Here is a 57252-nt window from a genome sequence, read left to right on the forward strand (position 1 = left end):
GGGAGGCGTGTCCTTCGCGCAGGACGACTACGTGAACCAGGACAAGACCGGGGAAGTGGCCCAGGAGATCGACGCGTTCCAGGGCACCACGGCGAAGACGGTGATGAAGGACCTGCAGTCCGTTGCCAGCAGGTGCGCCACGTTCACGGACACGGACACCCATGCCAAGGTGAAGGTCACGGGCCGGTCCACGGCCGGGCTCGGCGACGAGGCCTACACGATGACGCTGACGAGCGGCGCCTGGGAGACCGGCACCACGCTCATCGCGGCCCGTTCCAACAGCACCGTGGTCACCGTGCTGTCCACGGCGGGCAGCGGCAACGGGGCCGCGACCGCGAAGAAGCTGACGACGCAGATCCTGGGTTCCCTCAAGGGCAAGTCGGCCGCGTGACCGCAACGGGGGCCGGTCCGCCTGATGCACGGTCATGGAGGCCGGAGCGATCGAGTCGGCGCTGACGGAGATGGCGCTCACCGTGTCCGGACGGGTGCCGCGACGCATATCGGCGAAGGCCCGGAGCAGGCTCTGGTCCCCGCCGCGCGCGGCGGCTGGCGGGGTCCGGTTCAGAGGTTACGAACTGGCGGGGCCGACGCTGGCCGCGAGTCGGTCGCCGAGGGAGCTACGGCGGTACAGGACCTGTCGTCCGTCGCGCGCCCGGGCGACCAGGCCCGTGGCGTACAGCACGCGTAAGTGCTGGGAGACAGCGCTGGGGGTGACCCTGAGGCGGCGGGCGAGTTCCACCGTGGGCAGCGGCTCTTCGAGGAGGCTGAGCAGTCTCGCTCGGGGTGCGCCGAGCAGAGACGCCAGAGCGGTTGTGTCTGCGGGTGGAGCCGTGTCCCACAGCGTGGCTACTCCCCGGCAGGGATAGACGAGACTTGGCGGCTCGTCCGGGCTGACGGGGGGCGCAGGCTTGTGTGCGAACACCGACGGCAGAAGCAGCAGCCCTCGGCCGGATGCCATGACGCGGTGCCTACTGATCATCTTGTCGATGTGCAGTTCACCGCCCTGCCAGCGCAGGTTCGGGTGCATGTCGGCGAACAGCAGCCGGGCGCCTCCCAGGGTGAGCTGACGGGCGCGGTAGGTCATGTCGGCTTCCAGCACCAGTCGCATCTGCGGCCACATCGGCTCGATGGCCACCTCCCAGTACTGCCGCAGGACCTCACAGATGGCGTCGCGAAGTCCGGCGACGCACGGGTCGTCGGCCACGGCATCGTGCAAGGCCGCGGGGAGCGGGTCCGGTGCGTGTGCGAGCAGCAGGTCATGGCGGACCTGAGCGGGGCGGGCCTGGCGGACCACGGCGAGTTCTTCCTCGAAGGCCGGTGCGAAGCCCGTGGGATTCGGGGTCAGAAAATCGGGGATGGTGCGCCGCTGGGCAACCAGAGACATCAGCAGTTCGGTGTCGAGCGTGCCGAGTCTGCCGAGCACGGACCTGCGCCAGGGCATGTGCAGTGCAGAAAGGCCCGGATCCCGCAGCACTCGTAGGCTGAGCATGGTTTCGTGCAGGGGCGAGAGCGCGAAGCGCGTGTCGGCGAGGTCCTCGACGCCTAGCCCAAAGATGATCATTAAGCCGTACGCTACATCGATTGGCGGCGGAACGTCGATGCCGTGGACTTCCGCCCATGACACCAACAACTCATGAGCACCGCACCGCGATCGTCACCGGTGCGGCACGTGGCGTCGGCGCCGCGGTGGCGGTCAACATGTCGGGCATCTCCACGGTCGGCGATGCCGCTCGCGTCGACTACGGCAGCGCGAAGGCCGGTCTGATCGGTTTCACCAGGTCTCTCGCCCTCCAGCTCGGACGGCACGGGATCACCGCCAACGCCCTCGCACCGGGCTGCGTCGTGAGCGACATGACGAGGGCGTCCGCCCGACGCCGCGGCCGCGGCTCCGAGGAGTACCGGCGAAGCGGGGCGCAGTCCATTCCGGTCGGGCGGGTGGGCGAGCCGGAGGGCATCGCACGCACCGCGCCCTTCCTGGCGAGGCCCGAGGCAGGGCTCCTCTCCGGCCAGGTCGTTCACGTCGCCGGCGGACCGGTGGGCTGAGAATGAGCCGTCGCATGACCGTGCTACTGGCCGTGACCTGCGCGGTGGCCGTGGGCAACATCTACTTCCCGCAGGCGATCATCCCCTTGATCGCCGCAGGACTGCACACGTCTCCCGATTCGGCCTCCGTGGCCGTGACCGCCACCCAGCTCGGTTACACGGCCGGGATGTTCCTGCTGGTGCCGCTCGGCGACCGGCTCCCCCACCGCTCGCTTCTCGTCGCCCTGCTCTCCCTGACCGGTTTGGCCCTGCTCGCCGCCGGCTGCGCTCCCACACTGCCGCTCCTCGTCGCCGCCAGTGCCCTCATCGGACTCGCCACAGTGGCCGCGCAGGTGGTGGGCCCGCTGGCGGCCGGACTGGTGGCCCCCGAGCGGCGCGGAGCGGTGATCGGCACCTTGCTGAGCGGGTCGATCGGCGGCATGCTGCTGTCCCGTGCCTTCAGCGGGGTACTGAGCGAATGGCTGGGGTGGCGGGCTCCCTACCTGGTGGCCGCGGCCCTGGTCCTCTTTCTCGCAAGCATCCTGGCCCGCACGGTGCCGGTCACCACCCCATCCTCGTGTCAGCCGTACCCGGCGCTCCTGGCCGAGGCGCTCCGCCTGCTGCGCGCCGAGCCGGACCTGCGACGCTCCTGCTTCTATCAGGCAACGGTCTTCGCCGGGTTCTCAGCCGTGTGGACGTCCCTGACGCTCCTCCTCACCGGTCCGGTCTACGGTTTGGGCGCCCAGGCCGTAGGCCTGCTCGCCCTGGTCGGCGGCGGGACCATGCTCTGCACACCGCTCGCCGGACGGGTGGTGGACCGCCGTGGGCCGGATTCGGTGAACCTCGTCTGCATGCTGGGGGTCCTCTTCTCGGCCGCGCTCCTGACCGCGGGGGCCCTGGGCGGGGCGCCGGGACTGGCCGCTCTTGTCGCCGGCACGCTGCTGCTCGACATCGCCATGCAGTCCGGAACGGTCGCCAACCAGGCACGGATCTACGCCCTGCGACCCGACGCCCGCAGCAGGCTCAACACCACCTACATGACCTGCGCCTACCTGGGCGGCAGTGCGGGATCCTGGCTCGGGGTATGGACGTACGGCGATGCCGGGTGGTGGGGCGTGTGTGCGCTCGTGGCACTGCTCACGATGCTCGCCCTCGCCCGCCACGTGGTGGCGCTGTGCGGCGGGAAGCCCGGAGCAACGGGAAGCCGGCCACGGGCCACTGCCGTGGACCGGCCGATCGCCCCTCGTTGAGACCACCCGTACTGCTCGTCATCAGTCGCACTGGCGCAACATCATCTGCTTGTCCGGTCCGGTGACCGGCATCTCGTACTTGATGGCGACCTGGGCGAATCGGACCGCGTAGGCGCACCTGATCTGTTTGCTGGGCGGCAGCCAGGACGCGGGTCCGGAATCGCCCTTGGCCGAGTTGGCCCGCCCCTCAACCGGAATCAGATTGAGCACGTCGTTGGCAAGTCGCTTCCGCTTGCTCTCCGGCCAGTGGGACGAACCCATCTGCCAGCTGTAGGACAGCGGCACCACATGATCTATCTGCACCTCGGAGGCCCGCTGTTTGCGCCACGCGATGGTCGTTCCCGTATACGGGTCGTGCAGCGTCATGGCGACGACCACGCAGTCGGAGCCGGCTCGGAAACGAAGGCCCTGGCCATCACGACGAATGAGATCGTTCCGAGTGTCACACCCGTTCCTCGCCAGCGGCACCCCGTCGGCCGTGTCCATCCACGCGTACCCGAACTCGTCCCGGTCGTAGCCTGTCTTCGGCCCTCGCCCCTTCGTGGACAGCTTCTCGATGATCTCGCGGGCCGCAGACTTGTCGGCGTCCGTCGTCACGGGCGCGAGCCCTGGCTTCGTACCGTCCGGGTTCTCCAGCGGACTGACCGCCCGTCCGTCCGTCGCGGTCGGCCCGGCTCCCGCCGGGGAGTCGTCCTCGCCGAGACCCTCGCATCCCGAGACGAGGAGCACGGCAGCCGCCAACCCCGTCATCGCTCGGAGGAAGCGTGTATTCCCAGCGCCCCCGCCCCTCACGTCCCTCTCAGTAAGCACAGCTCACCACTTCCCGCGTGAGCTGCGTAAACGCCTCGATCGCCTGGCGGAGTACAGAGACGGTCGGTGAGTCGGCGGCGGTCAGGGCCGCGCCACCGTTCCCGGTCCCCTCAGGTCCGGCGCCTGTCTCGGTCGGCTGGGCCTCGCAGCCGGCCACGGCGACCAGCGCGGCCACAGCGGTGACCGCCCCGCCCCTCAGACGCGTCACGATGCGTACCCCCTTGCTCGCCCTGGTCCGCCCTCAGGTGCGGGCGGATCGTTCCGTCCCCACGGTAACCGCCCGACCGTTCCCGCCCGATGGTGCCCAAAGGGCTGACACAGGGGCAAGAGGGACCCGACGTGCATCACTTGACGCCGTGCCGGGGGAGCACACTCGGCGGTGCATGCGCCCGCTCACACCCTTCCCATGCCGAGGGCGGAATGCGAGGGCAGCCGACCGGTGGACAGGACGCGCCCCCGGAGTCGCCGAGGAGGCCGGCGGGACGGTGGGGGCGCACGCCGGACCTGACCCGGTCTCCGGGGACTTGACCTTGTCACTGGCGTCAGGGTCCGACGATCCCGGTATGAGCGAGACCAACCGCACCCAGAACCCCCGTACCGTCCTCGTCACCGGCGCCGGCACCGGCATCGGCCGCGCCACCGCACGCGCGTTCGCCGCCGAAGGCGCACAGGTCGTCGCCGTCGGCCGCCGGACGGCACCGCTGGCCGAGACCGCCGACGGACATCCCGGGATCACACCCCTGCCCGCCGACATCACCGCCGAGGACGGCCCCGAGACCGTCGTACGCGCAACGATGGAGCGGTACGGCCGGATCGACGTGCTCGTCCACAACGCGGCGGTGGTCAGCACCGAGTCCCTGCGCACGTACACCCGCGCCTCCGTGCGGCCACTGCTGGAGACCAACCTCCTCGCGCCCGTCCTGCTCACCCGGGCCGCGCTCCCGGCACTGGAGGAGAGCGGCGGTGTCGTGGTGAACGTGACGACGTCCGTCGGCCAGCGGGGCTGGCCGGGCAACTCCCTGTACGCGGCGGGCAAGGCGGCCCTGGAGGTGCTGACCCGCAGCTGGGCGGTGGAGCTGGCGCCGCACGGCATCCGGGTGGTCGCCGTGGCCCCGGGCGCGATCGACACACCGATCGCCGACCACTCCGGCCATACCCCCGAGCAGCGCGCCGCCCTCCGCAAGTGGCAGCTCGAGCACACCCCGCTCGGCCGCATCGGCCGCCCCGAGGAGGTCGCCTGGGCCATCACCCGGCTCGCCTCCCCGCAGGCGTCGTTCGTGACGGGGGTGGTGCTGCCGGTGGACGGCGGGGCGGTCGTCGCCTGAGCCGGCTCCCCTCAGGGAGCCTCGTCCCCCGCTTCCCGCAGCGCCGCCGCCAGCCGGTCCCGTACCGCCGTCTGCGCCGCGATCCGCGCCTCCAGCACCGCGAGCCGGTCCCGGGCGACCCGGAGGCCCCTGGCGGAGACGGGGCCGGCGGTGACGTCGCCGTCCAGGCAGGGCAGGAACACCCGTACGTCGTCCAGGGTGAGGCCCGCCTCCAGCAGCCGGCGGATGTTGCGGACACGCACGGCCGTATGGGCGTCGTACTCGCGATAGCCGTTGGCGGCGCGACCGGAGGTGATCAGGCCCGCCTGCTCGTAGTGGCGCAGGGCGCGCGGTGTCGCCCCGGTCGCCGCTGCCAGTTCACCGATCCGCACGCGCGCCCCCGCCCCCGCCCCGGCCTTTCTACGATCCCAGGACCGAGGCCAGGAACTCCCCCACCCAGCCCAGCAGTTCGCGGCCGACCAGCGGCTTGCCGCCGACCTTCGCGGTCTTCGGGCGCGGGACCAGCACCTGGTGCGCGGCCGGCTTGATGACCGTGCCCGGGTAGAGCCGCTTGACCCGCAGCTCCTGCGACTCGCGCAACTCCACCGGTGCGAAGCGGATGCTGGTGCCCTGCAGCACGATCTCGCCGACGCCGCACGCGCGCGCGAGCATCCGGAGCCCCGCCACCAGCAGCAGATTCTCCACCGGTTCGGGCAGCTTGCCGTAGCGGTCGGTGAGTTCCTCGCGGACGGCCTTGATGTCCTTCTCGGAGTTGGCGGAGGCGATGGCCCGGTAGGCCTGCAGGCGCAGCCGCTCGCCGGGCGCGTAGTCGTGCGGGACGTGCGCGTCGACGGGCAGTTCGATCTTGACTTCGAGCGGCGGCTCCTCCTCGGTCCCGCCGGTCTCCAGCTGCCGCCGGTAGTCGGCGACGGCCTCGCCGACCATGCGGACGTACAGGTCGAAGCCGACGCCCGCGATGTGGCCGGACTGCTCGCCGCCGAGGAGGTTGCCGGCGCCGCGGATCTCCAGGTCCTTCATCGCCACGTACATACCCGCGCCCATCTCCGTGTGCTGGGCGATGGTCGCCAGGCGCTCGTGCGCGGTCTCGGTGAGCGGCTTCTCCGGGGGGTAGAGGAAGTAGGCGTAGCCCCGCTCCCTGCTTCGTCCGACGCGGCCGCGCAGCTGGTGCAGCTGGGACAGGCCGAAGGTGTCACCGCGCTCCACGATCAGCGTGTTGGCGTTGGAGATGTCGATGCCGGACTCGACGATCGTGGTCGACACCAGCACGTCGAACTTCTTCTCCCAGAAGTCGACGACGACCTGCTCCAGGGCCGACTCCGACATCTGGCCGTGCGCGGTGGCGATGCGCGCCTCGGGGACGATCTCCCGGAGTCTGGCCGCCGCGCGGTCGATGGACTCGACCCGGTTGTGGATGTAGAAGACCTGGCCCTCGCGCAGCAGCTCACGGCGGATGGCCGCGCCGATCTGCTTCTCCTCGTACGGTCCGACGAAGGTCAGCACCGGGTGCCGCTCCTCCGGAGGCGTGGTGATCGTCGACATCTCGCGGATGCCGGTGACCGCCATCTCCAGGGTGCGCGGGATCGGGGTCGCGGACATCGTCAGCACGTCGACGTTGGCGCGGAGCTTCTTCAGCTGCTCCTTGTGCTCGACGCCGAACCGCTGCTCCTCGTCGACGATGACCAGGCCGAGGTCCTTGAACTTGGTCTCCGAGGAGAACAGGCGGTGGGTGCCGATGACGACGTCCACCGCGCCGTCCTTCAGGCCCTCCAGGACGGTCTTGGCCTCGGTGTCGGTCTGGAAGCGGGAGAGCGCCTTCACGTTCACGGGGAACTGCGCGTACCGCTCGGAGAACGTGCCGAAGTGCTGCTGCACCAGCAGGGTCGTCGGGACGAGGACGGCGACCTGCTTGCCGTCCTGTACCGCCTTGAAGGCGGCCCGTACGGCGATCTCCGTCTTGCCGTAGCCGACGTCGCCGCAGACCAGGCGGTCCATGGGGACCGATTTCTCCATGTCCTCCTTGACCTCGGCGATGGTGGTGAGCTGGTCGGGGGTCTCCGCGTACGGGAAGGCGTCCTCCAGCTCGCGCTGCCAGGGCGTGTCGCCGCCGAAGGCGTGGCCGGGGGCGGCCATGCGCGCGCTGTAGAGCTTGATCAGGTCGGCGGCGATCTCCTTGACGGCCTTCTTCGCGCGCGCCTTGGTCTTCGTCCAGTCGGCGCCGCCGAGCCGGTGCAGCGTGGGTGCCTCGCCGCCGACGTACTTGGTGATCTGCTCCAGCTGGTCGGTCGGGATGTACAGCCGGTCGCCGGGCTGGCCGCGCTTGGCGGGCGCGTACTCGACGACCAGGTACTCGCGCGTGGCACCCTGCACGGTGCGCTGCACCATCTCGATGTAGCGGCCGACGCCGTGCTGCTCGTGGACGATGTAGTCGCCCGCCTCCAGGGTGAGCGGGTCGATCGTCTTGCGGCGGCGGGCCGGCATGCGGGCGCCCTCGCGGCTCGCGGTGCGCTGGCCGGACAGGTCGGTCTCGGTGAGCACGGCGAGCCTGAGCGCCGGGTCCACGAAGCCGTACTCGATCGAGCCGCAGGAGACGTGCACCACGGACGGGCTCAGCTCGCCGAGGTCGGCGTCCATGCGGGCCGCGATGCCCTCGCCGCCGAGCACCTCCACCGTGCGGGCGGCCGGGCCGTGGCCCTCGGTGACGAACACCGCGCGCCAGCCGTCGGCCAGCCAGCCCTTGGTGTCGGCGAGGGCCCGCGCGGTGTCGCCGCGGTAGCTCTCGGGCGCGTGCATGCCGAGCTTGAGGGTGTCCGAGTCGAGCTCTTCGTCGGCGGCGAACGGCGAGACCGACCACCACATCATGTCCAGCTCGCGCGCGTGGTCGCGGACGTCGGCGATGGACCACAGGGAGGCCGCGCCGACGTCGATGGGCGCCTCGCCGCCGCCCGCGGTGGCCGCCCAGGAGGCCTGCAGGAACTCCTGAGAGGTGGCCACGAGGTCGGCGGCGCGCGTGCGGACCCGCTCCGGGTCGCAGACCACGGCCATGGCGTCCTTGGGCAGGACGTCGAGGAGCAGCTCCATGTCGTCCACCAGGACCGGCGCCAGGGACTCCATGCCCTCCACGGCGATGCCCTCGGCGATCTTGCCGAGCAGTTCGCCCAGCTGGGGGTGGTCCTCGGCGAGGGCCCGTGCGCGTGCGCGTACGTCATCGGTGAGCAGCAGCTCGCGGCACGGCGGCGCCCACAGACCGTGCGCGGCGACTTCGAGGGAGCGCTGGTCGGCGACCTTGAAGTAGCGGATCTCCTCGACGTCGTCGCCCCAGAACTCGATGCGCAGGGGGTGTTCCTCGGTGGGCGGGAACACGTCCAGGATGCCGCCGCGTACGGCGAACTCGCCGCGCTTCTCGACCAGCTCCACGCGCGCGTAGGCGGCGGCCGCGAGGGCTTCCACGATCTCGTTCAGGTCGGCGGTCTGGCCGGTCCGCAGGGACACCGGCTCCAGGTCGCCGAGGCCCTTGACCTGGGGTTGCAGCACGGAGCGCACGGGTGCGACGACGACGGAGACCGGGCCGGTCTCGGGGTCGTCGGGTCGGGGGTGGGCGAGGCGCCGCAGGACGGCGAGGCGGCGGCCGACGGTGTCACTGCGGGGGCTGAGCCGCTCGTGCGGGAGGGTCTCCCAGGAGGGGTACTCCACGACGCCGTCCGGGGGCAGCAACGAGCGCAGGGCCGCCGCCAGGTCCTCGGCCTCACGGCCCGTCGCCGTCACGGCCAGCACCGGGCGGCCTGACTCCCGGGCCAGGGCGGCGACGGCGAAGGGGCGGGCGGCCGGAGGGCCGACGAGGTCGACGTGCATGCGGTTGCCGTCCGCTGCCGCCGTGATCGCTTCCGCGAGGGCGGGGTCCTTGACGACGGCGTCGAGCAGACCGTGCAGGCTCATGGAGGAGGCTTTCCGTCCGGGGTGTGGGCAACGCGAATAACCCGACTCGTGTGAGGGCCGGGGGTCTCCAGCGTACGACGCCGGGCCCGGCGGTGCGGGGGGGCTGTGGACAACCCCGCTGTGCGGTGGCCGGTGCCGCGGTGGACGCACCGGAGGGCTCCGCCCCCTGGCCCCCGCTTGTGCCCACCCACCCCCGTCCCGGTCGGCTGAGTGGTGAACCTGCAAAGACGGCGAAAGAACCGGTGCCGGGGAGCCCCAGGACTCCCCGGCACCGGGTTTCCCCCGCAACCCCCGTATGCGGTGGTCATCGGCTCAGCCCGCGCGGCCGGGCCGGTCAGTCGGTCGCGATGGCGTTCAGTACGTTCATCCGGCCCGCCCGGAACGCGGGGATCAGCGCGGCGAACAGGCCCACGAAGGCCGAGCCGATGAAGACCGCGCTGATCGTCGGCCAGGGGATGTCCAGGACCTTCAGGCCCTCCAGCGCGAGGAGCTTGTGGGCGGTCGCGCCCCAGCTCATGCCGAGGCCGAGACCGAGCAGGGCGCCGAAGACGGCGATCACCACGGACTCCAGGCGGATCATGCGGCGCAGCTGACGGCGGGAGAGGCCGATGGCCCGCATGAGGCCGATCTCCCGGGTCCGCTCGACCACCGACAGCGCCAGGGTGTTCACCACACCGAGGACCGCCACGATGATCGCGAGGGCCAGCAGGCCGTAGATCATGTTCAGCAGCTGCCCCATCTGGTCCTTCAGCGCCTTCTTGTAGTCGGTCTGGTCGCGCACGGTCAGTTCCGGCCAGCCGTGCAGCGCGGACTTGAGCGCCTTGTAGGCGGCCGTCTGCTGCCCCTCCTCGGCGGAGGCGAAAACCAGCAGGTCCAGCGGCATCCGGTCGGCGGGCACGTACGTGGCCGCGGTCGCGAGGGAGGAGTACATCGAGCCCTTGTCGATGACGACGTCGTCGCTGGTGATCGCGCGGACGGTCAACTTCGCCGTCGTTCCGTCCTTGAAGTCGACCGCGACGGTGGAGCCGAGCTTGATGCCGTGCTTCTCGGCGAAACCCTCGAAGACGGACATCGAGTCCGGCTTGTAGGCGTCGGCGAGGCGGCCGGCGACCGTCTTGGTGCGCAGGTCCTGCGCGTAGGTCGGGTCGGCAGCGTTGATGGTCTCGTCCTTGGAGACCTGGCCGTCCGGGGTGGTCAGCGTCGCGTCCAGGAGCCTGTACTCGGTGACCCGCGCCAGGCCCGGCGTGTCCTTCACGGCCTTCACCGCCTTCGGCGGGATCAGGTCGTGCTCCTTGTCGCCCTGGATGATGAAGTCCGTCCCGACCGTCTTGTCCAGCTGGTCGGTGGCGGAGGCCACCACCGAGGAGCCCACCACCGACAGGCAGGCCACCAGGGCGAGGCCGATCATCAGGGCGGCGCCGGTGGCGCCGGTGCGGCGTGGGTTGCGCAGCGCGTTGCGCTCGGCCATCCGGCCCACGGGCCCGAAGATCCGCAGCATGACGGCGCTGAGGACGCGGACCAGGCCGCCGACGAGCAGCGGGCCGATGACGACGAAGCCGATCAGGGTGAGCACCACGCCCAGGCCCAGCCAGCCCGAACCGGTCTTCGCCTGGTCGGCGGTGGCGGCGGCGTACAGGCTCCAGCCGCCGCCGGCGGTGAGGATCAGACCTATCACGGCTCGGACGAGACCCGACTTGGCGTCGGCCGCGGCACCCGCGTCGCGCAGGGCGGCCAGCGGGGAGACCTTGCCGGCGCGCCGGGCGGGCAGGCAGGCGGCGAGGACGGTGACGATCACGCCGAGGAGCAGGCCGAGGGCCGGGGTGGTCCAGGCGACGGTCAGGTCGTCGGTGGACAGGTGCATGCCCATGGTGCCCATGAGCTTCATCAGGCCGACGGCGATGCCGACGCCGGCGCCGACCCCCAGCGCGGAGCCGATCACGCCGAGCAGCAGCGCCTCGACGAGCACGGACCGGTTGACCTGCTTGCGGGAGGAGCCGATGGCGCGCATCAGGCCGATCTCGCGGGTGCGCTGGGCGACCAGCATGGAGAAGGTGTTGATGATCAGGAAGATGCCGACGAGGAAGGCGATCCCGGCGAAGCCGAGCATCGCGTACTTCATGACGTTCAGCAGGCCCTGGACCTGCTTCTGGTTGGCGTCGGCGACCTCCTTGGCGGTCTGCACCTTGTAGGCGTGGCCGAGGGCGGCGGTGACGTTCTTCTTCAGCTGCGCGTCGGTCACGCCCTCGGCGGCAGTGACGTTGATGTTGGTGTAGACGCCGGTCCGGCCGACCAGGGTCTGCTGGGCGGTCCTGGTGTCCAGGTAGAAGATCGCCGCGCCGGGGTTGGTGACCTTGAAGGCGGCGATGCCGGACACGCGCGCCTGGTGCGTACCCAGAACCGTGATCACACCGATCTCGTCGCCGAGCTTCAGATGGTGCTTGTCGGCCGTGTCGGCGTCGACCATCACCTGGTCCGGGCCCTTGGGCGCCGCACCGGAGGTGATCTCCATGGTGCGGGCGTCGTTGCCGTTCCAGCTGCCGACGATGGTGGGCGCGCCGCTGCTGGGCGACAGCTTGTCCTTGTCGGCGTCGACGACGGTCACCGAGGTGGAGAAGACCGTGCCCTCGGCGGACCGCACGCCCGCCGCCTTGCGGACCTGTCCGGCCACGGAGGCCGGCACGACCGGCGGCTTGCCGGTACGGGAGGTGGTCTCGCCGGTGTCGGAGGAGTCCTTGGCGCTGACCGTCACGTCCGACGCCGTCGCCTGGAACAGCTTGTCGAAGGTGGTGTTCATCGTATCGGTGAACACCAGGGTGCCGCACACGAACGCCACCGACAGCAGCACGGCGACCGCCGACAGCGCCATACGGCCCTTGTGCGCGAGGAAGTTGCGCAGCGAGGTCTTCAGGACGGTCATGACGTACGTCCCCGGGCGTCGAAGTCCTTCATGCGGTCCAGGACCTGCTCGGCCGTCGGCTGGTACATCTCGTCGACGATCCGGCCGTCGGCGAGGTACAGCACGCGGTCCGCGTAGGAGGCGGCCACGGGGTCGTGGGTGACCATCACGATGGTCTGGCCGAGTTCGTCCACCGAGCGGCGCAGGAAGCCCAGAACCTCCGCTCCCGCGCGCGAGTCGAGGTTTCCGGTCGGCTCGTCCCCGAAGATGATCTCCGGGCGGGCGGCGAGCGCGCGGGCCACGGCGACGCGCTGCTGCTGGCCGCCGGAGAGCTGGGTGGGCCGGTGCTTGAGGCGTCCGGCGAGCCCGACGGTCTCCACGACCCGGTCCAGCCAGGCCCGGTCGGGCCTGCGGCCGGCGATGTCCATGGGCAGCGTGATGTTCTCGATCGCGTTCAGCGTCGGCAGCAGATTGAACGCCTGGAAGATGAACCCGATCCGGTCCCGGCGCAACTGGGTGAGCTTCTTGTCCTTCAGACCGGTGATCTCGGTCTCGTCCAGGTGGATCTGACCACTGGTCACGGTGTCGAGACCGGCGAGGCAGTGCATCAGCGTGGACTTGCCGGACCCCGAGGGGCCCATGATCGCGGTGAACTGGCCCCGGGCGATGTCCACGTCGACGTGGTCCAGGGCGACGACGCGGGTCTCGCCGGAGCCGTACGCCTTCACGACCTGCCGCGCCCGTGCGGCAACGGCCGTACGCCCTCCAGTGCCCCCGTGCCTGGGAATGGTCACAGCCGATGTCACGGTATGTCTCCTCTATCGGTTGGCAGGTGTGTGGCCGGTGCTCCGGTGGCCGAAGCGTCGTCCTGGGTACGTCGATGAGTCTCGCGGTCGGCGGGGTGCCGCGCGCTGGTGCGAAGCCCCCTCTTTCCGGGGGGAAAACCCCACCCCCGCCGGTACGGCCGGCCGCCCCCCAGCGGCGCGAAGCCGGGTTGCCGGCACGCCCCCAGCGGCGTAAAGCCAGGTTAAGGACCGCACCCGGCCCGGCTCGTCCTCCGCCGGGACGAACCCTCCCCGAGCCGTTGTACGGAGGTACCCCTAGGGGCACTCCACCGACAGGTGGAGGCGCCCTCGGGGGCGCCTCCACCCCTCGGTGCGGCAAGCCTCCACCCTTCCGTAGCGTCAGGGTCAAGTGCGGGGCCGCGTGGGAAGCTGTCGTACCGGAGTTCGGTGCAAGGGGCACGGGGTAGGTTCCGGCGGCGGGCACGGGAGGGGATTCGGGTGGGGGGCACGACACCTGCGATACACGGCGGCGCCGCCCGGCGGCGGGGCACCCGGCGGCGAGGGGCGGTCGTCGCCGCGCTGATGCTGGCGATGGCACTGGCGGCGCTCGACTCCACCATCGTCTCCACGGCCGTACCGCAGATCGTGGGCGACCTCGGCGGTTTCTCCGTCTTCTCCTGGCTGTTCTCCGGCTATCTGCTCGCCGTCACCGTCACCCTGCCGGTGTACGGCAAGCTGTCCGACACCTTCGGCCGCAAGCCGGTGCTGGTGGCCGGCGCGGCGGTGTTCCTGCTGGGCTCGCTGCTGTGCGCGGTGGCCTGGAACATGCCGGCGCTGATCGCGTTCCGGATCGTGCAGGGGCTGGGCGGCGGGGCGCTGCAGGGCACCGTGCAGACGCTCGCCGCCGATCTGTACCCGCTGGCGGAGCGCCCGAGGATCCAGTCCAAGCTGTCCACGGTGTGGGCGGTGTCGGCGGTCGCCGGACCGGGGCTCGGCGGGGTGCTCGCCGCGTACGCCGACTGGCGCTGGATCTTCCTGGTCAACCTGCCGATAGGCGCCGCCGCGCTGTGGCTGATCATCCGTCATCTGCATGAGCCGGGGCGGGAAACCGCCGCCCACGCGCGCGTGGACTGGCCCGGCGCGCTCGCGGTGTTCGCGTGCGGCGGGGTGCTGCTGACCGCGCTGGTGCAGGGCGGGGTCGCATGGCCGTGGCTGTCCGCGCCGTCACTGGTGCTGTCCGGTACGGGCCTGGCGCTGGCCGCCGCCGTGGTGGTGGTCGAGCGGCGGGCCGCCGAGCCGATCATCCCGGGGTGGGTGTGGCGGCGCCGGACGATCGCGGCCGTCAATCTGGCGCTCGGCGGGCTGGGGCTGCTGATGGTGGCGCCGGCGGTGTTCCTGCCGACGTACGCGCAGTCGGTGCTCGGACTCGCGCCCGTGGCCGCCGGGTTCGTGCTGTCGGTGTGGACGCTCAGCTGGCCGCTGTCGGCGGCGCTCAGCCAGCACGTCTACCGGCGCATCGGCTTCCGGGACACCGCGCTGCTCGGCATCGGCGCGGCGGCGCTGATCCTGTGCGCGTTCCCGTTCCTGCCGTATCCGGGGTCGTGGTGGCAGCCGACGCTGCTGATGCTGCTGCTGGGCGGGGCGCTGGGGCTGTTCCAGCTCCCGCTGATCGTCGGAGTGCAGTCGACGGTGGGCTGGTCCGAGCGGGGCACCACGACCGCTTCGGTCCTGTTCTGCCGGCAGACCGGGCAGACCATGGGCGCGTCCTTGTTCGGCGCCGTGGCCAACGGCGTGCTGGCCGCGCGCCTGGGCGGGGCCGGCGACCTGGACTCCGTCACCCGCGCGCTGGACGCCGGTACGGCCCCGGAGACGACGCGGCGGGCCATCGCCGAGGCGGTGCACGCGGTGTACCTCGGCTCGGCCGCTGCGGCGGCGCTGGCGTTCCTGGTACTGCTGCTCGTGGCGCCGCGCAGGTTCCCGGTGCTCAACGAGTGAGCATTCCTTCGGACGTTCACCGAAGGAGCGTTTCCGCCGCGCCCCGGTCCACACGTCCTTCGCGCAGCAAGCGCATACCGACCGGCCAGTTCGGTGAAAACGCCGCGCGCCCGGAACTCCGCGAGTAGCGTGCGTGGCTCCGCTCCCCCCACCTCCCTGCGGTCCGCCGCCTCGGACCCGAGCCACGCAAGGAGCCCCGGGATGTCCTACGACCCGGCGCAGCCGTCGTACACCTACCCCTGGCGGCCCGCCCCGCCCGAACCGCCCCGCCCGTCCCACCGGCCGCCCCGCGAACCCCTCGGCCACCACAGCGACCTGCGGGTGCTGCGCAGCGCCTACCGCTGGCAGCGGCGTACCGCCACGCTCACCGCGCTCGGCTACTTCACACTGTTCCTGGTCCTGTCCGCGTGCGCGCCCGACGCCATGACGAGCACGGTCGCCGACGGCATCCCCGCCGGCCTGCTGCTCGCTCTCCTCCAACTCCCCGTCACCTGGCTCGCGATCGCCCTGTACGAGCACACCGCGCGCCGGTACGTCGATCCGCTCGCGGACCGCATCCGCAAGCAGGCCGAACTCGACACACGGAGAGGAGCGGTGCGATGACCACCGCCGCGGGCAGCCCCGCCGCCCCGGGCTTCACCGGTTTCAGCGACTCCGCCCAGGCCATGTCCCTGGTCGCCTTCTCCACCGTCGCCACGGTGATCCTGCTGCTGTGCGTCATGACCGGCCCCGACCGCGACGACCTCGACGAGTTCTACACCGGTTACGGCTCCCTGTCCCCGCTGCGCAACGGCCTCGCCATCGCCGGTGACTACATCTCCGCGGCCACCGTCCTCGGGACCGGCGGAGTGATCGCCCTGTGCGGGTACGACGGGGTCGTCCTCGCCCTCAGCACGGCGCTGTCGCTGATGCTGCTGATGTTCCTGCTGGCCGAACCACTGCGCAACGCGGGCCGGTTCACCATGGGCGACGCGCTGGCGCGCCGGCTGCCCGGCCGCTGTGTGCGCATCACGACGTGCGCGGTGACGATCGCCGCGCTGCTGCCGCTGATGCTGGTCCAACTGGCCGGGACCGGACAGCTGATGGCCTTCATCCTCGGCTTCACCAACGAGTCCCTGAAGACCGGATGCGTCGTGGGGCTCGGCGCCCTGATGATCGCCTACGCGGCGATCGGCGGCATGAAGGGCACCGCGCTCATCCAGATGCTGAAGATCGTGCTGCTGGTCGGCTCGGGGGCCATGGTCGCCCTGCTGATCCTGCGCCGCTTCGACTGGGACCCGGGCGCCCTGTTCACCGCGGCGTCACGGCAGAGCGGGGCCGGACCGGCCTACCTGCGCTCCGGGCTGGAGTTCGGCACCGGGGCCGGGTCCCGACTCGACATGATCGCCTCGGAACTGACGGTGGTACTCGGCGGCGCCTGCCTGCCACACATCACCATGCGCATGTACACCGCCTCCAGCGCCCGCCAGGTGCGCCGCTCCATGTCCTGGGCGGTGTCGATCGTCGCCCTGTTCGTGCCGGTCATCACGGTGGTGGGCTTCGGCGCCACGGCACTGGTCGGCCGTACGGTGGTCTCCGCGGCCGATCCGCAGGGCAACACGGCGTATCTGCTGGGCTCGCGGGCGGTGTTCGGCACCGATGTGTCGGCGACGGAGACCTTCCTGTTCACCACGGTCACCACCGCACTCTTCCTGACCCTGCTCGCCTCGGTGGCCGGGATGATCCTCGCCTGCGCCAACTCACTCGCCCATGACGTCTTCGCGGCCCGGGTGCAGGAGATGCCGGCCCCCCGGGAGATGGCCCTGGCCCGCCTCTCGGCGCTCGCCATAGGCGTACCGACCATCCTGCTGGCCATCCTGGTGCAGCACCACAGCCTGCAGCCCCTGGTGACGCTCTCCTTCTGCCTGGGCGCGTCCGCCCTCGCCCCGGCCCTGGTCTACGGCCTGTTCTGGCGCCGCTACACCCGCTGCGGGCTGATGGGCACGCTGATCGGGGGCTCGCTGACCGTGCTGCTGCTCATGCCGGGCACCAATCTCGTCTCCGGCTCGCCGGTCTCGGCCTTCCCGCACGCCGACTTCAACTGGTTCCCGTTCACCACCACGGGCATCGTCTCCATCCCGGCCGGCTTCTTCTTCGGCTGGCTCGGCACGGTGGTGTCGGGCCGCGCGAAGGCGGAAGAGCAGCGGCGCCAGTACGAGGCGGTGGAGGGGAGGATCCTGGCGGGAGCGGTGCGCAAGTGACGCATCCGCCGGGGCCGGCGGGCACGGGGCACGGCCGGGACCGCGCGGCGCGGGCCCCGGCGCCCGCTATTCCAGGGCGGCCCGGCCCGTCAGCGAGATCAGGCTGCTGCGCACGTTGTCCATGTGCGCCCGCACGTCGTCCCAGGTCTCGCCGTGCTCGCGCAGCACCTGTTCCGTCTCCCGGGCGATGCGCTCCTCGCGCACGCGCGCGTCGGCGACGATGTCGGCGGCACGCGCGTGTGCCTCCTCCTGGCAGCGGCGCGCGGACTCCTCGGCCTCACCGAACGCCCGCTTGGCGTCGGACAGCGCGGTCTCGGCCCGGCTGACCCGCTCGGCGAGCCGGGCGTCGAGCGCGGCGACCGCCTCGGCCTCCTCGCGCTCGGCCTCCGCCCAGCGCTCGGCGTGCTCCCGGGACTGCTCGGCGAGCATGCCGGTGGTGCGCTGCCGCACCTCGCGCAACGCCGTGAGTGCCTCTCCGCGTTGTTCCTTCACTTCGCGCCGGGCGCCGACGCGGAGGTCGTCGGCCTCGGCGCGCGCGGCGAGGAGCAGCCGGCGGGCGCGTTCGTCGGCTTCCGCGCGGAGCGCGTCCGCCGCTTCCTGAGCCTCCCGGCGCAGGCCCTCGGCGCACGCCTCGGCCTGCGCGATGTGCTCCTGCGCTTCACGCCGCGTGCGCTCCCGGATGTCCGCCGCCTCGTCCAGCGCGAGCTGGAACAGCCGCCGCGCGCCCTCGCCGAGCGCCTCGTACGTCTGCGGCGCGAGCTGGGAGGCGGTCTCACGCAACCGCGTCGCCTCCGCCTGCATGTCCTTGGCGAGCACGGTCAGGCGCGCGGCGCGCTCCCACGCGGCGTCCCGGTCCTGCGACAGCGCCTCCAGGTACGCGTCGACCTGGTCGGGGCGGTAGCCGCGCCCCCGGACCGTCACGAAGTCGTGCGGCGGCATCGATGCGCTGCTCACCCTGGGAACCCCTCTCCACCGGACACACACGACAGGATGATTTCGCGCACATCTTGATGGATCGGACGTAAGTGTTCATAACGCGACACTCCGCAGTCACGTCGCGGCCGTGACGCGCTTTCCCCGGCTTACGGCAGGAACCCGGCCTCTGCCCCGCCGTCGCAGACGGCGGGGCAGAGGGGAATCACCCACGGGCACGCGGGTGAGGAGGTCACAGCAGCCCGTCCCACATCTGCTCCAGCAGCACCGACCACCAGCTCTCCGGCGAACCGAGCGCCGCCGGATCCAGGGACGCCAGGTGCGCCTGGAAGTCGACGGTCCAGCGGCCCGCCTGCTCCTGGTTCAGCCCATACCTCAGCCGCCACATCCGGCCCAGCAACGCCAGGCAGCGCGCGAACTCCGGCAGCCCGCTGTTCACGAACTGCGGCGCCACCGGAGCCCCGCCCGGCCCCGCCTCCACCGGCACGGCCACGATGTTCCCCGTGCCGTACTGCACGCAGATCGCCTTGCCGAAGTCGGTGCCCATGACGAGGTACGACCCGGCGTCCGCCGCCGGCTGCACCCCACGCTCGGCCGCCAGCTCCGCCAGCGTCGGCACCGGGCGGCCCGGCTGCGCCTGTGCCCAGAAGAACGGGCCCATGTCCAGCGGCAGCCCGGCCACGACCAGCGTGTGCGCCACGATCGGCGGCACACCCTGCCGCGACACCGCCTGCTGTTCGAACCGGAAGACCCCCGGCCCGAACGCCGCCGCCAGCTCCTGCCCGATCCCCTCCGGGGGGATCGCCGGCGCGACCTGCACCGGTGGCAGCGGTGCCCGCACCGGCGCCGGCCGCGCGGGACCGTCCGCCACCTGGTGCAGCTCACCCTGGTGCGCCAGCAACTGCTGCATGCCCTGCTGCCGGCTCGCATGGTCCGTGCCGTACGGCGCGATGCTCGCGATCCGCGCCTGCGGCCACTGCTCCCGGATCATCCGCGCACAGTAGGCGCCCGGCAGCTCGCACGACTCCAGTTCGGTGTGCAGCTCCAGCACCTGGTCGGCTGGCACGTTCATCGCGCGCAGCTCATGGAAGATCTGCCACTCCGGGTGCGGCGTGCCCGGCGCCGAACGCCGTATCAACTGCTGCTCCGAACCATCCTGCGCGCGATAGCGCAACACCGCCTGATAGCCGGGGCCGACCGTCGGCCGCCCCTGCTGCGGATACCCGTACGCCGAAGGCTGTCCCGGCACCGGCGCGCCCGGCGGCGGCACCGCGCCCGGCGGCATCGGCTGCGGAGCGCCCGGCGGCATGCCCGGGGCGCCCGGCATGCCCGGGGCGCCGGGGGCGGGCGGCGGCGGGGCACCCGGACCGGCGACGGGGGGCGCGGACAGCACGGTCTCGGCATGATGCACGGCACCGCGCGCACCACCGGGAGCACCCGGGGCCCCAGGCACACCCGGGACGCCTTGGGGCTGCGGCGCACGGGGCGCCGGAGGCACACCCGGGGACCCGGGAGCGCCGGGCGGGTTCGGCATCCCCGGCGCGCCTGGGCCACCCTGCGCGCCGGGCATACCCGGAACACCCGGGGCACCCGGGGGCTGCGGCGCGCCCCCGCCCAACTGGCTGGGGTCGGCCAGCACCGTGGCCGCCTGGTGCACGTTGCCCGACGGAGCGCCGCCCGCGGCACCAGAAGGCGCGGCCGGGGGGTTGGGGGCGCCCGGCGCATGCGGCACGCCCGGCGCCCGTGCCCCATCCACGCCGGCCGGAGCCGGCGCACCCGCACCGGTCTGCCCCTCGGGCCCCTCGGACCCGAGCGCCGACACGAACTGCGTCGGCACATACCCGCCCGCAGACGCACCCGGCGCGGGCGAGGTCGCCGCGTTCCCCGGGCGCGCGCCCGGCATACCAGGGGCGCCCGGCGGGGGAGGCGGCGCACCCACTCCACCGCGCGCCTTCTTCGGCGGCGGCGCCGCCTTGCTCGTCGCGGCGTCCGCGATGTCACCGGCGTGCGGCGCGAGATGCCGCGCGGACGCACCCGGTCCCACCGGAGGCTGCGGCGCGTTCGGCGCACCGCCCGGTGCCTGCGGATAGCCGTACCCGGGGGCACCCTGCGGAGCGCCGGGCCCCTGCGGGTGGGACGGGGCGCCCGGGGGCGGCGGGGGCGTACTGCCCTGCGGCGCACCCGGCGCAGCGGGGGGCGCGGGCGGGGTGCCGTGCGCCGGCGGATAGACGGGTACGCCCGGCAGGGGCGTATCGGAGGCCGGCGGCCCCTGCGGGTAGCCGTACGGCGGCGTGCCGGGCGGCGGCGCGGGCGTGCTGCCCTGCGGCCCACCCGGCGCACCAGGAGCGGCTGACGCACCCGGCGCACCACCAGGGGCGGACGGGCCGCCTTGCGCGCCGGACGAAAAGCCCCGCTCCCCCGGCGCGTTCGCGTCGAGCGCCGGCGCCACCGCCGTCGGCGGCAGCTGACTCCCCCTCGACATCAACGCCGTCTTCGCATCCGGCGCCGCCACCGGCGGCCGCGGACCCTCGTCGTCCGAGTCGCTCAACGGCGGCGCGAACACCGTCGCCGGCAACGACACGGAACGGTCGTCCTCACCGGCGCCGGCATTCGTGTCCGTACCCGCCCAGGGCGTGGCCCCAGGAGGCGCATCCACCGGAGCAGGCGCGGCCCCGGGCACACCCGAGGCGCCAGGCTCACCAGGAGCACCAGCGCCACCAGCCTGCGTCCCACCGAACGGCCCGGACGCCCCGGAGGTCCCGGACACCGCCGGCGCGTCCACCGGCACCCCGGCCTGGGTCTCCGCCAGCCCGGCACCACCGGAAGAAGCACCCCCACCGACACCGGAAACCACGTCGCCGGCACCGGCGGCGGCACCGGCGCCCCCGCCCGAAGAAGAAGCACCCCCGCCCCCGGCGGAAGCCCCCTCCGAAGCGCCGGCATCACCCTCGCCACCGGGCCGCTGATCCCCGAGACCCAGCTTGTCCGCCGCCTCCTGCAACCACTCCGGAGGAGACAGCAGGAACGACGTCTGATTCAGATCGACACGAGCCGCGGCAGCCGCCGGCACGGCGTCCTGCGGCCCATCGGCGCGGCCGTACTCCTCCTCGTACCGGCGGATCACCTCACCCACCGGCAGCGCCGGCCACAACGTCGCCTCACCACTGTCCCGGGCGATGACCAACCGCTGCCCGCCCGCATCCGAACGCGGGCCCTCCGCACGGTCCTCGCCCCACACCACGAAACCCAGCTCGAACTCCCGCACCCGCACCTCACGATGCTGGTACACGGGGACATCGCCGTTGATCCACTCCTCGGCGCGCTCCTGCGCCTGCGCGTAGGTCACCATCGCCTGCAGCTCACTCCCCCACCGGGCCGGAAGACACCGAGCCGGAAGACACCGGGACGACACGGGCGAAACCGCCGTCCACCATCAGATCGGCCACCGTCTCCAACTCCGGCGGACTACCGGCCAGCCGGGACAAGAAGGCGTCGAAATCGTCACCGCACGGCAGCAGCAGACGCTCCACCCGCTCCGCCGGCGACCACGACGGATCCACGTCCCGCACATCGTCGTACGCGCAGAACCACACCGAACCCGCCCGCTCGCCCCTCACCTTCACCGCGAGCAGACCACCCTGCACGAACACGACACCCAGATAATCCTTCGTCAGATGATCGCGCAGACACTTGTTCACATACACCAGGTCATTGACCGCGGCCTCGTCCCGCACCGTGAAGAACGGCTGGTCCAGCAACAGCCCCAGCCCGGCGTCCAACGCCGTACCGACCGGCGCACAGCCGCCCGCCGCCTTCAGGAACGAACGGTAGGCGCCGGGAAGCCGGTAACCGAGATCCTCCTCGACGCCCTGCACCTGCGCCTCCGTCACCGCCACACCCGACTTCGGCAGCCCGAAATGCGCCGGACGCGTCTCCTGCAACGGCCGCGTCCCCCGCTTGGCGTGATCCACCCGCGCCGTCGCCACCCCGCCGTGATGCCGCAGCAACGCCTTCACCTCGACCGGAACCAGCTCCAGCCGCCGCGTGCCCGCCACGTGATGCCACGTCCAGCCGTGCGGCGTCGCCACATCCGGCACCGTGTCCCACAACTCGTGCCCCGCCGCCGCCAACGCCGCGTTCGCCGACACGAAGTCCGTCAGCCGCAACTCATCGACACCGAAACCCTCCGGCGGCTCGGCGATCTCCACCGCCACGCGCGCGTACGGCGAGAAATCCGGGTAACCACGCTCATCGACCCGTACCCCTCTCGGGTGACGTGCCGCCCGGACCGGATCCGGAAAGTGCACGACCTGCCCGGCGTAGGCCGCGTTCGGCGGCGCGGCTTGCTGCCCGAGCCGACCTGTCGTCATGGCGGTTGCCCCCTGCGGCGTTCTCTCTGGCCTGAACGGCGGTGTCGATCGCGGATGGCGACAGCCTATGCGGTACACGAACCCCGGTCACCGGACCACCACATCCCCGCGGGCAGCACCCTCCGCTTCCGTGACCAGCCGTCACCCCACCGTAAACGGCCTAACCCGTCCCGGGCGTGTCGCACCGCCCCAGCTTCCGCACCAGCCACGGCATTTGGCACCCTGTGTCCTTCGGGGGGATGCCCGGGGAGGGAAAGACGACCATGGACACCTTGGAGACCGGAGGTACGGACGTGCGGGTCGGCGACCCTCGCATCGGCTGGAGCGGCACCGACACACCCCCCGCCCCCACCCTCCGCCACCGCCGCGACGGCATCCTGCCCACCGTCGCCGCGGCCCTCTCCGTCCGCGGGGCCACCCTCACCGGCACCGCCGCCCGCGGCGAGGACCCCCCATCCCTGCACCCCCTCGTCCAGGACTTCCTCGACACCCTCACCAGCGCCCAACGCGACCGCTTCACCGGCCGCTGCGCCGAAACCATCCTCATCTCCCGGCACATCACCGCCGCCGACGCCGCCCGCAGCAAACGCGCCGCCCGCAAACCCATGACCAACGGCGAAGCCCGCAAAGCACTCAAACACGCCAAACTCACCGCCCGCCGCATACGCGAGGACGGCGACCCCCTCCACGGCAGCTTCGCCACCCCCTGCCGCGCCTGCACCGCCCTCAGCGCCCACTTCGGCGTCCGCATCGTCGACCCCACGGCAACCGACGGCTGAAAACCCCCGTCAACCCCGACACCACCCGCACCACCACGCCGGCACGACGAACGAAGGGCAGATGCACCCCGACCGCACCTCCTCCACGCGCTTCCCCGTACCCGTCGACGCCGCCCTGCGCGCCGCCGGCTGGCAACCCGGACGCTGGGACATAAAACAGGCCGAAATCTGGGCGGACACCCTGCGCGCACACACCTCACCCGCCGGACACCGGCACACCGTCACCCCCGCGGCCGTCGAAGCCTGGGCCGAATTCGGCGGCCTGAACATCACCCCCACCGGCCCCGGCCGTCAGATCGCCCCCGCCACGCTCCACCTCGACCCCCTCCACGGCCTCCACCACGCCCGCACCCTCGGCGACCTCGGCCGCGCCCTCGGCACCGAACTCAGCCCCCTCGGCCAGGAGACCGACACCGCGGCCCTCCTCGCCATCGACGCCGAAGGCCGCGTCTACACCCTCGACCACACCGGCGACTGGTACGCCGGCCCCGACATCGACCACGCCCTGTCCACCCTCATCACCGGCATGAAACCCGTACGCCTCACCGCGGGCTGACCACGGGAAAACGACCCCTACGCCGCCGGAATCACCGCCGACACCCGGAAACCCCCCGCATCCGTCGGCCCCGACACGAACACACCACCCAGCGCCACGACCCGCTCCCGCATCCCCACCAGACCGTTCCCACCCGACGGCAACCTCGCCGCCGACGCCGACGCGGGCTCCGGCGGCGGCTCGTTCTCCACCTGCATCGCGATCTCCGACACCCGATGCGCCAACCGCACATGCGTCTTCGCACCCGCCGCATGCTTGTGGACGTTCGTCAACGCCTCCTGCACCACCCGGTACGCCGTCTGCTCGATCTCCGCCGCATACGACCGCACCTCCCCCTCCACCGACAGATCCACGACCATCCCCGCCGCCGCCGACTGCCCGATCAACTCATCCAGCTCCGACAGACACGGCCCCTCCGCCGCCCCGTCCACACCGGCCACCCGCGAAGCCGCCGCCTCGGCCGCCTCCCCCATCGCCACCAGCGACACCGAAGCAGCACGCCGACCCACGTCCTCCCCCGCCCGCAACACCCCGAGCATCTCCCGCAACTCGGTCAGCGCCTGCCGCCCCATGTCCCCCACCAGCGCGGCATTCCGCACCGCCTTCTCGGGATCCTTCCGCGCAACCGCCTGCAGCGCCGCCGCATGCACCACCATCAGACTCACCCGATGCGCGACGACGTCATGCATCTCCCGCGCGATCCGCGTCCGCTCCTCGTTACGCGCCCACTCGGCCCGCTCCTCCGCCCGCTCCGCGAGCAACTGAAGCTCCCGCTCCAGGGAATCCGCCCGCTCCCGCAAGCTCTCCATCAACCGCCGCCGCGCACCCACGTACAGCCCCAGCAGCACCGGCGGAGCCGTCAGCCCCAACGACGTCGTGACCGCCGCGAACGGCACGAACCAGTCACCGAGCGTCAGATCACCCCGCGCCATGTCCTGCCGCACCCGCACGAACGTCACGATCAACGTGCCCAGCAACGACATGGCCGCCAGCGCACCGATGATCCGCCGCGGCAACTCACACGCCGCCAGCGTGTACAGGCCGACGATGCCCATCAGGAACCCCATCTGGGCCGGCGTGATCGCGATGGCGACGAGGACGACGGCGACCGGCCACTTCCTGCGCACCAGCAACACCGAACCGGCGATCAGCCCGAACACGATCCCCACCGGCACCGGGACCCCCGCGTCCCGGGCGAACGGGATCCCCTCCGCGCCGCACTCCACGGCGGACACCAGCGCGAGGCTCCCGTCGAGCACCGCGCTGCGCCACCTCCCCCACCACCAGGGGCCGGTCAGGGCCCTGGCGTGGTCTTCCCCCGTCGTGGTCATATACCCAGCCTACGGGCGAGGGGTAAGGCTTTTCCGGTGACTTTCGCCTACCTCCACACACCACACGCCGTAATCGAATGACCTCGAAACCCACCGGTATCCCTCGAACTGCTGAACCCTTCCCGTTCGACCCCGGAACGACCCGTTCCGGCCGGACGGTATGGGCATGGCACACGCACCTGGCAAGGACGCCGACTTCGAGGGGTTACGAGAGCGGGCGGTCGCGCTGCGGCGGGCGGGCCACAGCCTCCGGCAGATCCGGGACGAGCTGGGAATCTTCAACAACGACATCCTCAACCAACTGGTGAAGGGGGAACCGCCACCGGAGTGGGCGAAGCGCCCACGGGCCAGGGACGACCTCCGGGCCAAGGCTCGCGAGCTGCGGCTTCAGGGCTGGACGTACGACCAGATCGAGGCGGAGCTCGGGTGCTCGCGGAGTTCGGTGTCTCTGTGGGTGCGGGATCTACCGAAACCGGAGCGCCGTGATCCGATCGAGCAGGCGAAGCTCGCGTCCCGGCTGAGATGGGAACACGAACTGGCGATCCGTGAAGAGAAGCGGCGGGAGACCAAGACGGCGGCGAGGGGAGAGATCGGCGCACTGTCCGATCGCGAGCTGTTCATCGCCGGCGTCGCCCTTTACTGGGCCGAGGGCACCAAGGACAAGCCCCACGCCCGCCGCGAGCGAGTCGTCTTCGTCAACAGCGACCCCGACATGATCCGCGTCTTCCTGGCCTGGCTCGACCTGCTCCGAGTGGAGCGCGGTGACGTGAGCCACCGGGTGATGATCCACGAGTCGGCCGACGTGCCGGGCGCCGAGAAGTACTGGGCGGACCTCGTCGGAGCCGACCTCGACACCTTCGGCAAAACGACCCTGAAACGGCACAACCCGAAGACCGTCCGGAAGAACACCGGCGAGGGCTATCGAGGGTGCCTGGTCATCACCGTGCGGCAAAGCGCCGAGTTGTACCGTCGCATCGAGGGCTGGTGGTACGGCATAGTAGGTGCTGCCACCGCACCCGATCTAGGAAATCGGACATAGCGGTAATCCCGGGTCGTCTAAGGGCAAGACGTCAGATTTTGGCTCTGATCATGGGGGTTCGAGTCCTCCCCCGGGAGCACATGCCCAGTTCGGGTCCTGACCGGTACACCCCTGTCAGGGCCCGCACTCATATCCCCCACAACCCGCCCCGGTATCCTGCGGCTGTCACCCCCACCCATCCAGAGCCGAAGGGCAACCCCGTGAGCGCCATCCGCCCGGCAGCCGTCGTCGTTCTCGCAGCGGGTGAGGGCACCCGTATGAAGTCCGCCACACCCAAGGTCCTCCACCAGATCTGCGGCCGCTCCCTGGTCGGCCATGTGCTGGCCGCCGCCCGTGAGTTGGACCCCGCGAACCTGGTCGTCGTCGTGGGCCACGCCCGTGAGCAGGTCACCGCCCACCTGAACGCGATCGACCCGGCCGTGCGCACGGCCGTGCAGGCGGAGCAGAAGGGGACGGGGCACGCCGTCCGTATGGGACTGGAGGAGCTGGGCGGGGCCGTGGACGGGACCGTCGTGGTCGTCTGCGGGGACACGCCCCTCCTGACCGCGGACACGCTCAAGCGGCTTGCCGAGACGCACGGCACCGATGGCAATGCCGTGACCGTGCTCACGGCGGAGGTTCCGGACGCGACCGGTTACGGCCGGATCGTGCGGGACGACGCGACCGGCGCGGTGACCGCGATCGTGGAGCACAAGGACGCGACCGAGGTCCAGCGGGCGATCCGGGAGATCAACAGCGGTGTGTTCGCGTTCGACGGGCAGTTGCTGGCGGACGCGCTGAGGAAGGTGCGGACGGACAACAGCCAGGGCGAGGAGTACCTGACCGATGTGCTCGGGATCCTGCGGGAGGCCGGGCATCGGGTCGGGGCGTCCGTGGCCGGTGATCACCGGGAGATCGCCGGGATCAACAACCGGGTGCAGCTCGCCGAGGCCCGCCGGATCCTCAACGACCGGCTGCTGACCCGGGCGATGCTGGACGGGGTGACGGTCGTCGACCCGGCGACCACCTGGGTCGATGTGACGGTGACGTTCGAGCGGGACGCCGTCGTGCATCCGGGTACGCAGCTGCTCGGGTCGACGCACCTCGGTGAGGGGGCCGAGGTCGGGCCGAACAGCCGGCTGAAGGACACCCGGGTGGGTGCGGGGGCGCGGGTGGACAACACGGTGTCGGACGGTGCGCGGATCGGCGAGCAGGCGTCGGTGGGGCCGTACGCGTATCTGCGGCCCGGCACCCGTCTCGGGCTCAAGTCGAAGATCGGTACGTATGTGGAGACGAAGAACTCCTCGATCGGCGAGGGGACGAAGGTTCCGCATCTGACGTACGTCGGTGACGCGACGATCGGTGATTTCACGAACATCGGGGCCGCGAGTGTGTTCGTGAACTACGACGGGGAGAGCAAGCACCACACGACCGTCGGGTCGCACTGCAAGACGGGTTCGGACAACATGTTTGTGGCTCCTGTCACGGTCGGGGACGGTGCGTACACCGCTGCCGGTTCGGTGATCACGAAGGACGTGCCGCCCGGTTCGCTGGCCGTGGCCCGCGGTCAGCAGCGGAATATCGAGGGCTGGGTGGCGCGGAAGCGTCCGGGGAGCGCGGCGGCGAAGGCTGCTGAGGCGGCGTCGCGGCGGGGCGAGGGCGTGGACTGACGGGAAACGGGTGCGCCGAACACGGCGTACCGTGATAAGTGCATATCCGCACGCGTGCACCCGCACCCTTACCAGCTGATGTGGCCTCTCACGCCCAGCCGAGAGGTCGCCGAGCAGCCGGCTGGCTGGCTGAGACAACCTCTGAGGAGACAGTGCTGTGACCGGGATCAAGACGACCGGCGAGAAGAAGTTGATGTTCTTCTCCGGCCGCGCCCACCCCGAGCTTGCCGAGGAGGTCGCCCAGCCGCTGGGTGTCGGGGTCGTCCCGACCAAGGCCTTCGACTTCGCGAACGGCGAGATCTATGTCCGTTACCAGGAGTCTGCTCGTGGTGCGGACTGCTTCCTGATCCAGAGCCACACGGCTCCGATCAACAAGTGGATCATGGAGCAGCTGATCATGATCGACGCGCTGAAGCGTGCGTCGGCTCGTTCCATCACGGTGATCGTGCCGTTCTACGGTTACGCGCGGCAGGACAAGAAGCACCGGGGTCGTGAACCGATTTCGGCGCGTCTGATCGCGGATCTGATGAAGACGGCGGGTGCGGATCGCATTCTGACCGTGGATCTGCACACCGATCAGATTCAGGGCTTCTTCGACGGGCCGGTCGATCACTTGTTCGCGCTGCCGCTGCTGGCGGACTACGTGGGCAGGAAGGTGGACCGGGACAAGCTGACGGTCGTGTCGCCGGACGCGGGTCGTGTGCGGGTGGCGGACCGGTGGTGCGACCGGCTCGGTGCGCCGCTGGCGATCGTGCACAAGCGGCGGGACAAGGACGTGGCGAACCAGGTGACCGTCCACGAGGTCGTGGGTGAGGTCAAGGGTCGTGTGTGTGTCCTGGTGGACGACATGATCGACACGGGTGGGACCATCTGTGCCGCTGCGGACGCGCTGTTCGCGCATGGTGCGGAGGATGTCATCGTGACGGCTACGCACGGTGTGCTCTCGGGCCCGGCCGCGGACCGGCTGAAGAACTCTCGTGTGAGCGAGTTCGTGTTCACGAACACGCTGCCGACGCCGGCGGAGCTGGGCCGGGATCTGGACAAGATCACGGTGCTGTCGATCGCTCCGACGATCGCGAGTGCGGTGCGTGAGGTGTTCGAGGACGGTTCGGTGACCAGCCTCTTCGACGAGCAGTGAGGTTTCTGCGAGCCCGCCCGGCGAGCTAGCTGAAGATCCTTTTGGTACGGCCTCCCTCTCCGAGTAAACTGCTGAAGTTGCTCGGCGAGGGAGGCCGTACTCCGTTGGAAGACGGGATGCGGTGGTCCGTTATCGACGCGCTCTTCGTAGCAGGCCGTTCGTGGCCGGGTGACCACGTCCGTTCCCAGTTTCTACGAGGAGTGATCAATATGTCCGAGGTGAAGCTCGCCGCCGAGACCCGTACCGAGTTCGGCAAGGGTGCCGCGCGCCGCATCCGCCGCGACAACAAGGTTCCGGGTGTTCTGTACGGCCACGGTTCCGACCCGCTGCACCTGACCCTGCCGGGCCACGACCTGCTGCTGGCGCTGCGTACGCCGAACGTCCTGATCTCCCTGGACATCGACGGCAAGACCAACGAGCTGGCGATCCCGAAGGCCGTGCAGCGCGACCCGCTGAAGGGTTTCCTGGAGCACGTCGACCTGCAGCTGGTCAAGCGTGGCGAGAAGGTCACGGTCGAGATCTTCGTCCACACCGAGGGCGAGCTGGCCCCGGGCGGCAACCTGCTGGAGCACGTGCTGAACGCACTGCCCGTCGAGACCGAGGCCACGCACATCCCCGAGTCGGTCACCGTCTCCGTCGAGGGCCTGGAGGCCGGTGCCTCCATCCTCGCCAAGGACATCCCGCTCCCGTCCGGCACCACGCTGGCCGTCGAGGAGGACACGGTCGTCCTGCAGGTCCTGGCCGCGCAGGCCGAGGAGACCCAGGGTGAAGAGGCCGCCGGAGGCGAAGAGGGCGCCGAGGCCTGATCCTCGCCGTCGCCATCATCTGTTCAGCCGCTGCTTCCCTCGCCGGGAGCAGCGGCTGGCGCGTATCAAGGAGACATGGACGTGACCACGCCCGCCACCGCCCCCTGGCTCATCGTGGGCCTCGGTAATCCGGGGCCGGAGTACTCCATGAACCGGCACAACGTCGGTTTCATGGTGGTCGACCTGCTCGCGGAGCGGATCGGGGGGAAGTTCAAGCGGGCGGGCAAGGCGCAGGCGCAGGTGCTGGAGGGGCGGATCGGTCCGGCCGGGCCGGCGAACCGCCGGGTGATCCTGGCGAAGCCGATGTCGTACATGAACCTGTCCGGCGGTCCGGTGAACGCGCTGAAGGACTTCTACAAGGTGCCGGTGGAGAACATCGTCGCGGTCCATGACGAGTTGGACATCGACTACGGCACGCTGCGGCTGAAGCTGGGCGGTGGCGACAACGGGCACAACGGGCTGAAGTCGATGACGAAGGCCATGGGGGCGGACTATCACCGGGTGCGGTTCGGGATCGGGCGGCCGCCGGGGCGGATGCAGGTGGCCGACTTCGTGCTGAAGGACTTCGCGTCGGCGGAGCGCAAGGAACTGGACTACCTCGTGGACCGTGCGGCGGACGCGGTGGAGTGTCTGGTGACGGAGGGGCTGGAGCGGGCGCAGGGGACGTACAACTCCTGACTTGTCCCTGCATGACCTGCGCCGGAGTTGACCGGTCGTAGGAATATGGCCAATGATCCCGGCCATGTCTGCCACAGCCACCCCTGCTCGCCGGGCCTCCGTGACCGTGTTGCGGTTCGGGCGGGTCGCGGCGATGGGTGCGGTCGCCGCGCTGATCCTGTTCGCCGGGGTGTGGGGTTCCTGGGGGACCGCGCAGCACGTGATGCTGACCAAGGGGCGGGAGCGCGGCACGGTCGAGGTGACCCGGTGCGACGGGGATGCGTGCACAGGTCCGTTCACCCCGGTGTCGACGGGGGCGAGGGCCCGTCCGAGCGTGGTGATCGCGGAGTCGGTCGCGGTGCGCCGGGGGCTGACGTATGACGTGGTGGTGAAGCCGGGGACGGACGAGGTGGTGCGGTCCGGGCCGGCGGGGGTTCTCTGTGCCTGGGTGCCGTTCGGCGGTGCGTTGTTGCTGGCGTCGGTGGTGGTGGCGGGCGGGATGCGGCTGACCCGGGCGGCGTGGCTGCTGGCGGGGGCGGGAACGGTGCTGCTCACGGCGGCCTTCGTGACCCTCTGAGGGGTTGGGGCGTTCTTCACGTCTGTGGGGGGCCTATGTGTTGCCTGTTCGTGATTGACCGGCCGCCCGGCGGGACAGCAAGCTGAACCGCCCCCTCCACATCTTCCCGTTCGCATCTCGAAGATGGATTGCCCTATGCCCAGCCTCACGCGCGTCGGCACGCTGACCGCCCTCGCCTCGGCGGCCCTCCTGGTCGCCCCCGCCACCGCCCATGCCACCCCGCACGGGGACAACGGCACCGTGAAGATCCACGACGCCACGACCGGCGAGGAACTGCGCCGCAACGAGCCGCACGTGTGCACGTTCTACCTGGACGCCTTCGGTTTCGACGGCGGCCAGCAGGTCGACTGGCACATCGAGGCCTGGGCACCGACGGCCGCCACGAAGGGCGAGACCGTGAAGTCCGGTGCGCTCACGCTGGACGCCGACGGTCACGGCCGTACCGAGAACCTTTCGCTGCCGGACGGCCACTACAAGCTGTTCTGGAACTTCGACGGGGAGAAGGGGTCGGCCAAGCACAAGGTGTTCTGGACGGACTGCGAGGACTCGGAAGGGGGCGGGGGCAAGCCGTCCGGCTCGGCGTCGCCGTCCGCTTCGTCCAGCCCGTCGTCCGGTTCGTCGTCCGGTACGACTCCCAGCGCGTCCCCGTCCGGTTCGCCCTCCTCCGCGGCCGCCTCGTCCTCTCCGGCTGCCTCCCCGTCCGCGCAGGGCGGTGGCGGCGATCTCGCCGAGACCGGCAACGGCGCCCCGGTGGGTCTGCTGTCGGGTGTCGCGGCAGCGCTGGTCGGTGCGGGTGGTTGTCTGGTGGCCCGGCGCCGCAAGGCGCAGCGGGGCTGAGGCAGCCGTACCCGCAAAGGTGCCCCCGAGGTCGTGCGGACCTCGGGGGCACCGTCTTGTGCGGCGGCTGTCAGCCGGTGTTGCGCAGGCCCGCGGCCACACCGTTGACGGTGAGGAGCAGGGCGCGCGCGAGCAGCGGGTCGGCCGAGGCGCCGGCGGCGGCCGCGTCGCGCTGGCGCTTGAGCAGGGTGACCTGGAGGTAGGAGATCGGGTCCAGGTAGGCGTCGCGGATGGCGAAGGTCTGCTTGAGGACGGGCTGGGCTTCGAGGAGTTCGTCCTCGCCGGTCACCCGCAGCACCTCGCGGACGGTCAGCTCGTGCTCGGTCTTGATGGTGTCGAAGACGTGCTTGAGCTCGTCGGGGACGAGGGTGTCGACGTAGTGCTCGGCGATGCGCAGATCCGTCTTCGCGAGGGTCATCTCGACGTTGGAGATGAAGTTGCGGAAGAAGTGCCACTGCTGGCGCATCTCGTCGAGGACGGTGTCGAGGCCCGCCTCGCGCAGGGCCTTCAGGCCGGAGCCGACGCCGAACCAGCCGGGGACGATCTGCCGGGACTGGGTCCAGCCGAACACCCAGGGGATGGCGCGCAGGCCGTCGAGTCCGGCGCCGGAGTCGGGCCGGCGGGAGGGCCGGGAGCCGAGGTGCAGGTCGGCGAGCTGGTCGACCGGGGTGGAGGCGAAGAAGTAGGCCGGCAGGTCGGGGTCCTCCACCAGGCGGCGGTAGGCCGCGTGGGCGGCGTCGGAGACGACGTCCATGGCGGCGTCCCAGCGGGCGAGGGCCTCGTCGGACTGACGGGGGGCGGTGTGCAGGGCGGAGGCCTGCAGCGTGGCCGCGACCGTCAGTTCCAGGTTCTCCCGGGCCAGGGACGGGATCAGGTACTTGTCGGAGATGACCTCGCCCTGCTCGGTCACCTTGATCTCGCCCTCGAGGGTGCCCCAGGGCTGGGCGAGGATGGCGTCGTGCGAGGGGCCGCCGCCGCGGCCGACGGTGCCGCCGCGGCCGTGGAAGAGGCGCAGGCGGACGCCGTAGCGGTGGGCGACGTCGCGCAGGCGGCGCTGGGCGCGGTGGATTTCCCACTGGCTGGTGGTGATGCCGCCGAACTTGGAGGAGTCGGAGTAGCCGAGCATGACCTCCTGGACGTCGCCGCGCAGCGCGACCAGGCGCCGGTAGGACGGGTCGGAGAGCATGTCCTCGAGGATGGTGTCGGCGGCGCGCAGCTCGTCGGTGGTCTCCAGGAGGGGGACGATGCCGATCTTGGCCCAGCCGGCGTGCAGGTCGAGCAGGCCGGCCTCGCGGGCGAGGACGGCGGCGGCGAAGACGTCGTCGGCGCCCTGGCACATGGAGATGATGTAGGACTCGATGACCTCGGGGCCGAAGACCTTCAGGGCGCGCTTGACCGTCTCGAAGACGCCGAGGGTCTTCGCGCCGGCCGCGTCCACGGGCGCCGGGGTCGGGGCCAGTGGCCTCCTGGACCGCAGCTCCTTGGCGAGGAGCTTGGCGCGGTACTCGCGGGGCATGTCGGCGTAGCGCCAGGACTCCTCGCCGAGGCGGTCGAAGAGCTGGCCGAGGGCGTGGTGGTGGGCGTCGGCGTGTTCGCGGACGTCCATGGTGGCGAGCTGGAGGCCGAAGGCGGCCAGGGTGCGGATGGTGCGGGCGAGGCGGCCGTCGGCGAAGAGGCCGCCGCGGTGCTCGCGCAGGGAGGTCTGGATGATCCGCAGGTCGCTCAGCAGCTCACCGGTGCCGAGGTAGTCGCGGCCTTCCTCGTGCGGGACGCCCTTGGCGAGGCGCTGCTTGGTGTTCTCGAGCTTCTGCCGGATGCAGGTGGCCTTGAGCCGGTAGGGCTCCTCGGCGTTGAGGCGCTTGTAGCGCGGGCTGATCTCGGGCAGGCGGTCCAGGTCGGCCTGGAGGGACTGAAGGAGTTCCTCGGTGGCGCCGGCGTAGCGGATGGAGTTGGAGAGCAGGCCGCGCAGTTCGTCGATCATCTCCAGGGCGTCGTTGATGCCGTGCTCGTGCTGGAGGATGAGGACGTCCCAGGTGACCTGGGGGGTGACGTTGGGGTTGCCGTCGCGGTCGCCGCCGATCCAGGTGCCGAAGGTGAGGGGGCGGGTGTCGTCGGGGAGCTTGACGCCGACGCGCTCCAGTTCGGCGGTCAGGTCCTCGAGGACGTCCCCGACGGCGTCGGCGTGGAGTTCGTCGAGGTAGTAGATGGCGTTGCGGGCCTCGTCGGCGGGTTCGGGGCGCACGACACGCAGTTCGTCGGTCTGCCAGACGAGGTCGATGTTCTCGGCGAGGCGGACGTCGTGGCGGCGGCGGTCGGAGTCGAGGACGGGGGCGTCCAGGAGCGCGGCGATGCGCCGGAGCTTGTTGAGGACCGACCGGCGCGCGGCCTCGGTGGGGTGGGCGGTGAACACCGGGCGGACGTTGAGGTGCCGGACGGTCTGCTTCAGGTGCTCGGGATCGGCGTCCTTGAGGCGGTCGGCGGTGCGGGCGAGCAGGCCGCCCTCGGCGGCGCGCCTGGCGCGCAGCTCGCGGCCGCGGTGGACCTGCTCGGTGATGTTGGCCAGGTGGAAGTAGGTGGAGAAGGCGCGGACCAGCTTGGCCGCGGTCTCCAGTTCGATGCCGCGCAGCAGCTCGGCGGCGGCCTCGCCGTCCTCGCGGGTGAGGCGGCGGACCTTCTCGACCAGTTCGAGAAGCTCGGGGCCTTCCTGCCGGACGAGGGTCTCGCCCAAGAGGTCACCCAGTCGACGGATGTCGGCGCGCAGCTCGCTGCCGGTCGTGGTGGTCTGGTCGTCGGCACTGCTCACAGGTGCGGCTCCTTGCAGTGTTGAAGCTCGTCTGGGAGGGAACCCGTCCGTCGTGCCACGCGGCGGGCGCCGCATACGGGCCGGAGCGTCCGGGAAGAAACTTCAGCGGACCGCGCTGTCCGACCGAAACCAAGGATAGGTGTCCGTGTGAACGTGCAGGCCCCCGGGCTCTTGCCGCCGTGCGACACGCTGACATACTTACGACGCCGTAGGTTACGGAACCGTAGGGAAGTACCGTCCAGTCCCGCCCGGTCCCGGCGGCCCGGCGATCGTCTCGACTCTCGACCCCACAGGGGACGCGCATGACCTCAAGTAGTTCCGATGTGATCGAAGAAGCCCGTAAGGCCACCGACACACCCCCTCCCTCCGCCACGCTGGGCGGTGAGCAGAAGCGTTCGATCGAACAGATCACGCTGCTCATGTTCATCGTCGTGCCGTTCGTGGCACTCGTGGCGGCCGTGCCGCTGGCCTGGGGCTGGGGGGTGAGCTGGCTCGATCTGGGCCTGCTGGTCTTCTTCTACTTCCTCGCGTGCCACGGCATCACGATCGGTTTCCACCGGTACTTCACCCACGGTTCGTTCAAGGCCAGACGGCCGCTCAGGATCGCGCTGGCGATCATGGGCTCGATGGCCGTCGAGGGGCCGCTGGTGCGCTGGGTGGCCGACCACCGCAGGCACCACAAGTTCTCCGACGCCGAGGGCGACCCGCATTCGCCCTGGCGGTTCGGGGAGACGGTTCCGGCGCTGATGAAGGGCCTGTGGTGGGCCCATATCGGCTGGCTGTTCGACGAGGAGCAGACCCCGCAGGAGAAGTACGCGCCGGACCTGATCAAGGACAAGGCGATCCGGACGATCTCCCGCCAGTTCGTGCTGTGGACGATCGTGTCCCTGGGGTTGCCTCCCCTGATCGGCGGCCTGGTGACGATGTCCTGGTGGGGCGCGTTCACCGGGTTCTTCTGGGGTTCACTCGTCCGGGTGGCGCTGCTGCACCATGTGACGTGGTCGATCAACTCGATCTGTCACGCGGTCGGCAAGCGGCCGTTCAAGTCGCGGGACCGCTCCGGCAACGTCTGGTGGCTGGCGGTCCTGTCCTGCGGCGAGTCCTGGCACAACCTGCACCACGCCGACCCGACCTCGGCGCGGCACGGGGTGATGCGCGGCCAGATCGACTCCTCGGCGCGTTTCATCCGCTGGTTCGAGCTGCTCGGCTGGGCGTACGACGTGCGCTGGCCGTCACGCTCGCGTATCGATTCCCGCCGTAACCCCGACCAGGGCGGCTCCCGGCGCCGGAAGGAGGCCGCCGAGGCGGCATGATTGACGCCGTGGCGACCGATTCCAGCAGCAATCCCGGCAATGACAAGCAGCGGCGGACCCGTCGGACCCGTATGACCGGTGCCGAGCGCCGCCAGCAGCTGCTGGAGATCGGTCGCACCCTCTTCGCGGCGAAGGGTTTCGAGGGCACCTCGGTGGAGGAGATCGCAGCGAAGGCCGGGGTGTCCAAGCCGGTGGTGTACGAGCACTTCGGCGGCAAGGAGGGGCTGTACGCGGTGGTGGTCGACCGCGAGATGCGGCGCCTGCTGGACATGGTGACCAGCTCGCTGACGGCCGGCCACCCTCGCGAGCTGTGCGAGCAGGCCGCCTTCGCGCTGCTGGACTACATCGAGGAGTACACGGACGGTTTCCGCATCCTGGTCCGTGACTCGCCCATCCCCCAGTCCACGGGTTCGTTCGCCTCGCTGATCTCCGACATCGCCACCCAGGTGGAGGACATCCTGGGCCGCGAGTTCAAGTCCCGCGGCTTCGATCCCAAGCTGGCCCCGCTCTACGCCCAGGCGCTGGTCGGCATGGTGGCGCTGACCGGCCAGTGGTGGCTGGACGTGCGCCGCCCGAAGAAGGCGGAGGTGGCGGCGCACCTGGTGAATCTGGCGTGGCACGGCCTTGACGGCCTGGAGGCGAAGCCGCGGTTGATCGGGCACCGGAAGAGCTGAGCCCGCCGCTTCTGATCATCGTGGTGATGACCTTGCCGGTCCGGCGGCTGCCGTGGGTACCCGGTCCGAGCATGCCGCTCATGGGAGGAATCACCATGACTGCCGAGCCGATCGCCTCACATGATCCCGGTGGTCCGGACCTACCCGTCCGGCCCGGTGCCCAAGGCGTACGTGGTCACCGGCATCACGACGATCTCGAACTCTACGAGCCGTTCGACATCGGCCTCGACATCACACCCGACGCCCTGAGGCGTCTGTAGTCACCGGTTCCAGGAACTCCAGCCGGTTCCCCACCGGATCCTCGGAGTAGAAGCGCCGGTGGCCCGGGAGGTTGTCGTCCCAGGTGACCGGCGCCCCACGCGCCGCCAGCCGGGCCGCGTACGCGTCGATGCCCCGCACCCTCAGCCCGGGGTGCGCCTTCCTCGCCGGGCGGAAATGCTCCTCGATGCCCAGGTGGAGCCGGACGAAGCCCGCCTCGAACCAGCAGCCCCCGCGCTGTGCCGGCACCGGCGGCTCGGGGGCCTCCGTCATCCCGAGGACATCGATGTAGTACGCCCGCAGCGTGCCTTCCGAGCCCGGCGGAGCCGCCAACTGCACGTGATCGACGGCGATGAGCACCCTCACGCCCCCTTCACGGCCACCGCGAACAGCCGGCGGAACGGCAGGACCGTGCCGTAGGGGGCGCTCGGGTACGCCTCCCGGAGCAGGCCCCGGTATTCGGCGACGAACGCGTCGCGGGCCTCGGGGTCGTCGGCCAGGGCGGTCAGTGCGGGCCGCAGTCCGGTGCCCTTCACCCAGTCCAGGACCGGGTCCTGCCCGTGCAGGACGTGCAGGTACGTCGTCTGCCACACGTCGGTCGCGCAGCCGAGGCGGGCCAGGCGGTCCAGGTATGCGCCGGGGGCGTGCACGGAGTCCGTGCGGCGCAGGACGTCGGCGAGGCGGGCCTTCCAGCGGGGAGTGGCGGCGAGGTCGCGCATCAGGGCGTGCAGCGGGGCGTCGACGTTGTCGGGGACCTGGAAGGCGAAGGTGCCGCCGGGTTTCAGGGCGGCGATCCAGTCGGCGAAGCGGTCGGCGTGGCCCGGCACCCATTGCAGCGCGGCGTTGGAGACGATCAGGTCGTACGGCTCCTCGGGCGTCCAGGTCCGGGCGTCGGCGTGGGCGAAGTCCAGGCGGCCGCCCCCGGGCGTGGGGCCCTCGTGGTCGACATGCGCCTTGTCGAGCATCCCCGGCGAGTTGTCGTAACCGGTGACGTGGGCGGTGGGCCAGCGTTCGGTGAGCACGACGGTGACGTTGCCGGGGCCGCAGCCGAGGTCGGCGAGGCGGGGGTGTCCTGCGGGCGGTTCCGTCGGGAGGGCGGGGACGCGGGCGAGGAGGTCGGCGAAGGGACGGGCCCGGTGGCCGGCGTGCCGGAGGTACTGGGCGGGGTCCCAGATGGGGTTCGTCATACCTCTCACCCTCCTCGCGACTTATCTCGATGTCAAGAGACTTGAGGTCAAGAGACTTCATGTCGACACAACCACTACACTGATCTCCATGGAGGACGAGGTCGATCGGCTGGTCGCAGCGTGGCGCCGGGAGCGTCCGGACCTCGACGTGGAGCCGCTGGAAGTGCTCAGCCGGGTGAGCCGACTCGCCCGGCACCTGGACCGTGCGCGCCGGCTCGCCTTCGCCGAGCATCAGCTGGAGCCCTGGGAGTTCGACGTGCTGACCGCGCTCCGGCGCGCGGGCACGCCGTACCAGCTCTCCCCCGGCCAGCTGCTGACACAGACCCTGGTCACCTCGGGCACGATGACCAACCGGATCGACCGGCTCGCGAAGAAGGGCCTGGTGGAGCGGCTGCCAGACCCGAGCGACCGGCGCGGCGTGCTGGTCCGGCTGACCGAGACGGGCCGGGACCGCGCGGACCAGGCCCTGGCGGGCCTGCTGGACCAGGAGCGGGCGATCCTCGCCGAGCTTTCCCACGCCCAGCGCGCGGAACTGGCCGCGCTGCTACGCCAGTTGACCGCCCCGTTCGACAACGTTCCCGGCTAGGTCGACCGGCCCGACCCCGGCCCGCCGGGCGAGCGCCACGGCGGCCAGCGTGGAGTGGACCCCCAGCTTGCCGAGAACGTTCTGCATGTGGGTGCGCACGGTGTGCGGGGAGAGGAACAGCCGCTCGGCTACCGCCTTGCGACCGAGCCCGGCGACCATACAGCGCAGCACCTCCCGCTCGCGCGGGGTGAGGGACTCCACCAGCCGCTCGCTCTCGGTACGGTGCTTGCGCGCGGCCGTCAGCTCTTTGAGCACGCCGGTGAGGAGTGCGGGCGGCAGGTGGGTCTCGTCCCGCAGCACTCCCCGTATCACCGTCAGCAGCCGTGACAGCGAGCAGTCCTTGGCGACCCAGCCGGAGGCGCCGGCCTGCAGAGCGAGCGCCGCGCGGCGCGGGTCGTCCTTCTCGGCGAGGACGACGATCCGCACGGCGGGCTGGGCGGTCCGGACCCCGGTGACGAGCGATATCCCGTCGACGAAACCCTCCTCGTAGCCCGCGTGCACGGGCACGGAAGGGCGGGCGCCGGGCAGGTCGCCGCCCAGGTCGGCGTCGACCAGGAGGACGTCGTAGCGGCGGCCCTCGGCGGCCGCACGCTCCAGGCAGCGCAGCGCGGCCGGGCCGCTGCCGGCGGCGGAGACGTCGACGTCGGGCTCGGCGGCCAGGGCGGCGGCGAGCGACTCGGCGAAGATGCGGTGGTCGTCCACGACCAGGACTCGGATACGAACCACGAAACCCCCTTCCCCAGGCTCCGCGTGGAGCAGGGGATGTCCAAGGTCCGGAAAGGCCCGGCGATCGCCGGTCCGGAAAAGCCCGGAAAAGGCCCGGAGAACGACGACCGGCGCGGATACGACACCCAGCGGAAAGGACGCCCGCCGCACGGCCGCCGCCGTCGCGGGAACTGTTACCCCACCGCGAGCGCCGTACCCGCCTGTCTCGCCCCCTGATCAGCACCGGCCCCCACCGGTGCTGTTCCTCAGAGTACGGATGGGAGCGGGCAGCGGAAGACGATTTGCAGAACTGGCCGTCCGGCGCGTTTATGGTGTGCCGCATGTTTCGTATTGAGGCGGAAGTCGACAAGGACCGACGTGATCTGCTCCGCTCACGGCTGCAAGACACCAACACGGCGGCCTCCCCGGTGCTGGCGGCCCTGCGCGGCACGCCCGGGGAACGCGAAGTCCCCCTCCACGTATGGGCCCTGGACGCGGCCGGCGACCTGGCCGGCGGCCTCGTCGGCCACACCTGGACGACCTGGCTGCACGTCATCTACCTGTGGGTCGACGCTGGCCACCGCGGCACGGGCCTCGGCTCCCGCCTCCTCGCCAGGGCCGAACACATCGCCCGCACCGACCGCGGCTGCACGGCGTCCCGACTGGAGACCTGGGACTTCCAGGCACCGGAGTTCTACACACGGCACGGCTACGAGGTGGTGTGCACCATCCCCGACTATCCGCCGGGCCATACGGAGTTCACCCTGGCCAAGCAGCTGGGCTGAGCGGGCGTGTGCACCGCCAAGTGCCCTGCGAGGCCCGGCTCGTCCAGGCGAGCGCCGGGCCGGCCATGACGGCAGGCACCGCCGGAGGACGCCGGCACCGGCCCCTGCGCGTCGGTCGCCTGCGGGGCCGGTGCGGGCGGCAGGACCAGGTGCCGTCACTCCACCCGTCGCGCCCCCGGCGACGGAACCGCCTCGAAGACCCGCGGGGTCGTGAAGCCGGCTGCCGCGAAGGCCTCCTCCACCGCCTTCGTCAGGGTGTCCACGTCGGTGGCCGCCGCCAGGACGACCGCCGAGCCGCCGAAGCCGCCGCCGGTCATCCGGGCGCCGAGGGCGCCGTTCGCCAGGGCGGTGCCGACGACCAGGTCCAGCTCCGGGCAGGAGACGCGGAAGTCGTCGCGCAGGGAGGCGTGGCCCTCGGTGAGGACCGGGCCGATGGCCCGGATCTCGCCGGACCGGAGGAGGCCGACGACGCGCTCGACCCGGTGGTCCTCCGTCACCACATGGCGGACCAGCCGGATGACCTCCTCCTCGTCGCCCAGGCGCGCGAGGGCCGCGTCGAGTTCGGCGTACGGGACGTCCCGCAGGGCGTCGACGCCGAGCAGGGCCGCGCCCTTCTCGCAGCCGGCCCGGCGCTTGCCGTACTCGCCGCCGCTGTGGGCGTGCTTGACCCGGGTGTCGACCACCAGCAGGCGCAGTCCCTCGGCCGCGAGGTCGAAGGGGATGTGCTGCTGGGACAGGTCCCGGGTGTCGAGGAACAGGGCGTGCCCTGACTCGCAGCACGCGGACGCCGTCTGGTCCATGATGCCGGTCGGCACGCCGACGTAGACGTTCTCGGCGCGCTGGCACAGCCGGGCCAGCTGCCAGCGCTGGAGGCCGAGGCCGTACAGGTCGTTCAGCGCGAGCGCGATGACGACCTCCACGGCCGCCGAGGAGGACAGGCCCGCGCCCGTCGGCACGGTGGAGGACAGGTGGATGTCCGCGCCGGTGACCTCGTGGCCCGCCTGGCGCAGCGCCCAGACCACGCCCGCCGGGTACGCCGTCCACTCCCGGTCGCTCTGCGGGGCGAGCGCGTCGAGCGACAGCTCCGCGACGCCGTCCTCGACGTCCGCCGAGTGCAGGCGCACCACCCCGTCGTCCCGGCCGGAGACGGCCGCGATCACCTGGTGCGGCAGCGCGAACGGCATGACGAAGCCGTCGTTGTAGTCGGTGTGCTCGCCGATCAGATTGACCCGGCCCGGCGCCGCCCACACGCCCTGCGGCGCCGTCCCGTACAGCTCGGTGAAGCGCTCCGCGACCTGCTGTGCCCCCACTAGTGCTCCCTTGTGATGTGCTGCGCGAACTCCCACGCGTCCGCGACGATCCCCGCGAGGTCCGCGCGGGACGGGTTCCAGCCCAGTTTCTCCCGGGCGGTGCCCGCGGAGGCGACCAGGACCGCGGGGTCACCGCCCCGGCGCGGGGCGATCACCTCGGGGATCGGGTGGCCGGTGACCTCGCGGACGGTCTCGATGACCTCGCGGACGGAGAAGCCGCTGCCGTTGCCGAGGTTGCAGATCAGGTGCTCGCCCGGCCGGGCCGCCCGCAGGGCCAGGAGGTGGGCCTCGGCGAGGTCCGCGACGTGGATGTAGTCGCGGACGCAGGTGCCGTCGGGGGTCGCGTAGTCGTCGCCGTAGACCGAGATCGCGTCGCGGCGGCCCTGGGCGACCTGGAGGACGAGCGGGATGAGGTGCGACTCGGGGTCGTGGCGCTCGCCGTACGCGCCGTAGGCACCGGCCACGTTGAAGTAGCGCAGGGACACCGCGGCCAGGCCGTGGGCGTTCGCCTCGCCGGTGATCATGTGGTCGACGGCGAGCTTGGTGGCGCCGTAGGGGCTGGTCGGCTGCGTCCGGGCCGTCTCCACGATCGGGACCTGCTCCGGCTCGCCGTACGTGGCCGCGGTGGAGGAGAAGACGAGCCTGCGGACGCCCGCCTCACGCATCGCGCCGAGCAGGGCCAGGCTGCCGGCGACGTTGTTGTCCCAGTACTTCTCCGGCTTCACCACCGACTCGCCGACCTGCGAGGAGGCGGCGAAGTGCAGCACGCCGTCGTAGGAGGCGTCGAGCCACTTCGCGGCGTCGCGGATGTCGCCCTCGATGAAGGACGCCCCGGCGGGCACTGCCTCGCGGAAGCCGGTGGAGAGGTTGTCGAGGACGGTGACCTCGTGGCCGGCCTCCACCAGGTGCTGGGCCACGACGCTGCCGACGTAACCCGCGCCACCCGTCACCAGATACTTCATGAACTCGCTACCTCTCGCAGTCGCTCGGCCGCGCGCTCCGGCGGCACGTCGTTGATGAACACGCTCATGCCGGACTCGGAACCCGCGAGGAATTTCAGCTTGCCGGAAGTGCGGCGGATGGTGAAAAGCTCGAGGTGGAGCGCGAAGTCGTCCCGCGTGACACCGTCGAACCCCTCCAGCGCGCCGAACGGGGCCTGATGCCAGGCCGCGATGTACGGCGTCGGAGGCTCACCCTGGCCGAAGATCCGGTCCAAGCGCCTCAAGAGTTCCAGATAGATCTGGGGGAATTCTGTGCGTGCCGCCTCGTCGAGCGCGAGCAGATCCGGCACACGGCGCTTCGGGTACAGGTGGACCTCGTACGGCCAGTGCGCCGCGTACGGCACGAAGGCCGCCCAGTGTTCACCCGCAAGGACGACCCGCTCCCCGGCGAGTTCCCGCTCCAGCACCGCGTCGAACAGGTTCTCCCCGCCGGTGGCCTCCTTGTGGGCGGCGAGCGAGCGGAGCATCAGCGCGGTGCGCGGGGTGGTGAAGGGGTAGGCGTAGATCTGTCCGTGCGGGTGTCCCAGGGTCACGCCGATCTCGGCACCGCGGTTCTCGAAACAGAACACCTGCTCGACGGAGGGCAGATGCGACAGCTCCGATGTGCGGTCCGTCCACGCGTCCAGCACCAGCCGGGCCTCCTCCTCGGTGAGGTCGGCGAAGGAGGCGTCGTGGTCGGAGGTGAAGCAGACGACCTCGCACCGGCCGGAGTCACCGGCGAGGGACGGGAACCGGTTCTCGAAGACGACGACGTCGTACGAGGAGTCCGGGATCTCGCTCAGCCGCTCACCCCGGCTCGGGCACAGGGGGCACTCGTCGGCCGGCGGATGGTAGGTGCGGCCCTGGCGATGCGAGGCGACGGCGACGGAGTCGCCGAGCAGCGGGTCCCGGCGGATCTCGGATGTGGTGACCGTACGGTCCAGCGGGCGGCGGTCGACGGCGTCCCGCACGGTGTCGTCCCCAAGGTCGTAGTAGATCAGTTCACGTCCGTCGGCCAGCCGGGTCGAGGTCTTCTTCACGCCGGGCTCCTTGTTCGACGCCCCGAAGGGACATCCCTAGAGGCTTGTCCGCACCCCATCACTCAACACAATCAAACATAACAGATCACAACTCGACAACACCTCGCTCGATCACAATCAAACAAAGAACACCAGTCGAAGTGTTCAAATACTGAACACGGCGGCGTAGGTTCCGCTCTGGATCAGTTCGCGCAACGAAGCGAGTTCTCATGCAAACCCCCACAGAACCCCGCACCTATCTGGCGGCGGAGCTACAGCTCCCCACCAACTGGCTGGACTACACGATCCTGGCGATCTACTTCGTCGTCGTCCTCGGCATCGGCTTCGCGGCCCGCCGCTCGGTGAAGACCAGCCTCGACTTCTTCCTCTCCGGACGCTCGCTGCCCGCCTGGATCACCGGCCTGGCCTTCATCTCCGCGAACCTGGCCGCCACCGAGATCCTCGGCATGGCCGCGAACAGCGCCCAGTACGGCGCCTACACCGTGCACTGGTACTGGATCGGCGCCATCCCCGCCATGGTCTTCCTGGGCCTGGTGATGATGCCCTTCTACTACGGCAGCAAGGTCCGCTCGGTCCCCGAGTTCCTGCTGCTGCGCTTCGACCGGGCCGCCCACCTGCTCAGTTCGATCCTGTTCGCGTTCGCCGCCATCCTGATCGCGGGCGTCAACCTCTACGCCCTCGCGATCGTCGTCGAGGCCCTGCTCGGCTGGCCGCAGTGGGTGGCCATCGTGGTCGCCGGCGCCTTCGTGCTCGGGTACATCACACTCGGCGGTCTGTCCTCGGCGATCTACAACGAGGTGCTGCAGTTCTTCGTGATCCTCGCCGCCCTCATCCCGATCACCGTCCTCGGCCTGAAGAAGGCCGGCGGCTGGGGTGGTCTGACCGACAAGCTCACCGCCGCCCACGGGGACGACTTCACCTCCGCCTGGGGCGGTACCGGCATCGGCAGCGTCAACCCGCTGGGCGCCAACTGGCTGACCATCGTCCTCGGCCTCGGCTTCGTGCTGTCCTTCGGCTACTGGACCACCAACTTCGCCGAGGTGCAGCGCGCCCTGTCCGCGAAGAACCTCTCGGCCGGCCAGCGCACCCCGCTGATCGCCGCCTACCCGAAGATCTTCATCGTCTTCCTGGTGATGATCCCGGGCCTGGTCGCCGCCGCGCTCATCCCGAAGTTCGGCACGGCCGCCTCCGGCTACCAGTACAACGACGCCATCCCCTACCTGATGCAGGAGCTGCTGCCCAACGGCGTGCTCGGCATCGCGGTCACCGGTCTGCTGGCGGCCTTCATGGCGGGCATGGCGGCGAACGTGTCGTCCTTCAACACGGTGTTCACCAACGACATCTGGGCCAAGTACGTGGTACGCGGCCGCGAGGACGGGTACTACGTCCGCTTCGGCCGCCTGATCACCGCGATCGGCGTCTGCGCGTCGGTCGGCACGGCGTTCCTGGCGTCCTCGTTCTCGAACATCATGAGCTACCTGCAGACGCTGTTCTCCTTCTTCAACGTCCCGATGTTCGTGGTCTTCATCGTCGGCATGTTCTGGAGGCGCGCGTCCGCGAAGTCCGGCTTCTGGGGCCTGCTCGCCGGTACGACGGCGGCGATGATCAACTACTTCGTGTTCTACAAGAAGGGGATCATCTCCATCCCCTCCGACCAGGGCGCCAACTTCGTCTCCGCCATCGCCGGCTTCATCGCCGGCGCGGTCGTCATGGTCGCCGTGTCCCTGTTCACCAAGCCGAAGCCGGCCGAGGAACTGCAGGGCCTGGTCTACGGCACCCGCTCCCCCGGCATGTCCGAACCGCCCGCCAAGGGTGACGACGCCTGGTACCGCAAGCCCGCCCTGCTGGGCTGGGGCGCGGTCGTCCTGGCCGCCGCCTGCTACATCCCGTTCTCGTTCTGACCGCGGGAGGATGAGGAAACCATGACCGAGCACTCCGACCGCCACCACGAGCGCTTCCACTACTCCGAGGACGACGTCCAGCGGGAGGTCACCGAGCTGGAGGCCAAGTCCGCGACCGCGGCCCGCATCTTCGACCTGCGCCGCATCATCGGAGGCCTGTTCGTGGTCTACGGCATCATCGTCACGATCACCGGCATCACCGACTCGCAGTCCGCCATCGACAAGGCCCAGGGCGTCAACATCAACCTGTGGACCGGGATCGGCATGCTCCTGCTGGGCATCTTCTTCCTGGCCTGGCTCAAGCTCCGGCCCACCCCGCCGCCGCTTCCTCCCCAGGGGCCGGCGGATGAGGAGCGGGCCGGGTAACGCCGGCGGCCGACGGGCCGTACGCCGACTGCGGGTGCGTGGGAGCCGGCCGCGCGGTTCGCCGCGCCCTTCGGGGCGCGGCACCGGCACCAGGCGCCTGCTCGGGGCCGGGGTCGGTCAGGACTCCGGCCCCGAGCCGCTCCACAGGGAACCCGCCCGGTCCAGCAGCCCCGTCCGCGCCGCCAACGCCGCCGCCTCCAGCCGCGACCCCACCCCCAGCTTCATCAGCACCCGCTGCACATGCGTACGCGCGGTGCTCGGCGCGATCCCCATCCCCGCCGCGATCAGCCGCGTGTCCTCCCCGTCGGACACCCGCACCAGCACTTCCACCTCCCGCGGCGTGAGCATCTCCAGCAGCCGCTGCGCCTCGTCGTCGGGCTGCGCGGCCGGATTCAGCAGCTCGCCGAACGCCCCCTGCAGCAACTGCGGAGCCACCGCCGCCTCCCCCGCGCGGGCCTTCATGATGGCCCGCTCGACGCCCTCGATCCGCTCGTCGTGCCGCACGTACCCCGACGCGCCCGCCGCGAAGGCCGCCGCGATGCCCCGCGGGGACGGCACCGGGCCCAGCACCAGCACCGCCACCTGCGGCCGCTCCCGCTTGATCTTCACCACCGGGTCGAAGATCCCCGGCTCGGCCGGTGCCGCCGTACCCAGCAGGCACACCTCCGGCGCCCGTGCGATCACCAGGTCCGCCGCGCCCGCGGCCGGTGCCGCCGCCGCGAGCACCCGGTGCCCGCGCAGCTTCAACGCCGACGCCAGCGCCTCCGCGAGCAGGCGATGGTCGTCGACGACCATGAGCCGCACTCCCATAGAGCAACCCCCCAGTCCCCCCCATGGACGCCCCACTATGGACGCCCACCGGTCCGCAAGGACAGAGGGCCCCCCGGCCCCCGCCCTTCATGCCCCCGGAAGCTACACGCTTGTTCGACGTCGCGCTGCCCCTCTTGATGAGAAGTGCCCCGGATCGATGAAATCCGGGGCACTTCTCGGTAAGTCACCCATTCGGGCGAGGCGGGTGGTGCCGCGGGCGGGCCGTCAGCCGCCCGCGCCGAACGCCATCACCAGGTATTCCTTGCCGTACGTGGAGTCCGTCTTGTGGGCGTACACCGCCGACATGTAGAGGCGGCCCTGCGCGTAGAGGATCTCCGCGTAGTCGGGCAGCAGGCCGGTCTCCGCGCTGCGGATGCTCCGCGTGGAGGGGTTCTCCAGCAGCTTGGTCTCCTTGAAGCTGCCACCGTCGATGCTGACGATCTGACCGCCCTTGTCGTACGGCGGCCGCTTGTAGACGATCAGGTTGCCGCCGTCCATGCGCAGCGGGCTGAGCTGGTAGCCGTCACCGGCCTCGGCGCGCTGGCCGGTCTGCTTGCCGGTGCCGAGATCGAAGGCGATGATCTCGTTGGTCTTGCTGTACGACGCGCCCTTGCCGTCGTGGTCCTCGGTCGGCAGGTACAGCCTGCCGTTGCCGGCGACGATCTGCTTGCAGCCGTCGATACGGGTGATGCCGTCGCAGCGGCCCCCGTACGTGTCACCGGGCGCGGAGATGCGGGTGAGCAGCTTGCCGGTCTTGCTGTCGAGGGAGAAGTAGTCCGAGACGCCGCTGCCGTCGCCCGCGCTGTCGCCGACGTCGGCCGCCACCACGAGCGGGTCGGTGGAGACGATGGCGGCGTACTCGACGCCCGCGGGCATCTTGTACTCGAAGATCACCTTCCCCGTCTTGGGGTCGATGTTCTGGATGTGCAGCTGCCGGTTGTCGTAGGTGCCGCACTTGCGCACCGCGACCAGCTTGGCACCGCCGCCGTAGCCGGAGTCGTAGCAGGTGTCGTCCGGCTTCGGCTGCCACAGCGGCGCGCCGGAGTCGATGTCGAACGCGGCACCGCCGCTGGTGCTGCCGACCGCGACGGCATTCTGAGCGACCGTCACGTTACTGAAGGTGAGCGAATAGCTACCGGACTTGACCGACTTCGTCCACAGCTTCTTGCCCGCGTCGAGGTCGATCGCGGCGATCTCGCTGCAGCCCGCCGAGGAGTCCTTCGCGGGCATCTTCGGCTGGAAGACGATCGCCGTCCTGTTGTCCGAGTTGACGTGGTCGCTGGCCGCGCAGACCGGGCCGGGCAGCTTGACCGTCCACAGCTTGGTGCCCTTGGCGGGGTCGTAGCCGACGATCTCGGCGATGCCGCTCTTGGCGTACACCTTGTCCGTCAGCCACGAGCCCGAGGTGACGACCGTGTCGTCCGTCTTCGGCAGCGGGACCTTGAAGAGCACCTCGGAGGCGGGATCGGCCGGCACCTTCTCCTTGCCGCCGGTGGACGTGCCGCCGGAGCCTCCGGTGCCGTTCTTGCCGCCGGTGCCGCCGCTGGAGGAGGCGGTGGCGTGCTTCTTGCCGTCGCCCCCGGAGGTCTTGGCGTACCAGATGCCGCCACCGATGATCAGCGCGATGGCGACCACGGACGCGACGACGATGAACAGCGCGGTGTTGTTCCGCCCGCCGCCGCTCTGCCCCGGCTGGGGCTGCATCGGCACGGTCGGCGGCTGGCCCGGGTAGCCGTATCCCGGCTGCGCGGGCTGCATGGGCTGTGTCGACTGCGCGTAGGGGTTGTGCGGCTGGGCGCCGTAGCCGGGAGGCTGCTGACCGTAGGCCGGGGGCTGCGTCGCGTACGGGTTCTGCTGCGCGCCGGGGTAGCCGTAGCCGGGTTGGGGCTGCGGCGGCTGGGGCTGGGACGCCGGGGCGGCCTGCGGGTAGCCGTAACCGGGCTGCGGCGCCTGCGCGGGCGGTGCGGCCGGGGGCGCCGGCGGTGTGGCCGGGGGCACGGGCGGGGCCGCCGCGGGCGTCGGCGGCTGGTCCTGGGGCGGGGTCTGCGGGCCCGGGGGCTGCGGGCTCGGGGGGCCGAAGCCGCCCTGCTGCGGGGGCTGGTTCGGCGGTGGAGGGGGCGGCTGGGTCATGGGAGCGGGTACCTCGGTGAAGCTCTGTAGGCCGTGCGGCGGACGGGACTCGGGACTCTGTGGGAAGGGGCGTGCGCCGGGCTCAGTTGCCGAAGGCCATCATCAGCTTCTCCTTGGCGTCGTCGCGGCCGGACAGCCGGCCGGCGGAGATGTAGAACCGCCCGTCGACCCAGTCGACGGCACCGTCGTAGAAGGTGTCCTCGATGCCGGCGGCGCTCTGCGGGTGCTGCAGCAGCCGGGTGCTCTTGTGGGAGGAGCCGGTGATCGGGATCGACACCACCTGGCCGCCCGCGTCGTACGACGGCTGGACATACGCGATGAGCTTGCCGCCCTCGACCTTTATCGGGGCCATCGGCTCGTCGGCCGGGGACTTGGCCCGCCACTTCTCCTTGCCGTCGGCGAGGCTGATCGCGACGATCTCGTTGGCGCTGCTGAGGGCGCCCGTGGGCAGGTAGAGCGTGTTGGCGTCGACCGCGACCCCCTGGCAGCCCTGCAGGTCGCGTTCGAGGATCGCCCAGCCGCATTGGGGGGCGAACTTCTCGTTGACCTTGACCTCGGAACGGAACTTGCCGTCCTTGGTGAAGGTGGAGATGTTCCAGGCCTTCTTGTCCTGGTTGGTCAGGTAGACCACGAGCGGGTCGACGGAGTAGGTCCGGGCGACCCGCCAGCCCTTCTTGACCGGCTGGGTCCATCTCAACTTGCCGGTGACCGGGTCGAATTCCTGGATCTCGTCGTGCTCGTTGTCCGTACCGGCTGCGCAGGAGGCCACCTGGATCAGCCGGCCGGTGCCGCCCGCGTACGCGGTCGGGAAGCAGGCCGCGCCGTACTTCCTCTTGTCGTACAGCTTCTTGCCGGTGTCGATGTCGTACGCCGTGCCCGACTGCGAACGGCCCACCATCAGCGTCCTGTCGCTCACGGTGAGCTCGACGTTGAGCGCGCTGTCGAACAGCCCGCCGTCGGCGACCTGTCCGCTCCAGCCCTTCTCACCCGTCTCCAGGTCGATCTGCTGGAGCTGGTTGCACTTGGCACGGTCGTTCGAGCCGTTCTTGTACGCCACGACGATCTTGCCGTCGGCCGACTGCCGCGAGGTGGACGCGCAGATCTTCTGCGGGAAGTCGATCGGGCCCCAGGCGGTCTCACCGTCGGCGGCGCCGTAGGCGAAGACCTGCTTGTACGCCGCCTTCACCGCGGTCTTGCCGGTGATCCACATGCCGGGCGCGTCGGCACCCGAACCCGGGGCGTCCGGCGCCGGCTTGTACCAGAGCACCTTCGCCTCACCGGCCTGCCGGCCCTCGTTGAGGTTCTCGGGGTCGTCACCGCCGCTGCCGCCACCGGATGTGGTCGGCGACGGGGAGCCGGAGTGCTTGCCGTCGCCGCTCTGCTGGGCGACGGGCTTCTTCTTGCCGCCGTCGTCGCCGCCGGTGACCGCGTACACGGTGCCACCGATGACGAGCAGCGCGGCCACCGCGGCGCCGATCATCAGCGCCGGCTTCGCCTTCGAGGCCGACTTGCCCCCGAGGGGCGCGCCGGGGGCGGTGCCGGGCGCACCCGGGTACGGCGGCTGCTGGGCGTATCCGTAACCGGGCTGCGGTGCCGCCCCGTAAGGGCCCGGCTGCTGCTGCGGGTACCCGTAGGGGCCCGGGGCACCGTACGGGCCCGGCTGCTGGGGATAGCCGTAGCCGGGCTGGGGCTGCGGGGGGGCGGCGGGCGGCGGAGGCGTGGCGGGCACGCCGGGGGCGCCCGGAGCACCGGGGGTGTTCGGGGTGCTCTGGGGCGCGCCGAAACCGCCCTGCGCCGGGGGCGGCTGCGGGGCGCCGAATCCACCGCCCTGCGGCGGCTGGTGCTGCGGCGGCTGGTCCTGCGGCGCGCCGAAGCCGCCCTGCGGCGGCTGGTTGGGCGGCTGAGTCATCAGCGCTCTTCCCCCTCGTTCACTGATTTTTAGCCACGCCCTGAGGTTCGTGATGGACCCAAGGTCGTACTCAGACAGTTCTCAACAGTTCTCAGACGGCTCTTTCTATCACCCGGTGCCGACAACGCACGGTTCCGCGTCCGCCGCTGTTCCCAAGGGAGAACCGGCCCGTGATGCCGCCGTTACGCGCCTTCACGCCCCCTTCACGCGACGCACGCGCCCCCTGCGTGAGATGCGTGAAAGGTCAGGCGTCCTCCGCCAGTTCCAGCCAGCGCAGCTCCAAGTCATCACGCTCTCCGGCGAGATCCCGCAGCTGGGCGTCCAGTTCGGCGACCTTCGCGAAGTCGGTGGCACTCTCGGCGATCTGCGCGTGCAGCCTGGACTCCTTCTCGGAGATCTTGTCCAACTGCCGCTCGATCTTCTGGAGTTCCTTCTTGGCGGCACGCTGGTCGGCGGCGCTCCTCTCGGGAGAGGCCGGCTTGGGCGCCGCGGCGGCGGCCTGCGCGGCGACCGCCTCCTCCATGCGCAGGCGCCGCTCCAGGTACTCGTCGATACCGCGCGGCAGCATCCGCAGCGTGCCGTCGCCGAGGAGGGCGAAGACCCGGTCGGTGGTGCGCTCGAGGAAGAACCGGTCGTGGGAGATGACGATCATCGAGCCGGGCCAGCCGTCGAGGACGTCCTCGAGCTGGGTGAGGGTCTCGATGTCGAGGTCGTTGGTGGGCTCGTCGAGGAAGAGGACGTTGGGCTCGTCCATGAGGAGGCGCAGCAACTGGAGCCGGCGGCGCTCACCACCGGAGAGGTCCCCCACCGGAGTCCACTGCTTCTCCTTGCCGAAGCCGAACGTCTCGCACAGCTGCCCGGCGGTCAGCTCGCGCCCCTTGCCGAGGTCGACGCGCTCGCGGACCCGCTGGACGGCCTCCAGGACCCGCCAGGCGGGGTCGAGTTCGGCGACCTCCTGGGAGAGGTAGGCGAGCTTGACCGTCCTGCCGACGGCGATGCGCCCGCCGGCCGGCTGCTCCTCGCCCTCGGTGCGGGCGGCCGCGGCCATGGCGCGCAGCAGGGAGGTCTTCCCCGCGCCGTTGACCCCGACGAGACCGATCCGGTCGCCCGGCCCGAGCTGCCACGTGACGTGCTTGAGCAGCACCTTGGGGCCGGCCTGCACGGTGACGTCCTCCAGGTCGAAGACGGTCCTGCCCAGCCGTGAGGAGGCGAACTTCATCAGCTCGCTGCTGTCCCGGGGCGGCGGCACGTCGGCGATCAGCTCGTTGGCGGCCTCCACCCGGAAACGCGGCTTGGAGGTACGGGCGGGCGCGCCGCGCCGCAGCCAGGCCAGCTCCTTGCGGATGAGGTTCTGCCGCTTTACCTCCTCGGTGGCGGCGATGCGCTCGCGCTCCGCGCGCGAGAAGACGTAGTCGGAGTAACCGCCCTCGTACTCGTACACGTCGCCGCGCTGCACGTCCCACATGCGGGTGCAGACCTGGTCGAGGAACCACCGGTCGTGCGTCACGCACACCAGCGCCGAGCGGCGGTTCTGCAGGTGCTTCGCGAGCCAGGAGATGCCCTCGACGTCGAGGTGGTTGGTGGGCTCGTCGAGGACCATCAGGTCCTGCTCCTCGATGAGCAGCTTGGCGAGCGCGATGCGGCGCCGCTCGCCACCGGACAGCGGCCCGATGACGGTGTCGAGCCCCTTCGGGAACCCGGGCAGGTCCAGCCCGCCGAACAGCCCGGTCAGTACGTCCCTGACCTTGGCGTTGCCCGCCCACTCGTGGTCGGCCATGTCGCCGATGACCTCGTGCCGGACGGTGGCGGCGGGGTCGAGGGAGTCGTGCTGGGTGAGCACACCGAGGCGCAGCCCGCCGGAGTGGGTGACCCGACCGGTGTCGGCCTCCTCCAGCTTGGCGAGCATCCGGATGAGGGTGGTCTTGCCGTCGCCGTTGCGTCCGACGACCCCGATCCGGTCCCCTTCCGACACACCGAGCGAGACGCCGTCCAGCAGGGCACGGGTGCCGTACACCTTGCTGACGTTCTCGACATTGACCAGGTTGACGGCCATTTCACTCCTGTGCGCGGGGATCGGTCAGCCTTCTAGCCTAGGGCCTCGCGGGGAGGGTACGGAGCGCGCGGGGGTGATCACTCGTCGTGGGACGCACCGGAGGGGCATCGCCGGTGACGCCTCCGCGCCCCTCTGTGCCCCTTCAGACCACCGTCGCCCCCGGCACCGGCCCCGCCGCAGTCCGGACCGACCGGCAGGTGCCCGACGCCCGCAGTGCCTGTGCCACCTTCTCCGCCGACCCGGCATCGCGCGCGAGGAAGGCCGTCGTCGGCCCGGAACCGGAGACCAGCGCGGTCAGCGCGCCCGCCGTCCGCCCCGCGGCCAGCGTGTCGGCCAGCTCCGGGAAGAGGGACAGGGCGGCCGGCTGGAGATCGTTGGAGACGGCCGCCGCCAGCGCCTCCGGGTCGCCCTTGGCGAGCGCCTGGAGCAGGTCCGCGGAGGCGATCGGTTCGGGGATGTCACGCCCCTCGGCGAGGCGGTCGAACTCGCGGAAGACCGCCGGGGTGGAAAGGCCCCGCCCGGCCATCGCGAACACCCAGTGGAACGTGCCGCCGGCCTCTAGGGCGGTCAGCCGCTCGCCGCGCCCGACACCGAGGGCCGCCCCGCCCACCAGGCTGAACGGGACGTCGCTGCCGAGCTCGGCGCAGAGGGCGAGGAGTTCGGCGCGGGAGGCGCCGGTGCCCCACAGCGTGTCGCAGGCGAGCAGCGCGCCCGCGCCGTCCGCGCTGCCGCCCGCCATGCCGCCGGCGACCGGGATGTCCTTGGCGATGTGGATGTGCACGGCCGGTTCGATGCCCCGCCGTGCGGCGAGCGCGATCGCCGCGCGCGCGGCGAGGTTGGTGCGGTCCAGGGGGACCTGGTCGGCGTCCGGGCCCTCGCAGGTGACGCGCAGTCCGTCGGCCGGGGTGACGGTGACCTCGTCGTGGAGGCCGACGGCCAGGAAGACGTTGGCGAGGTCGTGGAAGCCGTCGGGGCGGGCGGCGCCGACCGCGAGCTGGACGTTGACCTTGGCGGGGACGCGGACCGTGACGCTCACTGCTGACCGGGCTCCTTGGTGTGCGGGCGTTGTCGACCTTGCTCGGCGGTCCGGGCGCTGTCCGGCACCGCCTGGCGCTAATCGGCGCTACTCGGCGCGCTGGGCGTTCTCGGCGATACGGGCGAACTCCTCGACCGTCAGCGACTCTCCGCGCGCCTGGGGTGAGACTCCGGCCGCGACCAGGGCCGCCTCCGCCGCCGCCGCGGAACCGGCCCAGCCGGCGAGGGCCGCCCGCAGGGTCTTGCGGCGCTGCGCGAACGCCGCGTCGATCACCGCGAAGACCTGCTTCCTGGAGGCTGTCGTCTTGATCGGCTCGGCCCGCCGGACGAGGGAGACCAGCCCGCTGTCGACGTTCGGCGCGGGCCAGAAGACGTTGCGGCCGATGGCGCCGGCCCGCTTCACCTCGGCGTACCAGTTGGCCTTGACCGACGGCACGCCGTACACCTTGGAGCCCGGCGCGGCCGCGAGCCGGTCGGCGACCTCGGACTGCACCATCACCAGCGTCCGCTCGATGCCGGGGAAGGTCTCGAGCATGTGCAGCAGCACGGGTACGGCGACGTTGTACGGCAGGTTGGCCACCAGCGCGGTCGGCGCGGGGCCGGGCAGCTCGGCGACGTGCATCGCGTCGGAGTGGACCAGCGCGAACCGGTCGGCGCGCTCCGGCATGCGCGCCGCGATGGTCGCGGGCAGCGCGGTGGCCAGCACGTCGTCGATCTCGACGGCGGTGACCCGGTCGGCGACCTCCAGGAGCGCGAGGGTGAGGGAGCCGAGCCCCGGGCCGACCTCGACGACCACGTCGTCGGGACGGACCCCGGCGGTCCGGACGATACGGCGGACCGTGTTGGCGTCGATCACGAAGTTCTGGCCGCGCTGCTTGGTGGGACGGACACCGAGCACTGCCGCGAGTTCACGGATGTCGGCCGGGCCGAGGAGGGCGTCGGGGGTGGGGCTGCTCACGGGACTAAGGGTACGGGGATGAAGTCGGCCGGTCTGCCAGGTGCCCGGCGCTGGGCTGGGCCGGAGGGCTCGCCTGCCCGCACTCGCGGGGTGCCGACGGTGCTCTCGCGCCGACGGGGCCGTGCCCCCCTGGGGGCGCGGGGGCGCGGGGGAACTGCGCGACCGGCCCGCACGGACCCGCGGCCGCGCAACGGTCACCGTCATCTGTGCAGTCGCGCCCCGCAATGCGGCCAGGGGGCCGCCCCCCGGCTCACGTACAGCTTCTTCGCACGGAAGGTCTGCTCCTTCGCCGAGGCGTCCTGCGGACGTCCGCTGCCGCCGAGGCTGTGCCAGGTGCGTGTGTCGAACTGGTAGAGCCCGCCGTACGTCCCCGAGGGGTCGACCGCGTGCGGACGGCCGCCGGACTCGCAGACGGCGAGGGCGCGCCAGTTCAGGTGTTCGGCGTTCCTCACGGAGGGAGGCAGCGGCTTGGTGCCCACCTTCACCACCTGCTTGCGCGGCCGGCGCACCACCTCGGACTTCTCGCGGCGCGGCTTCTCCCGGACCCCGTTGACGGTGCGCACGAGGTAGGTGGTCCGCCGCAGTCCGGGCTGCCCGGGGTCCGCGACGACCTCGGTGCCCCTGAAGAGGGAGGGGTCCCCGGTCCGCTCGGTCCGGTACGGGATCTGCTCCTCACGTACCTCCCGGATGCCGCTCACCCGCAGCACGGTCACCGTCTGCCCGTCGCGCGGGAAGCTGTCGGGTGGGACGGAGACGGTGTCCTGGCCGCGCAGAGTGATCCCGGCCTCATCCACCGCCTCGCGGACGGTGGCCGCGTTGGTGCGGATGGTGCGGGTCCGGCCGTCCGCCATGATCGTCACGGCGCGCTCGGTGCGCACGTCGAGCGCGAGCCCGGCGCGTCCGATGCCCCGGGAGCGCGAGGTGGACAGGTACGCGCCCTCCGCGCGCACGCCCAGCTCGTCCAGCGCCCCTTCCACCGTGCGTGCCGTCGTCCAGACCTCGTGCCGCCGGCCGTCCAGCGTGAGCCGTACCGGGCGCCCGTGGCGCACGGCGACCTCGTCGCCGCTGGCGAGCGCCGCACCGGGTGCGGGCGCGATCATGTCGTGCGGCCCCACGGACACGCCCTCCTCGGCGAGCAGCTCGCCGACGTCTTCGGCGAAGGTGTGCAGGGTGCGCTGCTTGCCGTCGACGCTCAGCTCGATCGCCTTGTCCTTGGCGACGAACGCGGTGGTGCCGCCGGCCAGGAAGACCACGACCAGCACCTGCGGCAGCAGGCGGCGCAGGGCGGACTCGGGGCGCTCGCCGTAGCGCGCCCCGCTCCGGCGCGCGGCACGCCCACTCACTCCGGCCCGCACACCGAGCTCGGCCGTCCCCACGGTGGCGGCGTGCGCGTCATGCTCGTGCGTCCCCACCGCGTGTGTACCACCGTCGCGTAGGCCCCCGTCGGACGCGTCTTCCTCACACGCCCCACCGGTGTGCGCATCGTGTCCGCGCGTCTCCTCGGCCGGCCCGCTGCCGTTCTGTCGCGGAAACACCGGCCCGCTCACCCGCGCGTGCGGCGGCGTCGCCGCCGATGCCCGCGTCCCCGCCTCGTACGCGGGCCGGTAGGTGTCCTCGTACGGCAGCGTCTCCGCGTCGTGCACGCCGGGCCACCCGCCGCCGGGTGGGCCGGGCGGGCCGGGCGGCGCACCGCAGGGGCCGTACGCCTCATGGGTCTCGTACTGCGAGTTGCTCACGCCGACACGCTCCAGAAGGCCAGAGGGGTCCGGATCGGGCCAGAAACCTAGCGGAGCACCCGCCACTCTCCAAAGCGGCACGACTACGCAGCGTTGTGCACGAATCCCAGGCCGAGCCGAACGGGCGTTGTCGGCGGTTACCTACGGCCCCCGCTCAATAGGCGAAGGCGCGGGCGGTGTTGGCGCCCAGCGCCGTCGCCAGCGCGTCCTCGTCGATGCCGCGCACGGCGGCCATCGCCCGCACCGTGACCGGAATGAGATACGGGGCGTTGGGCCGTCCGCGGTACGGGACCGGGGTGAGGAAGGGCGCGTCGGTCTCCACCAGGACCAGTTCCAGCGGGGCGACGGCGAGCGCGTCCCGCAGACTCTGGGCGTTCTTGAAGGTGACGTTGCCGGCGAAGGACATGAAGTAGCCCTCGCGGGCGCAGATCCCGGCCATCTCGGCATCGCCTGAGTAGCAGTGGAAGACGGTGCGCTCGGGGGCGCCCTCCTCCTTCAGGACGCGCAGGACGTCGGCGTGGGCGTCACGGTCGTGGATGACGAGCGCCTTGCCGTGCCGCTTGGCGATCTCGATGTGAGCGCGGAAGGACCGCTCCTGTGCCGCCTTGCCCCCGGGGCCGGTGCGGAAGTAGTCCAGCCCGGTCTCGCCGACGCCCTTCACCTGGGGCAGCGCGGCCAGCCGGTCGATCTCGGCGAGGGCCTCGTCCAGCGCCGCGTCGCCCGCCCGTCTCGCACCACCGCCCTCAACCGAGGCACCTTGGGCCGCCCCCTGGTTTCCCGGCCGG

48 protein-coding genes and 1 tRNA gene (2 of these 49 running past the window's edge) are annotated in these 57252 nt (G+C 71.3%); 24 read left to right on the plus strand and 25 right to left on the minus strand.

The window, feature by feature from the left end; translation table 11 throughout:
* On the plus strand, positions 1 to 391 hold the 3' portion of the coding sequence (locus ABZ079_RS02520; RefSeq protein WP_356937517.1) for a hypothetical protein. It extends 326 nt beyond the left edge of the window; only the last 391 of its 717 coding nucleotides appear in the window; the start codon falls outside the window, past its left edge; it ends in the stop codon at positions 389 to 391.
* Positions 392 to 568: 177 nt separating this feature from the next.
* Here the strand turns inward: ABZ079_RS02520 and ABZ079_RS02525 are convergent, their stop codons facing one another.
* Complete coding sequence (locus ABZ079_RS02525; protein ID WP_356937518.1) at positions 569 to 1561, minus strand: ArsR family transcriptional regulator; 993 nt, start codon at positions 1559 to 1561, stop codon at positions 569 to 571.
* A 56-nt stretch (positions 1562 to 1617) separates the two neighbouring features.
* On the opposite strand from ABZ079_RS02525, the gene ABZ079_RS02530 reads away from it, so the two are divergent.
* Complete coding sequence (locus ABZ079_RS02530) at positions 1618 to 2043, plus strand: SDR family oxidoreductase (protein ID WP_356937519.1); 426 nt, start codon at positions 1618 to 1620, stop codon at positions 2041 to 2043.
* Between the two features lie 14 nt (positions 2044 to 2057).
* On the plus strand, positions 2058 to 3272 hold the full coding sequence (locus ABZ079_RS02535; protein WP_356937520.1) for an MFS transporter: 1215 nt from the start codon (positions 2058 to 2060) through the stop codon (positions 3270 to 3272).
* A gap of 21 nt (positions 3273 to 3293) precedes the next feature.
* Here the strand turns inward: ABZ079_RS02535 and ABZ079_RS02540 are convergent, their stop codons facing one another.
* Positions 3294 to 4022, minus strand: a complete 729-nt coding sequence (locus ABZ079_RS02540; protein WP_356937521.1) for an HNH endonuclease family protein — start codon at positions 4020 to 4022, stop codon at positions 3294 to 3296.
* Between the two features lie 623 nt (positions 4023 to 4645).
* Between ABZ079_RS02540 and ABZ079_RS02545 the strand changes: the two genes are divergently transcribed.
* Complete coding sequence (locus ABZ079_RS02545) at positions 4646 to 5407, plus strand: SDR family oxidoreductase (RefSeq protein ID WP_356937522.1); 762 nt, start codon at positions 4646 to 4648, stop codon at positions 5405 to 5407.
* An 11-nt stretch (positions 5408 to 5418) separates the two neighbouring features.
* On the opposite strand, the gene ABZ079_RS02550 is transcribed toward ABZ079_RS02545, so the two are convergent.
* The 4 genes from ABZ079_RS02550 to ABZ079_RS02565 all read right to left on the minus strand — a co-directional run bounded on the left by ABZ079_RS02550 (position 5419) and on the right by ABZ079_RS02565 (position 13042).
* Positions 5419 to 5778: a MerR family transcriptional regulator gene (locus tag ABZ079_RS02550; protein WP_356937523.1), complete on the minus strand. Its 360-nt coding sequence runs from the start codon at positions 5776 to 5778 to the stop codon at positions 5419 to 5421.
* Positions 5779 to 5806: 28 nt separating this feature from the next.
* Positions 5807 to 9340, minus strand: a complete 3534-nt coding sequence (gene mfd / locus ABZ079_RS02555) for a transcription-repair coupling factor (protein ID WP_356937524.1) — start codon at positions 9338 to 9340, stop codon at positions 5807 to 5809.
* Between the two features lie 334 nt (positions 9341 to 9674).
* Positions 9675 to 12257, minus strand: coding sequence for an FtsX-like permease family protein (locus ABZ079_RS02560; RefSeq protein WP_356937525.1), 2583 nt, complete (start codon positions 12255 to 12257; stop codon positions 9675 to 9677).
* On the minus strand, positions 12254 to 13042 hold the full coding sequence (locus tag ABZ079_RS02565) for an ABC transporter ATP-binding protein (RefSeq protein ID WP_356937526.1): 789 nt from the start codon (positions 13040 to 13042) through the stop codon (positions 12254 to 12256). The genes ABZ079_RS02560 and ABZ079_RS02565 overlap by 4 nt, the downstream gene beginning before the upstream one ends.
* Positions 13043 to 13519: 477 nt before the next feature.
* Here ABZ079_RS02565 and ABZ079_RS02570 point away from each other — a divergent pair, with 477 nt between their 5' ends.
* The 3 genes from ABZ079_RS02570 (at position 13520) to ABZ079_RS02580 (ending at position 17256) form a co-directional block, all read left to right on the plus strand.
* Complete coding sequence (locus ABZ079_RS02570; protein WP_356937527.1) at positions 13520 to 15016, plus strand: MFS transporter; 1497 nt, start codon at positions 13520 to 13522, stop codon at positions 15014 to 15016.
* Between the two features lie 201 nt (positions 15017 to 15217).
* A complete protein-coding gene (locus ABZ079_RS02575) occupies positions 15218 to 15619 on the plus strand; it encodes a DUF485 domain-containing protein (protein ID WP_356937528.1) in 402 nt (133 codons plus the stop codon).
* The gene (locus ABZ079_RS02580; protein ID WP_356937529.1) at positions 15616 to 17256 is read left to right on the plus strand and encodes a cation acetate symporter; all 1641 of its coding nucleotides are present in this window, start codon (positions 15616 to 15618) and stop codon (positions 17254 to 17256) included. The genes ABZ079_RS02575 and ABZ079_RS02580 overlap by 4 nt, the downstream gene beginning before the upstream one ends.
* A gap of 66 nt (positions 17257 to 17322) precedes the next feature.
* Here the strand turns inward: ABZ079_RS02580 and ABZ079_RS02585 are convergent, their stop codons facing one another.
* The 3 genes from ABZ079_RS02585 to ABZ079_RS02595 all read right to left on the minus strand — a co-directional run bounded on the left by ABZ079_RS02585 (position 17323) and on the right by ABZ079_RS02595 (position 22559).
* On the minus strand, positions 17323 to 18195 hold the full coding sequence (locus tag ABZ079_RS02585; protein WP_356937655.1) for a cellulose-binding protein: 873 nt from the start codon (positions 18193 to 18195) through the stop codon (positions 17323 to 17325).
* Between the two features lie 226 nt (positions 18196 to 18421).
* Positions 18422 to 21538 (minus strand): SUKH-4 family immunity protein, encoded by a 3117-nt coding sequence (locus tag ABZ079_RS02590; protein ID WP_356937530.1) that lies wholly within the window; start codon positions 21536 to 21538, stop codon positions 18422 to 18424.
* A 10-nt stretch (positions 21539 to 21548) separates the two neighbouring features.
* Positions 21549 to 22559: an SMI1/KNR4 family protein gene (locus ABZ079_RS02595; RefSeq protein WP_356937656.1), complete on the minus strand. Its 1011-nt coding sequence runs from the start codon at positions 22557 to 22559 to the stop codon at positions 21549 to 21551.
* Positions 22560 to 22822: 263 nt separating this feature from the next.
* Here ABZ079_RS02595 and ABZ079_RS02600 point away from each other — a divergent pair, with 263 nt between their 5' ends.
* Positions 22823 to 23338, plus strand: a complete 516-nt coding sequence (locus ABZ079_RS02600) for a YwqJ-related putative deaminase (RefSeq protein WP_356937531.1) — start codon at positions 22823 to 22825, stop codon at positions 23336 to 23338.
* 61 nt (positions 23339 to 23399) lie between these two features.
* Positions 23400 to 23894, plus strand: coding sequence for an SUKH-3 domain-containing protein (locus tag ABZ079_RS02605; protein ID WP_356937532.1), 495 nt, complete (start codon positions 23400 to 23402; stop codon positions 23892 to 23894).
* Between the two features lie 17 nt (positions 23895 to 23911).
* Here the strand turns inward: ABZ079_RS02605 and ABZ079_RS02610 are convergent, their stop codons facing one another.
* Positions 23912 to 25225 (minus strand): histidine kinase, encoded by a 1314-nt coding sequence (locus ABZ079_RS02610; RefSeq protein WP_356937533.1) that lies wholly within the window; start codon positions 25223 to 25225, stop codon positions 23912 to 23914.
* Between the two features lie 166 nt (positions 25226 to 25391).
* Between ABZ079_RS02610 and ABZ079_RS02615 the strand changes: the two genes are divergently transcribed.
* The 8 genes from ABZ079_RS02615 to ABZ079_RS02650 all read left to right on the plus strand — a co-directional run bounded on the left by ABZ079_RS02615 (position 25392) and on the right by ABZ079_RS02650 (position 31928).
* Entirely contained in the window at positions 25392 to 26264 is an 873-nt protein-coding gene (locus tag ABZ079_RS02615; protein ID WP_356937534.1) for a helix-turn-helix domain-containing protein, read from the plus strand.
* 6 nt (positions 26265 to 26270) lie between these two features.
* Positions 26271 to 26341, plus strand: a tRNA-Gln gene (locus ABZ079_RS02620).
* Between the two features lie 123 nt (positions 26342 to 26464).
* Positions 26465 to 27913: a bifunctional UDP-N-acetylglucosamine diphosphorylase/glucosamine-1-phosphate N-acetyltransferase GlmU gene (gene glmU, locus ABZ079_RS02625; RefSeq protein ID WP_356937535.1), complete on the plus strand. Its 1449-nt coding sequence runs from the start codon at positions 26465 to 26467 to the stop codon at positions 27911 to 27913.
* A gap of 157 nt (positions 27914 to 28070) precedes the next feature.
* A complete protein-coding gene (locus ABZ079_RS02630) occupies positions 28071 to 29051 on the plus strand; it encodes a ribose-phosphate diphosphokinase (RefSeq protein ID WP_356937536.1) in 981 nt (326 codons plus the stop codon).
* A gap of 209 nt (positions 29052 to 29260) precedes the next feature.
* Positions 29261 to 29857, plus strand: a complete 597-nt coding sequence (locus tag ABZ079_RS02635) for a 50S ribosomal protein L25/general stress protein Ctc (RefSeq protein WP_356937537.1) — start codon at positions 29261 to 29263, stop codon at positions 29855 to 29857.
* A gap of 75 nt (positions 29858 to 29932) precedes the next feature.
* Positions 29933 to 30535, plus strand: coding sequence for an aminoacyl-tRNA hydrolase (gene pth / locus ABZ079_RS02640; protein WP_356937538.1), 603 nt, complete (start codon positions 29933 to 29935; stop codon positions 30533 to 30535).
* A 52-nt stretch (positions 30536 to 30587) separates the two neighbouring features.
* A complete protein-coding gene (locus tag ABZ079_RS02645; protein ID WP_356937539.1) occupies positions 30588 to 31091 on the plus strand; it encodes a hypothetical protein in 504 nt (167 codons plus the stop codon).
* Positions 31092 to 31226: 135 nt separating this feature from the next.
* Positions 31227 to 31928: a hypothetical protein gene (locus tag ABZ079_RS02650; RefSeq protein ID WP_356937540.1), complete on the plus strand. Its 702-nt coding sequence runs from the start codon at positions 31227 to 31229 to the stop codon at positions 31926 to 31928.
* Between the two features lie 70 nt (positions 31929 to 31998).
* Here ABZ079_RS02650 and ppc read toward each other — a convergent pair whose 3' ends face one another.
* The gene (ppc, locus tag ABZ079_RS02655; RefSeq protein ID WP_356937541.1) at positions 31999 to 34731 is read right to left on the minus strand and encodes a phosphoenolpyruvate carboxylase; all 2733 of its coding nucleotides are present in this window, start codon (positions 34729 to 34731) and stop codon (positions 31999 to 32001) included.
* Between the two features lie 302 nt (positions 34732 to 35033).
* Here ppc and ABZ079_RS02660 point away from each other — a divergent pair, with 302 nt between their 5' ends.
* The 3 genes from ABZ079_RS02660 to ABZ079_RS02670 all read left to right on the plus strand — a co-directional run bounded on the left by ABZ079_RS02660 (position 35034) and on the right by ABZ079_RS02670 (position 36978).
* Positions 35034 to 36044 carry an acyl-CoA desaturase gene (locus ABZ079_RS02660; protein WP_356937542.1) on the plus strand — a complete coding sequence of 337 codons (1011 nt, stop codon included), beginning with the start codon at positions 35034 to 35036 and terminating at the stop codon, positions 36042 to 36044.
* Complete coding sequence (locus ABZ079_RS02665; protein WP_356937543.1) at positions 36041 to 36718, plus strand: TetR/AcrR family transcriptional regulator; 678 nt, start codon at positions 36041 to 36043, stop codon at positions 36716 to 36718. The genes ABZ079_RS02660 and ABZ079_RS02665 overlap by 4 nt, the downstream gene beginning before the upstream one ends.
* Before the next feature lie 95 nt (positions 36719 to 36813).
* Positions 36814 to 36978 carry a hypothetical protein gene (locus ABZ079_RS02670; RefSeq protein ID WP_356937544.1) on the plus strand — a complete coding sequence of 55 codons (165 nt, stop codon included), beginning with the start codon at positions 36814 to 36816 and terminating at the stop codon, positions 36976 to 36978.
* Here the strand turns inward: ABZ079_RS02670 and ABZ079_RS02675 are convergent.
* Together ABZ079_RS02675 and ABZ079_RS02680 are read right to left on the minus strand one after the other, a co-directional pair.
* Positions 36950 to 37336 (minus strand): VOC family protein, encoded by a 387-nt coding sequence (locus ABZ079_RS02675; protein ID WP_356937657.1) that lies wholly within the window; start codon positions 37334 to 37336, stop codon positions 36950 to 36952. The two genes, ABZ079_RS02670 and ABZ079_RS02675, sit on opposite strands and share 29 nt — an antisense overlap.
* 2 nt (positions 37337 to 37338) lie before the next feature.
* A complete protein-coding gene (locus tag ABZ079_RS02680; RefSeq protein WP_356937545.1) occupies positions 37339 to 38163 on the minus strand; it encodes a trans-aconitate 2-methyltransferase in 825 nt (274 codons plus the stop codon).
* 88 nt (positions 38164 to 38251) lie between these two features.
* Between ABZ079_RS02680 and ABZ079_RS02685 the strand changes: the two genes are divergently transcribed.
* Positions 38252 to 38749: a MarR family transcriptional regulator gene (locus ABZ079_RS02685; RefSeq protein ID WP_356937546.1), complete on the plus strand. Its 498-nt coding sequence runs from the start codon at positions 38252 to 38254 to the stop codon at positions 38747 to 38749.
* On the opposite strand, the gene ABZ079_RS02690 is transcribed toward ABZ079_RS02685, so the two are convergent.
* Entirely contained in the window at positions 38708 to 39475 is a 768-nt protein-coding gene (locus tag ABZ079_RS02690; protein WP_356937547.1) for a response regulator transcription factor, read from the minus strand. The two genes, ABZ079_RS02685 and ABZ079_RS02690, sit on opposite strands and share 42 nt — an antisense overlap.
* 320 nt (positions 39476 to 39795) lie before the next feature.
* On the opposite strand from ABZ079_RS02690, the gene ABZ079_RS02695 reads away from it, so the two are divergent.
* On the plus strand, positions 39796 to 40239 hold the full coding sequence (locus tag ABZ079_RS02695) for a GNAT family N-acetyltransferase (protein ID WP_356937548.1): 444 nt from the start codon (positions 39796 to 39798) through the stop codon (positions 40237 to 40239).
* Positions 40240 to 40394: 155 nt separating this feature from the next.
* Here ABZ079_RS02695 and galK read toward each other — a convergent pair whose 3' ends face one another.
* Genes galK through galT form a run of 3 tightly spaced genes read right to left on the minus strand, consistent with a single transcriptional unit; the run spans position 40395 to position 43569 of the window.
* The gene (galK, locus tag ABZ079_RS02700; RefSeq protein ID WP_356937549.1) at positions 40395 to 41549 is read right to left on the minus strand and encodes a galactokinase; all 1155 of its coding nucleotides are present in this window, start codon (positions 41547 to 41549) and stop codon (positions 40395 to 40397) included.
* The gene (galE, locus tag ABZ079_RS02705; protein WP_356937550.1) at positions 41549 to 42511 is read right to left on the minus strand and encodes a UDP-glucose 4-epimerase GalE; all 963 of its coding nucleotides are present in this window, start codon (positions 42509 to 42511) and stop codon (positions 41549 to 41551) included. Before galE ends, galK begins: the two co-directional genes overlap by 1 nt.
* Positions 42508 to 43569, minus strand: coding sequence for a galactose-1-phosphate uridylyltransferase (gene galT, locus ABZ079_RS02710; RefSeq protein ID WP_356937551.1), 1062 nt, complete (start codon positions 43567 to 43569; stop codon positions 42508 to 42510). The genes galE and galT overlap by 4 nt, the downstream gene beginning before the upstream one ends.
* Positions 43570 to 43778: 209 nt before the next feature.
* Between galT and ABZ079_RS02715 the strand changes: the two genes are divergently transcribed.
* The gene (locus ABZ079_RS02715) at positions 43779 to 45470 is read left to right on the plus strand and encodes a sodium:solute symporter family protein (protein WP_356937552.1); all 1692 of its coding nucleotides are present in this window, start codon (positions 43779 to 43781) and stop codon (positions 45468 to 45470) included.
* A 21-nt stretch (positions 45471 to 45491) separates the two neighbouring features.
* Positions 45492 to 45836 carry a hypothetical protein gene (locus ABZ079_RS02720; protein WP_356937553.1) on the plus strand — a complete coding sequence of 115 codons (345 nt, stop codon included), beginning with the start codon at positions 45492 to 45494 and terminating at the stop codon, positions 45834 to 45836.
* Positions 45837 to 45953: 117 nt separating this feature from the next.
* On the opposite strand, the gene ABZ079_RS02725 is transcribed toward ABZ079_RS02720, so the two are convergent.
* The 8 genes from ABZ079_RS02725 to ABZ079_RS02760 form a co-directional block, all read right to left on the minus strand.
* Positions 45954 to 46646 carry a response regulator transcription factor gene (locus ABZ079_RS02725; protein WP_356937554.1) on the minus strand — a complete coding sequence of 231 codons (693 nt, stop codon included), beginning with the start codon at positions 46644 to 46646 and terminating at the stop codon, positions 45954 to 45956.
* Positions 46647 to 46871: 225 nt separating this feature from the next.
* Entirely contained in the window at positions 46872 to 48776 is a 1905-nt protein-coding gene (locus ABZ079_RS02730) for a PQQ-binding-like beta-propeller repeat protein (RefSeq protein WP_356937555.1), read from the minus strand.
* 82 nt (positions 48777 to 48858) lie between these two features.
* Entirely contained in the window at positions 48859 to 50685 is a 1827-nt protein-coding gene (locus ABZ079_RS02735) for a PQQ-binding-like beta-propeller repeat protein (protein WP_356937556.1), read from the minus strand.
* Positions 50686 to 50929: 244 nt separating this feature from the next.
* Entirely contained in the window at positions 50930 to 52738 is a 1809-nt protein-coding gene (locus ABZ079_RS02740) for an ABC-F family ATP-binding cassette domain-containing protein (protein ID WP_356937557.1), read from the minus strand.
* A gap of 142 nt (positions 52739 to 52880) precedes the next feature.
* Complete coding sequence (locus ABZ079_RS02745; RefSeq protein WP_356937558.1) at positions 52881 to 53774, minus strand: 4-(cytidine 5'-diphospho)-2-C-methyl-D-erythritol kinase; 894 nt, start codon at positions 53772 to 53774, stop codon at positions 52881 to 52883.
* An 87-nt stretch (positions 53775 to 53861) separates the two neighbouring features.
* Positions 53862 to 54731: a 16S rRNA (adenine(1518)-N(6)/adenine(1519)-N(6))-dimethyltransferase RsmA gene (gene rsmA, locus ABZ079_RS02750; RefSeq protein ID WP_356937559.1), complete on the minus strand. Its 870-nt coding sequence runs from the start codon at positions 54729 to 54731 to the stop codon at positions 53862 to 53864.
* 200 nt (positions 54732 to 54931) lie between these two features.
* Positions 54932 to 56467, minus strand: a complete 1536-nt coding sequence (locus ABZ079_RS02755) for a ubiquitin-like domain-containing protein (protein ID WP_356937560.1) — start codon at positions 56465 to 56467, stop codon at positions 54932 to 54934.
* A 154-nt stretch (positions 56468 to 56621) separates the two neighbouring features.
* A protein-coding gene (locus ABZ079_RS02760; RefSeq protein ID WP_356937561.1) for a TatD family hydrolase crosses the window boundary here: on the minus strand, positions 56622 to 57252 show its 3' portion. 320 nt of this gene lie beyond the right edge of the window; 631 of the gene's 951 nt are visible here — the last part of the coding sequence; its start codon lies beyond the right edge, outside the window — the gene reads right to left on this strand; it ends in the stop codon at positions 56622 to 56624.

It is taken from the genome of Streptomyces sp. NPDC006314 (assembly GCF_040613075.1).
Lineage (GTDB): Bacteria > Actinomycetota > Actinomycetes > Streptomycetales > Streptomycetaceae > Streptomyces.

Coding starts and splice junctions, on each gene's coding strand:
- ABZ079_RS02525 (WP_356937518.1), bottom strand. CDS start 1,561: ATGATCATCTTTGGGCTAGGCGTCGAGGACCTCGCCGACACGCGCTTC.
- ABZ079_RS02530 (WP_356937519.1), top strand. CDS start 1,618: ATGACACCAACAACTCATGAGCACCGCACCGCGATCGTCACCGGTGCG.
- ABZ079_RS02535 (WP_356937520.1), top strand. CDS start 2,058: ATGACCGTGCTACTGGCCGTGACCTGCGCGGTGGCCGTGGGCAACATC.
- ABZ079_RS02540 (WP_356937521.1), bottom strand. CDS start 4,022: ATGACGGGGTTGGCGGCTGCCGTGCTCCTCGTCTCGGGATGCGAGGGT.
- ABZ079_RS02545 (WP_356937522.1), top strand. CDS start 4,646: ATGAGCGAGACCAACCGCACCCAGAACCCCCGTACCGTCCTCGTCACC.
- mfd (WP_356937524.1), bottom strand. CDS start 9,340: ATGAGCCTGCACGGTCTGCTCGACGCCGTCGTCAAGGACCCCGCCCTC.
- ABZ079_RS02560 (WP_356937525.1), bottom strand. CDS start 12,257: ATGACCGTCCTGAAGACCTCGCTGCGCAACTTCCTCGCGCACAAGGGC.
- ABZ079_RS02575 (WP_356937528.1), top strand. CDS start 15,218: ATGTCCTACGACCCGGCGCAGCCGTCGTACACCTACCCCTGGCGGCCC.
- ABZ079_RS02580 (WP_356937529.1), top strand. CDS start 15,616: ATGACCACCGCCGCGGGCAGCCCCGCCGCCCCGGGCTTCACCGGTTTC.
- ABZ079_RS02585 (WP_356937655.1), bottom strand. CDS start 18,195: ATGCCGCCGCACGACTTCGTGACGGTCCGGGGGCGCGGCTACCGCCCC.
- ABZ079_RS02590 (WP_356937530.1), bottom strand. CDS start 21,538: ATGGTGACCTACGCGCAGGCGCAGGAGCGCGCCGAGGAGTGGATCAAC.
- ABZ079_RS02595 (WP_356937656.1), bottom strand. CDS start 22,559: ATGACGACAGGTCGGCTCGGGCAGCAAGCCGCGCCGCCGAACGCGGCC.
- ABZ079_RS02600 (WP_356937531.1), top strand. CDS start 22,823: ATGGACACCTTGGAGACCGGAGGTACGGACGTGCGGGTCGGCGACCCT.
- ABZ079_RS02605 (WP_356937532.1), top strand. CDS start 23,400: ATGCACCCCGACCGCACCTCCTCCACGCGCTTCCCCGTACCCGTCGAC.
- ABZ079_RS02610 (WP_356937533.1), bottom strand. CDS start 25,225: ATGACCACGACGGGGGAAGACCACGCCAGGGCCCTGACCGGCCCCTGG.
- ABZ079_RS02615 (WP_356937534.1), top strand. CDS start 25,392: ATGGCACACGCACCTGGCAAGGACGCCGACTTCGAGGGGTTACGAGAG.
- ABZ079_RS02635 (WP_356937537.1), top strand. CDS start 29,261: ATGTCCGAGGTGAAGCTCGCCGCCGAGACCCGTACCGAGTTCGGCAAG.
- pth (WP_356937538.1), top strand. CDS start 29,933: ATGGACGTGACCACGCCCGCCACCGCCCCCTGGCTCATCGTGGGCCTC.
- ABZ079_RS02645 (WP_356937539.1), top strand. CDS start 30,588: ATGATCCCGGCCATGTCTGCCACAGCCACCCCTGCTCGCCGGGCCTCC.
- ABZ079_RS02650 (WP_356937540.1), top strand. CDS start 31,227: ATGCCCAGCCTCACGCGCGTCGGCACGCTGACCGCCCTCGCCTCGGCG.
- ABZ079_RS02660 (WP_356937542.1), top strand. CDS start 35,034: ATGACCTCAAGTAGTTCCGATGTGATCGAAGAAGCCCGTAAGGCCACC.
- ABZ079_RS02665 (WP_356937543.1), top strand. CDS start 36,041: ATGATTGACGCCGTGGCGACCGATTCCAGCAGCAATCCCGGCAATGAC.
- ABZ079_RS02670 (WP_356937544.1), top strand. CDS start 36,814: ATGACTGCCGAGCCGATCGCCTCACATGATCCCGGTGGTCCGGACCTA.
- ABZ079_RS02680 (WP_356937545.1), bottom strand. CDS start 38,163: ATGACGAACCCCATCTGGGACCCCGCCCAGTACCTCCGGCACGCCGGC.
- ABZ079_RS02685 (WP_356937546.1), top strand. CDS start 38,252: ATGGAGGACGAGGTCGATCGGCTGGTCGCAGCGTGGCGCCGGGAGCGT.
- ABZ079_RS02695 (WP_356937548.1), top strand. CDS start 39,796: ATGTTTCGTATTGAGGCGGAAGTCGACAAGGACCGACGTGATCTGCTC.
- galE (WP_356937550.1), bottom strand. CDS start 42,511: ATGAAGTATCTGGTGACGGGTGGCGCGGGTTACGTCGGCAGCGTCGTG.
- ABZ079_RS02715 (WP_356937552.1), top strand. CDS start 43,779: ATGCAAACCCCCACAGAACCCCGCACCTATCTGGCGGCGGAGCTACAG.
- ABZ079_RS02720 (WP_356937553.1), top strand. CDS start 45,492: ATGACCGAGCACTCCGACCGCCACCACGAGCGCTTCCACTACTCCGAG.
- ABZ079_RS02725 (WP_356937554.1), bottom strand. CDS start 46,646: ATGGGAGTGCGGCTCATGGTCGTCGACGACCATCGCCTGCTCGCGGAG.
- ABZ079_RS02730 (WP_356937555.1), bottom strand. CDS start 48,776: ATGACCCAGCCGCCCCCTCCACCGCCGAACCAGCCCCCGCAGCAGGGC.
- ABZ079_RS02735 (WP_356937556.1), bottom strand. CDS start 50,685: ATGACTCAGCCGCCCAACCAGCCGCCGCAGGGCGGCTTCGGCGCGCCG.
- ABZ079_RS02740 (WP_356937557.1), bottom strand. CDS start 52,738: ATGGCCGTCAACCTGGTCAATGTCGAGAACGTCAGCAAGGTGTACGGC.